The following is a 52676-nucleotide window of genomic DNA, read 5'->3' as shown; positions in this document are numbered from 1 at the left end:
CGGGCGGTCGGCGGCCTTGAGGGCATTGCGACCGAAGTGGTCGGCGTCGTCCGCGGGCGCGGCCGGCGACTCGGCGGACGGGCCGCCGGGCTCGGGGACGCCGCGTCCCGTCTTCTCGGCGTCGCCGGTCCGGGGGTGAGCGGTCGCCGCCGATACGGCGGAGCGCTGCTCGGCGGCCTGCCCCGGCGCGGAGAACAGGCCCACGCCCAGGCATGCCGCCAGGACCACAGTGGATAACCCGGTGAATCTCTGTCGAACCGTTCGGTTCATCACGTGCCGCCTCCCAGCGGTGTGTTGACCGCGCCACGGCGCGGGTGGGGGGTACGAGGGAGCGGGGCCCACTGGGTGACATGAGCACGACGCTTCACCTCGCGCGCTGTACAATGGCACATGTCACATGTCTTTAGGAAGCCCTCTTGCCCACATTGCCTCTTCAGGACAACGGACCTTCCGCGCAAGGGACTTCACCCGACCGTCGGCATGCACGCCGGCCGCTGCCGCCGGACGCGGCCGGCGCGTATGGCGGCGGCCTCCGCAGGAGCGACGCCCGGCGAACGCCGCCTCCTGGAGGAGCGCCGGGACGGACGGCCCTCGGGCGGACGGCGAGGCCGCTTCCGCCAGAGACGGGGGCGGACCGGACGGAGGCGGGGCGGGGTCGCGGAGGCGGCCCGGTCCCGCGCGGGACCGGCGTGCGGATCGAGGGACGATCCATTGCTCACGGTCGACGGCGCCCGGACGGTGTCGTCCGCGCCGCCGCGCGCCGCCGACGGGATCGGGGGGTGGACGGCCGCCCTGCCGGACGGCCGATCCGGAGGAATGGCGTCCGCGGCCGAGAAGCGGTCGCGGACACCGGGGACCGGCGTCCGGTCTCAGCCCTCGGTCGCCGACCGGGACGCCGTCCCGGTCCCCGGCGCGTCCGCGCCCGGGGCGTCACCGTGGTCGACGTGGCCGCCGTGGCCGCCGTCGTCGGCCCAGATCGATCTGACATGGGACATGTGCGTCAGCATGCGCTTCTCGGCACCCTGCGCGTCACCGGCGATCATGAGATCGAGCAGCTGGACGTGCTCCTCGGCGGACGCGGTCAACTGCCCCGATTCCGAAAGCCGGTTGAGACCGAAGAGCCGGGACCGCTTGCGCAGGTTGCCGACCTCCTCCACCAGTCTGCGGTTGCCCGCCAGACCGAGCAGTTCGAGATGGAAGCGCCGGTCGGCCTCCAGGTACCCGATGATGTCGTGCTCGGCGGCGGCCGCCACGATGGCCTCGGCGAGCGGCCGCAGCGCCCTCAGCTCCGCGGTCCTGCCCATCCTGGTGATCCGGCCGACGGTGGGGACCTCGATCATGGCGCGCAGTTCGGTGAAGTCGTCGAGGTCCTGCGCGGTCAGCTCCGTCACACGGAAGCCCTTGTTGCGGACCGCTTCGACCAGCCCCTCCCGGGCGAGATCGAGCATCGCCTCACGGACCGGCGTGGCGGACACCCCGAACTGGGCGGCGAGAGTCGGAGCGGAGTAGACCACCCCCGGCCGCAGATCGCCGGCGATCAGAGCCGCCCTGAGCGCGCTCGCCACCCGGTCGCGCAAGTGCTCGTGCACCGACAGGGCGTTGAGCGTCGTCAGGGGAGCCATCTGCATTCCTCCAGCGCCGTACGGGCCCTCAGAATACAATGTCGCGTTTCTCCACGGCCTCGGTCGTCCAGCCCTGATGGGCCGTCGGTCGACGAGCCCGCGGGGGGCCTCGCACGCGGCCCCCGGCACCGCGCCCAGGGGCTGTCCCGAGCCGTGGTCTCACAGCACGAATCCCTCGGGGAAGGGATCGGTCGGATCGAGGAAGAACTGCGCGGTGCCGGTGATCCAGGCACGGCCCGTGATCGTCGGGACGAGGGCGGGCAGCCCGCCGACCGCGGTCTCCTCGACCAGTCGCCCGGTGAACGACGTCCCGAGGAAGGACTCGTTCACGAAGTCGGTGTGGAGCGGCAGTTCCCCACGCGCGTGCAACTGCGCCATTCGGGCCGACGTCCCCGTCCCGCAGGGCGACCGGTCGAACCAGCCCGGATGGATCGCCATCGCGTGCCGGGAGTGCCGTGCGTCGGATCCGGGTGCGATGAACTGCACGTGTTTGAGGCCGTTGATGTCCGGGTCCTCGGGATGAACGGGACGGTCGGCGCTGTTGACCTCGTCCATCAGGGCGAGCCCCGCCGCCAGGATGCCGTCCTTGTGACGGCGGTCGAACGGCAGCCCCAGGTCGGAGAGTTGGACCATGGCGTAGAAGTTCCCGCCGTAGGCGAGGTCGTAGCGCACCGTCCCGTACCCGGGCACGTCCGCCGTCCGGCCGAGTGCGACGCTGAACGCGGGGACGTTGGTCACGGTGACGGCGGTGGCCGCGCCGTCGCGTACTCGTACGTCGACGCTCACGAGTCCCGCCGGGGTGTCCAGCCGCACGGTGGTGACGGGTTCCGTGACCTCGACCATGCCGGTCTCCACCAGAACGGTCGCGACGCCGATGGTGCCGTGGCCGCACATCGGCAGCAGCCCCGAGACCTCGATGTAGAGCACGCCGAAGTCCGCGTCGGGCCTGGTCGGCGGCTGGAGTATGGCGCCGCTCATGGCGCCGTGGCCGCGCGGTTCGCACATGAGCAGAGTGCGCACGGCGTCCCGGTGCCGCTGGAAGTGGATGCGCCGCTCGGCCATCGTGGCGCCGGGGACGGTCCCGACTCCGCCGGTGACGACCCGGGTGGGCATGCCTTCGGTGTGCGAGTCGACCACATGGAAGACGTGACGTGTCCGCACGGCTCCTCCTTGTTCGTCACGGGTGGAACGGGACCGCCCGCAAGCGGGCGCGCGGAACCGATGTCATGGGCCCCCGGCCGGGCCGCGTGGCCGGGCCGGCCGGGGTGCCGGTGGACCGGGCACGATCGGACGGCGACGGCCGGACCCCGGGGGTACGGCGACGGCCGGGTCCGCGCCCGGGCGGTGCGACGGCGCTCAGCTGTGCCCTGCGGCCAGGGCCTTCTCCGTGGCCGCGCGCACGGCCGCCTCGTCGTCCGCGGGGAGCGGGAGACGCGGCGGCCGGGTGCGGCCGCCGTGGCGCCCGGCCACGTCCATGGAGGCCTTGATGGCCTGGACGAACTCGGGCCTGGAGTCCCACCGCAGCAGCGGGTGCAGTTCCCGGTACAGCGGCAGCGCCGTCGCCAGGTCCCCCGTCACGGCGGCGCGGTACAGCTCGACACAGCTGGACGGCAGCATGTTCGGACACCCGGCGATCCAGCCGGCCGCCCCGGCGAGGGCCAGTTCCAGCAGTACGTCGTCGGCGCCCACGAGCAGGTCGAGTTCCGGCGCGCGCTCGCGGATCTCGTACGCCCTGCGGACGTCACCGGTGAACTCCTTGACCGCGACGATGCTGCCCTCCCGGTGGAGCTCGGCGAGCAGGGCCGGTGTCAGATCCACCTTGGTGTCGTACGGGTTGTTGTACGCGACGACCGGAATCCCGGCATCGGCCACGTCGGCGTAGTGGGCACGGACGGCCGCGTCCTCGCACCGGTACCCATTGGGCGGCAGGAGCAGCACGGAACCGGCTCCCGCCTCGGCCGCCTGCCGCGCCCAGCGTCGCGACTCCGCGCTGCCGTACGCGGAGACGCCCGGCATGACCCGGTCGCCGTCGCCCGCCGCCTCCACCGCGACCCGGACCAGTCGCGCGCGTTCCTCGTCGGTCAGGGTCTGGTACTCGCCCAGCGATCCGTTGGGCACCACTCCGTCGCAGCCCGCCTCGATGAGTTGCCGCACATGCGTGGCGTAGGCGTCGTAGTCGATCGCGCCGTCGGCGCGCAGAGTCAGCGGGGTGGCGACCATGATCCCCTGCCAGGGACGGGTGCGGGCGTGCGGGCGGGTGTTCTGCTGCATCGTGGCTCCTTGAGAGAGGTGATGTGACGGAACTGCGTGCACGGTGGTGCGTACGCCCCGCCGTGCACCGGCGGGCGCCGTGCCGGACGAGGCGCGACGGCTCGCGGGCAGCGGTGCGAGGACGGGACCCGGCGCCGCCGGACGGACGTCGCCGGGAGGGTCGCCGAGGACCGTCCCGCGATCCCTGGCGCGCGCCGACCGGCGCGGCGCCTCGCCGCGTCGGCGGAACGCCCGCGGGCGCCCTGACGCCTCGCGACGCACCGCGTCCGACGTCCCGCGCTGGTCCACCGCGGATGACGGGACGTACCTCAGCCGGGGTCGGCCGGGGCGGCGGCGAGTACGGACAGGGTCACGGGGCAGGCCGTGGGGCGGCGGTCGGGCCCCTCCGGCGGCCCGCCGTCGGCCGGCCCGACGCGGTGCGCCGCCGCCAGCTCGCGGACGGCGAAGCCGCACGTCCGGCCCTGGCACCAGCCCATCCCGGCCCGGGTGAACAGCTTGACGGTCCGGGCGTCCCCGGCGCCGAGCCGCTCGCAGGCGCCGCGGATCCGGCCGGCGACGGCCTCTTCGCAGCGGCAGACCTCCGTGTCGTCGGTCAGCCACGCGCCCCAGTCCGCCCCCGGCCGGTGCACGGCCCCCATCAGCGCGGCGAAGGCACGCAGCCGGCGCCGGGACCGGTTCAGGGCGACCGCCCTGCGCGCCGCTTCCCGCCGCAGCCCGCCGCGCACCTCGTGGACGACCGAGAGCGCCGCCAACTCTCCCTCGGTTAGGGCGAGTTCCACGCCGCCGACGCCTCCGGTCTCCCCCGCCGCCCAGATCCCCGGCACGGTGGTCCGCAGCCGCTCGTCCACGGCGGCCGCGTGGGTGCCGTCGGCGCACACCCGCGTCCCGCAGCCCGCCGCCACGGCGAGGTCCAGTTGGGGCACGAGCCCGTGACCCACGGCGAGGACGTCGCAGGCGAGCGTGCGGCCGGACCCGGGCACGGGCCGCCATCGGCGGTCCAGCCGGCTCACGGTCACCTCCTCCACCCGGCCGTCGCCGCGCACCTCGGTGACCGCGCGGCGGGTCCGGACCCGGACCCCCGCCCGGGCCAGCGCCGCCCCGTACCGGACGCCCTCCGCCGCCTTGCCGGGGTTGGCGGCCACGGCCCGGGGCGCGCGTGCGTACGCGGCGTACCCGGACGCCTCGATCAGTGCCGGAACGCTCGCACCGGCACGGGTCAGCGACAGGGCGACGGCCTGGAGCAGCGGCCCGCTCCCAGCGACCACGATCCGGCGGCCCGGCAGCGCGTGACCGGACTTCAGCATGGCCTGGGCTCCGGCCGCGCCGACCACACCGGGAAGCGTCCATCCGGGGAAGGGGAGTTGGCGCTCGTACGCACCGGTCGCCAGCACCAGCCGACGGGCCCGGACGGCCCGGCCGGTCCCCCTCGGCGCCGGTGACGGCGTGCAGGATCCAGTCGCCGCCGTCCGCCCGCTCGACCGTCCACACCTGGTGGTCGCGGAGGTGATCGACCGCCCCGGAGTCCCGGTGCGCGGCGAGCCGCGCGGACAGGTCGGTGAACGCGTCCCGTCCGCCCGGGAGTTCACCGGCACGAACGACGCCGGGTCCGCCGGCCCGACCGCGGTAGTACTGCCCGCCGGGCGAGGGGGCCGCGTCCAGGAGGACCACGTCGAGCCCGTGGTCGGCCGCCGTGACGGCGGCGGCGAGGCCGGCCGGTCCGGCGCCCACCACGGCGAGTCCGGCGCGACCGCCGTCCGGGCTCCGGAGGTCACGCGTCGAGTGCGGCACGTCCGTCGCCCTCCTGGGTGGTGATCGCGTCGCCGGGCCGGGCGGAAAGCAGGCACGCGCGCTGGTTGGGCCGCCCGTTGACGGTGACCAGGCACTCATAACAGGCTCCGATGCCGCAGAACGCCCCGCGCGGGCGGCCATGGATCCGGGTGGTGCGCCAGGTGAGGACGCCCGCCGCCCAGAGCGCGGCGGCGATGCTCTGGCCGGGCAGCGCCCGGATGGGCCGCCCGTCGAAGGTCAGCCGGAAGGACGGTTCGGGCTGGGCGCCGACGCGTTCGGCCGGCCCGCGTGCACGGGTGCGTCTCACTGTTTCCTCCCCTGGGGCATTGGGTCGCCGGAGCCCGGCCTGACGGATGTCGCGGGCCGTCGCGCCGGGCCGTCACGGGCGCGCGGGCCCTTGCGCGGGACGCGGGCGTCCGCCCCGCGCCCACGGCGCGTCGCTCGCGGGACGCGCCGCCCCGCCCCGCCGTCACGCGGCATGGCACAGGGTGTCGAACCGGCCCGGCGCGAACGGTCCGGGATCGATCGCGGGCCGACGCCCCAGGATCGCGTCGGCGATCAGCGATCCGGTGGCCGGGGCCAGCCCGATCCCGGCCCCCTCGTGGCCACAGGCGTGGAAGAGCCCCGGCACCCGGGGGTCCGGGCCGATCGCCGGCAGATGGTCGGGCAGATAGGGACGGAACCCGTGGTACGCGCGCAGCACCCTGACGTCCGCCAGCACGGGGAACAACTCGACGGCGCGGGCGGCCAGCCGGGCCACCACCGGGACGGACAACGTCCGGTCGAATCCGACGCGTTCCCGGCTGGCTCCGATCAGGACCGGCCCCGAGGGCGTTCCCTCGACCACGGGCGAGGTCTGCGGCGCCGCCGACCCGCTCGCCACGTCCGCCACGTACTCCGCCGCGTAGACCTTGTGCCGGATCAGCCTCGGCAGGGGTTCGGTGACCAGCACGAAGCCTCTGCGCGGCATGACCGGCAGGCGCGTCCCGGCCAGGGCGGCCACCTCGCCGCCCCAGGTCCCGGCCGCGTTGACGACGACGGGTGCGCGCAGTTCGCGCCGCGCGGTCCGCACCCCGCCCACCGCGCCCGACCGGTCGGTGAGGATCGCCACGGCCTCCTCCCCCAGCCACAGACGCGCTCCCTCCCGCGCCGAGGCGCGCAGCAACTCGGCTGCCGCCAAGGCGGGTTGGACCTGAGCGTCCTGCGGGTGGAGGCAGCCTCCGGCGAGCCCCGGTGCGAGGTGGGGCTCGATCTCACAGAGCCGGCCGGGCGGGACGTCGTACGCCTCGACACCGGCACGCCGTTGCCCCGCGGCCGTGGCGGACAGGCCGGCCAGGGAGTCCTCGGCCGTCGCGACGACCAGGCCGCCCTTGCGCTCGTACTCGATCGACGAAGGCAGTTCCCGCGCCAGGCTCCGCCACAACGCGGCTGAGTGCAGCGCGAGTTCGAGTTCGGGGCCGGGAACCTTGTCGGACACCAGCAGGTTTCCCTCCCCGGCTCCGGTGGTGCCTCCGGTGACCGACCCCCGGTCGACGACGGCGACCGACAGTCCGGCCCGGGAGACGTAGTAGGCGCAGGCGGCGCCGACCACCCCGGCACCGACGATGACGACATCCAAAGGCTGCCTCATGAACACGTCAATAATATGTCACATTGCTTCGGGGTCGCCAAGGGTGCGGGCGAAGGCAGTTGAGGCACCATCGACCGCCTTCGCCCCGGACCGCGCGTGCTCAGGGGCGGGGCACGTTCCGCAGGTTGGAACGGGCCATCTGGACCATCCGGCCGACGCCGCCGTCCAGCACGATCTTGCTGGCGGAGAGCGCGAACCCGGTCACCATCTCGGCGCTGATCTTCGGCGGGATGGAGAGCGCGTTGGGGTCGGTGACGATGTCGACGAGCGCCGGGCCCTTGTGCTTGAAGGCGTCCTTCAGCGCGCCCTCCAGCTGCTTGGGCCGCTCCACCCGCACCCCGTAGGCGCCCGAGGCCCGGGCGATGGCCGCGAAGTCCGGGTTCTTGTTGGTGGTGCCGAACGAGGGGAGACCGGCGACCAGCATCTCCAACTCGACCATGCTCAAGGAGGAGTTGTTGAACAGCACGACCTTCACCGGCAGGTCGTACTGCACCAGGGTGAGGAAGTCGCCCATCAGCATGCTGAACCCGCCGTCGCCGGACATCGACACCACCTGCCGGTTCCGGTCGGTGAACTGGGCGCCGATGGCCTGCGGAAGCGCGTTCGCCATCGAGCCGTGGCTGAACGAACCGATGACGCGACGCCTGCCGTTGGGCGAGAGATAGCGCGCGGCCCATACGTTGCACATGCCGGTGTCGACGGTGAACACGGCGTCCTCGTCGGCCAGGTCGTCCAGCACCGAGGCGACGTACTCGGGGTGGATCGGAACGTGCTTCTCCACCTTGCGCGTGTACGCCTTTACCACGCCCTCCAGCGCCTCCGCGTGCTTCTTCAGCATCCGGTCGAGGAACCTGCGGTCGGTCTTGACCTTCACCCGGGGCGTCAGACAGCGCAGCGTCTCGCGCACATCGCCCCAGACCGCGAGATCCAGCTTGGACCGGCGGCCGAGGTGTTCGGGACGCACATCGACCTGGGCGATCTTCACGTCCGAGGGCAGGAACGCGTTGTACGGGAAGTCGGTGCCGAGCAGGATCAGCAGGTCGCACTCGTGGGTCGCCTCGTATGCGGCGCCGTAGCCGAGCAGCCCGCTCATGCCGACGTCGTACGGGTTGTCGTACTGGATCCACTCCTTGCCGCGCAGCGCGTGCCCGACCGGGGCCTTCACCCGCTCGGCGAACTCCATCACCTCGGCGTGGGCGCCCGCCGTGCCGCTGCCGCAGAACAGGGTCACGCGCTTCGCCTCGTCGACCATCCGGCAGAGCTTGTCGATCTCCGCGTCCCCGGGCCGCACGGTCGGCCGCGAGGTGACGAGGGCGTGCTCCACCGACTTCTCCGGCGCGGGCTGGGACGCGATGTCGCCGGGCATGGAGACGACGCTGACCCCTCCCTGTCCGATCGCGTGCTGGATGGCGGTCTGGAGCAGGCGCGGCATCTGCCGGGGATTGGAGATCATCTCGTTGTAGTGGCTGCACTCCTGGAACAGGAGGTCGGGGTGGGTCTCCTGGAAGTAGCCGAGACCGATCTCGCTCGACGGGATGTGCGAGGCGAGGGCGAGGACGGGCGCCATGGAGCGGTGGGCGTCGTAGAGGCCGTTGATGAGGTGCAGGTTGCCGGGGCCGCAGGATCCGGCGCAGGCCGCCAGCGTGCCGGTGATCTGGGCCTCGGCCCCGGCGGCGAACGCGGCGGTCTCCTCGTGCCGGACCTGGATCCAGTCGAGGCCGGGGTTGCGCCGGATGGCGTCGACGACCGGGTTGAGGCTGTCCCCGACGACCCCGTACATGCGCTTCACGCCCGCCCGGACGAGGATGTCGACGAACTGCTCCGACACGTTCTGCTTGGCCATGGGTGCGTACCCTTTCCTCGGTTCGGCTTCCGGACTCCGCATCCATCAACCCATGGCGTGCGTGGTTACGCCTCCCAGACGGCGATGCTCGTACGGTCGTCGGAGTACCCCTTCACCCTGAGCTGGGTGTCCAGCAGGAAGGCCGCGAGCCCCGGGACCTCGCCGCCGGCCCAGCGCCCGGCGAGCTCCCTGGCCAGCGCCGGCTCGCCGCGCAGCGGTGCGGCGAGCCCGGGGCTGCACAGCAGCAGCGTGTCACCCGGTCGGGCCACCGAGGCCCGGAAGCGGAACGGTTCGGCACGGCCGACTCCGTGCCCCTCGGGTCCGTCGTGCCCCTCGGATCCGCCGTGCCCCTCGGATCCGCCGTGCCCGCCTTCACCGCCGTCCCCGGCCCATCCTCCGGACCCGCCGGACCCGCCGTCCCGGCCGGACCCATCGCCTCCGATGTGCTCGCTGTCCCCGCCGATCGCCGGCGGCCGTTCCGGAGACTCCGGTTCGAGGTCCTGCCAGAGGCCGTCCCGCAGCCGGAAGAGCCCGCCGGGGCCGACGCCGAAGAAGATCCGGGTGCGGCAGTCGGGGTCCGCGGACAGCAGGAGACAGCGCAGGCCCGCTGTGTACCGCCCGGGTTCGAGCCCCAGCTCGGCGGCGCGGGCGCGAAGTCTGCCGTAGCCCCGGTCGGTGAGCCGGTGCAGCCCGGACCTGAGGTCGTCGCGGCGGCCGGCCCTTATGTCCTCGGACAGCCGGAGATGGCTGCGGCCGACCGCGCCGGCGATCCAGCGGCAGGCGTCGGCCGCCGCCAGATGCGCCTGTTCGGCGGCGCGGGCCCCGGTGGCGACGGCGACCAGGACGAGCGCGTCCCGGTCGGCGCCGAAACGCGCGGTGAGCAGGGCATCGCGCCGGGGCTGCCCCCGGAACCGCGCGGAGTCGCCCCGCACCGACGCGGCACGCAGGGTGCAGGTGCCGTACCGGGCCCCGTCGAGCACGGTGTCGGCGGCGACGAGCCCGTCCAGTTCCTGGGGAACGGTGGCGGGCAGCGCGGTGGGTTCGGGGTCATAGGTCGGCGGCCGGTCACCCACATGACCGATCTCGGGGCGCGCGGCGGGGGCGGAAGCAGGCGTACGCCCTGCCTCGCGCGCCCGGTCCCTCGCCTCGGCCTGCGCCTGCTCCGTGACCGCGACGATCGTGGCGACGGTCCGGTCGACGACCGGCCGCCTCGGCAACGGCGGCGACGCGTCGGCGGACGGCGGTGCAGCGGGCGGAGCGGGTGGAACGGGCGGAGCAGGCGGAGCCGCTGGGGGCGCGACGGGCGGCGATGAAGCCGGCGGCGCTGGAGCAGCCGGTGCCACAACGGCTGACGGCGGGGCGTCCGGCGGCGGGGCGTCCGGCGGCAAGGCGGGTCCCGTCGGAGCGGGTCTCGCCGGGGCGGGCCTCGCCGGAGCGGCGGGGAAGGACGGCGCCGCGAAGGTACGCGGGCGTGGCGGACCCGCCGAGGCGGACCCCGGGGCCGGTGAGCCGACCTCGGGCGGTTCCCAGGGGGCGCGCCCGGGGGCCGGCCGGTCCGCCGCCCCACCCGGCGCCGTGTCCGCCACCGCCACCGGTGCCGCGTCCGGAGCCGCATCCGGCTCCGCGGCCCCCGGTGCCGCATCCGGCTCCGCGTCCGCCGCCCCACCCGACACCGCGTCCGGAACCACGTCCGACACCGAATCGAAGCGGTCGTCGAGACTGTCGTCCGTCTCGCCGCCCCCCGTGTCCCTCGCGGCCCCGTCGTACAGCCTGCCCCACCAGTCGTCCTCGACGGCGGCCCTCTCCCCCTGCTGGCTCATGCCCTCATTGTCACCGCCCGGGCCGTACGGAAACGGCGCATCCGGAAATCGCGGCCATGGAAAAGGTCCGCCGGACGGACCCACCCCCCACGGGAAAGCCGTCCGGCGGACCGGTCAGGACGTGATCAGCGCACGGCGTATGCGTCGAACACGGTCTGGACGACGGAGTTGCCGTTGGCGTCCGTCAGTTCGGTCTTCAGCGTGACCGGCTTGCCGGCCGCGCCCGCGTGGTCCACGGTCGCGGTCCAGTGGCCGCCGCGCTGCGCGGTGGCGCCCTCGGTCCAGGTCTCGCCGCCGTCGTACGAGTACGAGACCTTGGCCGCGACCAGCTTGCCGGGCGTGTAGCCCGCGTGGCCGCCGACGCTCAGCCCGATGGTCTGGCCGTTCTTCGCCGGCAGGGTCTTGAGCCCGTCCGTGTCCAGGTCGTAGCCCGGGAAGAGCAGCGGGATGCCCTGGGAGTAGGCGTTCTCGTCCCGGTGCGAGCGGAACCTCCAGGTCGTCTGAGTGCGGGTGGACCGCTTCCACACGGCCGCCGGCTGGCCGAACTTCGCGGTTTCCATGGTGAGTTCGTACGCGGCGTCCTCGGACGGGACGGTGAACACCCCGGACGGCCAGCTGGACTCGCCGAGCACCTTGCCGCCGCTGGTGAGCCGCATGTTGCCGGTGTCGCCGAAGGAGCCCTGGATTCCCACGTGTTCGGTGTCGCCCCAGAAGGCCGGGGCGACGCCGATCAGGTTGTCCTGCCGTTCGGCGGCCAGCTGGACCTTGCCGTCGGCGTCGCGCGGTGCGGCGGGGCCGGGGATGCCCCGGTACCAGCTCTCCGCGCGCTTCGAGCCCGCCGTGTAGGTGCGGGGCTGGTCGGCCATGGCCTCGCCCCAGGGGAAGCTGGAGGAGAGGTACCGCACCCAGGCGGTGTCGCCCGCCGAGTAGTACTCGGTGCGCTTGCCCGGGACGGCGACGGTGTCGTCGGCGGCGGCGAAGGCCCCGCCGTACGGCCGCTTGACGATCATCGTGTCGACGTAGTCGGCCGCGACGCCCATCGCCTCGTAGTCGGCCGTGACGGTGCCGAGCTTCTTGTCCCGGACCTGGTAGGTGCGGTCGGAGGTGATCGGCCCGGTCTCGGGGAACGCCAGGTTGTAGACGAACGGGCTGACGGCGGTGGCCTTCCAGCTCAGCCGGACCGGCCCGGCGGCCAGGGCGGTCTTCAGCGCGGCCGCCTCGTCGGCCGGGATGCCGAGCGACGGCACCGGCGCCTGGCCGAATCCGGCCGACGGCTGCCAGGGGCCCGCGGCCCGGCGGTGGGCCAGGACGGCCTTCGCGCCGGCGGCCTTGGCGTCGCGCGCCTGGGTGTACAGGTAGCCGTCGTCGCCGACCTCGACCAGGGCGATCTTTCCGGCGACCCCGGCGGCCCGCAGCTCGTCGGGGGTGCCCGTACCGGCGTCGACGAGGACGGCCTCGCCCGTGCCGTCGAGGTTGACGGAGCCGGTGCTCGCGACCCTCGGGTGCAGTGCGGCGCCGCCGACGACCGAGAGCTTCTCGACCTGCGGGGCGTACGCGCGCCAGAAGCTGCCGAACTCGAAGTCGCCGTCGCCCGCCCTGCCCTGCACGTCCGCGTAGTACGCCGGGACGGCCCCGGTGCCGGTGAGGGAACCGGAGTGCAGCCAGACGCCGTCCCAGGTGCGGCCGAACGCCAGGGTCGTGGAGCGGCTCTCGGTGGCGCGGTCTGCGGTCTTCACCTGGAGCCGGTGGGCCTTGCGGGCGTCCAGCACCAGGGTGGTGTCCTTGGTGACGTCCAACTGCGGCCGGGCGAGGTAGCCGACGGATCCGGCCAGCCGGCCCGTGGCGTCCCCGGCGTCGGGCGTGACGACGAAGGAGGAGACGAAGTACGCGCCGGGGCGCACCCGGTAGACCTGGTCGGCGGCCCCGTCGTTGAAGCGGCGCTCGCCGCTCGAGGTGTCGGTGCCGATGACGTCCAGCGAGGAGGAGCCCGTGGCCGGCTTGCCGGCGCGGTCGATCAGCTTGACGCGCAGGGTGACCGTCTCCGGCTCGACGTACAGGGAGAACGGTGTGGAGACCTTCGCTCCGCCCGGGCCGGTGGCCAGGACGCGGCCGGTGACGTCGCCGTACTGGGCGGCCTTCAGCTTCGCGGCCGGGTCGATGCGCAGCGGGACCTTCACGGTGGCCCCGGCCGGCACGGTGACGTTGTTCGCGCCGAGCCCGGCGACCGCGGAGCGGACCGGGGAGCCGTCGTTGCCGGTGACGCCCTGGACCTTCAGCGACAGCTTCACCGGCTTGGTGCCGGAGTTGGTGTAGGGGAGGTCGACGGTGGTGCGGTCGCTCTTGTCCTGCGGCCAGTTGAAGGCGCCCGCCTGGACGGCGGGGGCGCCAACGACGGTGGTGTCGACGGCGGCCTTCACGTCGAGGCGGCCGCCGCCGGTCTCGCGCACGTCGCCGGGGAGGTCGCTCTTCGCGGACGACACCAGCGCGGCCTTGATCTGCTGCGCGGTCCAGTCGGGGTGACGCTGCTTCACGATGGCCGCGGCGCCCGCGACATGCGGGGTGGCCATCGAGGTGCCGGACATCGACTGGTAGGCGTAGACGCCCCGGCCGCCCGCCGCCGCGGCGGAGATGTCGACGCCGGGGGCGGCGATCTCCGGCTTGAGAGTGTGCGAGCCGATCACGGGGCCGCGGCTGGAGAACTGCGCGGTGGAGTCGTCGCGGTCGACGGCGCCGACGGTCAGCACGCCGGGGGCGCAGCCGGGCGAGGAGACGGTGTTGAGCGTCGGGCCGGAGTTCCCGGCGGCGATCACGAACAGGGTCTTCTCGCTGCCGGCGAGCTTCTCGGCGGCGACGCTCATCGGGTCGGTGCAGTCGGTCGGTTCCGGGCTGCCGAGGCTCATGGAGACGACGTCGGCCCGCTGGTCGACGGCCCACTGCATGCCGGCGATGATCCAGGACTCGGCGCCGGAGCCGCCGTCGTTGAGGACCTTGCCGTTGAGCAGGTCGGCGTCGGGGGCGACGCCCTTCTTCCGGCCGCCGCTGGCCGCGCCGGAGCCGCCGACGGTGGAGATGGTGTGGGTGCCGTGGCCCTGCCGGTCGTCGGTGCTGTCGGAGTCGGTGAAGTTCTCCGAGGCGACGATCCGGCCCTTGAGGTCGGGGTGTTCCGCGTCGGCGCCGGTGTCGAGCACGGCGACCCGGGTGCCCTTGCCGGTGTATCCGGCGGCCCAGGCGAGATCGGCGCCGATCTGTTTGGTGGACCGGTCGAGGGTGGCCTGGACTTTGCGGTCGAGCCAGAGCTTCTCGATGCCGGAGGCCGAGCGGGAACGGGTGTCGGTGACGTCCGACCAGAAGGCGGCGGCCTTCTCCTTGTCCGCCTTGAGGGCGACGCCGTCGATGGCGTCCAGCACGAGTCCGCGCTTCGCGCCGCGCGGGGTGGCGGCCGCGGTGCGGGCGGCGGCCTTGCCGTAGACGGCGATCAGCGGCAGCGAGCCGGTGTGCGCGTCGTCGTAGCCCTGCCGGATGAGTCCGGTGACGTTGAAGAGTTCCTCGTCGACCCTGCCCGCGGCCAGGGCCCCGGCGGCGGTGTCGGGGTAGACATAGAGGTCCTTGCCGGACTGCCTGGTCTGGATGAGCGGCACGGTGCCGTCCTCGCGCGGCAGCGCGGTGGCCGAGGCGGCCCCCGAGCCGTCCGTGCGTACCAGGACCTTGTCGCCGGTGACGAGGGTGACGGTGACCGGGGCCGCCGACTTGGCGGCGTCGGCCGTGCTGCCGGTCAGTGGTCTCTTCGCGGTCGTGTCGTCCTGCGGCGCTGCCGCGGACGGTGCGATCGCGGTGACGGCCAGGACGGCGGCGGTGGCTGCCCCCAGGGCCGTGCGCGATATCGGACGCATCGCTCTCCCCAAATGAAAGCGGATCACCTCTGAACAATCAGGGGCATTCCGGAAGTTGGCGGTACTGCGGTGGCGCCACATTGGCAGAGCGACGGGCGATAAAGGGATGATGTACACGGCGGGTTTACGCCGTGGCCGCTTTCCGCCACGACCGGATGCCCGAGGAACGCCACGGTGTGCGGAATCAATGCGTCCGGGAGGGACCGAGGAATGCTGGGAGCCATAGGTCTCGACGAGATACAGGAGTCGGCGTACCGCGCCCTCGTGGCGGTGGGCGCCGCCGAGGTATCCGATCTCGCGCACCGGCTGACGCTCCCCGAGCCGGACACCGAACGGGCCCTGCGCCGACTGGAACAGCACGGCCTGGCCGCGCAGTCCTCGTCCCGCGCCGGCCGGTGGGTGGCGGCGCCGCCGGGGGTGGCGCTGGGGGCGCTGCTGACCCAGCAGCGTCATGAGCTGGAGCAGGCGGAGCTGGCGGCGGCGATGCTCGCCGAGGAGTACCGGGCCGAGGCCACCGATTCGGCCGTGCACGACCTGGTGGAGGTGGTGACGGGCGCGAGCGCGGTGGCGCACCGCTTCCACCAGTTGCAACTGGGGGCGACGAGCGAGGTCTGCGCCCTGGTCACCGGTAAGCCGATCGCGGTCAGCGGTATGGAGAACGAGGCCGAGGAGCAGGCCGCCACGCGCGGGGTGTCGTACCGGGTGGTGGTGGAGCGCGAGGTGCTCTCGCTGCCGTCCGGGATCATGGAGCTGTCGGCGGCGCTGAGCCGCCATGAGCAGTGCCGGGTCGTCGACCGGGTGCCCACGAAGCTGGTCGTCGCGGACGCGTCGCTGGCGATGGTGCCGTTGACCGGCCGGGGCGCGGAGCCCGCGGCGCTGGTCGTGCACGGCTCCGGGCTGCTGGAGTCGCTGATGGGGCTGTTCGAGGCGGTGTGGCGGGACGCGCTGCCGCTCCGGCTCGGCGGGGGCGGCCGGCTGGAGGAGGAGTCCACCGGGCCCGACGCCACGGACCTGGAGATCCTGTCGCTGCTGCTGGCCGGGCTGACGGACGCGAGCGTGGCGAAGCAGCTGGAGCTGGGGCTGCGGACCGTGCAGCGGCGGGTGAAGGGGCTGATGGAGCTGACCGGGGTGTCGACCCGGCTCCAGCTGGGCTGGCACGCGTACGAACGTGGCTGGGTGGCCCGGGGCACGGGGCCGCGGGCCGCCGCCGAACCCGCTCCGGCGGACCGTCCCTGACGACTCGTGGCGGCACGGCCCGGCGGCTCATGGCGGCATGACACCGGGCGGGCCGGCCGGGGCGCCGGGCCCGCGTCACCGCCGAGGTGCCCGGGGCCGCGCGGAGCCCGCCCGCCCGGGGCGCGGGAGCGGGCGGCAGAGCTGGACGGGCGGGACCGGCCCGGTTCCGGCACGCTGGTCGGATGGGTGTGTGGCAACTCGTCGCGGTCGGTCTGGTCGTGCTCCTGGGCCTGGTCGGCGTGCTGGTGCCAGGGGTGCCCGGGCAGGCGATCGTCTGGGCGGCCCTGCTGTGGTGGGCGCTCGCCGACACGACCCCGGCGGCCTGGGCCGTGCTCATCGGGGCCACCGCGCTGCTCCTGGTGAACCAGGCGCTGAAGCCGTTGCTGCCGCCGCGCCGCCCGCACGAGTCCGGCGCTCCGCGCAGGACGCTGCTGCTGGGCGGGCTCGGCGCGATCGTGGGCTTCTTCGCGGTGCCGGTGCTGGGTGCGGTCGCGGGCTACGTGGGCGCGGTCTACGCGGCGGAGCGGCTGCGGCTGGGCAGCCGCGGCGCGGGCTGGGCGTCGGTCCGCTCGGTCATGCGGGCCACGGGCTGGTCCGTGCTCGTCGAGCTCTTCTCCTGCCTGCTGGTGGCGGGCGCCTGGCTCGGCGTCCTGATCTGGGGCTGACGTCCGAGACCGACCGCGACCGGCCGACCGCACCCGGGCCGACGGCGCCCGGCCGTCGGAGCGCCGGACCTCCCGCGTACGGACCCCACCGCACCCCGGGCCGCCCGCGTCCGAGGCCGACGACGGCACCGGGCCTCCCGTCCGCTCCGCGAGACGGCCCGTCCTGAGGCGCCCGTGCGGGCGCCCGCCTGAGGGGGCGGGCGCCCGCCCCCTCAGCCCTCGCCGGGAAGCGCCAGGTGACGCGCCGCGTACGACCGCCAGGGGCGCCAGGCCTCCGTCCCCGCCCCGCCGTCCGGGTCGACGTCGGGATCGCCCAGGGCCCGCATCCTGATGAGCGCCGCGCGGCCCGGGCCGATGCCCGGCAGGCGCAGCAACGCCCGCTCCGCCTCGTCGCGGTCCGCCCCGGCGTCGAGGCGCAGACCGCCGTCGGCGAGCGCGGCGGCCAGCGCCCGCAGCGCCGGATCGTCCGCCGCCCCGGCCAGCACTCCCGGCTCGGGGAACACATGGGTGAGCCCGCCGGAGGGCGCGTCCAGCGCCTTGCCGCAGGTCTCGACGAGCCGCTCCGCCGCCGCGGCGCCCACCAGCGTCCGTACGGCGAACTCCTCCGGGTCCGCGACCCCCGGAGAACGCAGCCCCGGCCGGGCCGCGACCCGTCGGGCCAGGCGAGGATCGGCGCCGAGCCGTTCGTCGACGGCGTACGGATCGGCGTCCAGGTCGAACAGCCGCCGCAGCCGCTGCACCGCCGTGGTCAGGTCGCGCGGGTCCGTGAGGTGGATCCGGGCCTCCAGCCAGGGTCCCGCGGAGCGCTCGTCGACGGCGACGACGGCCGTGCCGTGGGGCAGTCGCAGGGTCCGCCGGTAGGTGCGGGAGCCGGTCGTTCCGGTGATCTCCTCGATCCGGGCGACCGCCTCCGCGGCCAGCAGGTCGAAGACCTCGCGGGCCGCGTACGGCCCCCGGTGGGCCAGTCGCAGCGGAATGCCGGTGGTGAGGGCCGTCCGGCCCGACCGGCCCGCGCCGGCCTCGGCCCGCAGCGCGCTGGGCGTACGGGCGTAGATCCGGCGGATGGTCTCGTTGAACTGGCGGACGCTGGCGAAGCCGGACGCGAAGGCGATCTCCGTCACGGGCAGCCCGGTGGTCTGGAGCAGCACCCGCGCGGTGTGGGCGCGCTGGGCGCGGGCCAGCGCGACCGGCCCGGCGCCCAGCTCCGCGTTGAGCTGCCGCTGCACCTGGCGCGCGCTGTAGCCGAGCCGGTCCGCCAGACCGGTCACGCCCTCCCGGTCGACCACGCCGTCTCCGATCATCCGCATGGCGCGGCCGACGACGTCGGCCCGTACGTTCCACTCCGCCGAGCCGGGCACCGCGTCGGGCCGGCAGCGGCGGCACGCCCGGAAACCGTGGCCCTGGGCGGCCGCCGCGGTCGGGAAGAACCGGACGTTCTTCCGTTTCGGGGTGACGGCGGGGCAGCTGGGCCGGCAGTAGATGCCGGTCGTCTCGACGGCGAAGAAGAACTCCCCGTCGAACCGGGCGTCGCGGCTGCTCACCGCCTCGTACCTGGTCGATTCGTCCATCACACCGTCCAGTGTGCGGCACCCGGAAGTGCCGCACTGGCGGTTTTCGGACGTCGACCGGGCGTGTGCGGCTACCGCAGCCTGCCGCGCTTCGCGTCCATGGCGGCCCGGCCCTCGGCTCCCCTGCGCTTCCATTCGCGCAGCATCTCGGACCGCACCCGGGCGTCGGTCTTGGCGACGATGCGCTGGTTCTCACGGAGCAGTTTGCGGAAGCTGTCGAGGCGCCGCTCGGACAGCGAGCCGTCGTCGATCGCGGCGAGCACAGCGCACCCGGGCTCGGACCGGTGGGCGCAGTCGTGGAACCGGCACCGCCGGGCCAGTTCCTCGATCTCGGAGAAGACCTGGCCGACGCCGGCCCCGGCGTCCCAGAGCCCGACCCCGCGCAGCCCGGGCGTGTCGATGAGCACGCCTCCGAAGGGCAGCGCCAGCAGATTGCGGGTCGTGGTGGTGTGACGGCCCTTGCCGTCCACCTCCCGGGCGGCCTGCACCTCCATCACGTCGCGGCCCAGCAGGGTGTTGGCGAGGGTCGACTTGCCCGCGCCGGAGGCGCCGAGCAGCACGCTCGTGCCGCCCGCGACGATCGCGGCGAACACGTCGAGCCCCTCCCCCGTGGTGGAGCTGACGGGCAGCACCTGCACCCCGGGCGCCACGGCCTCGATGTCCTGGACGAGGTACGAGAGCGTCGCGGCGTCCGGCACCAGGTCCGCCTTGGTGAGCACCACGAGCGGTTCGGCAGACCCGTCCGTCGCGGGCGCCCCGTCGCGCAGCAGCGCGTCACCGTCGGTGCTGGACATGGCGAGCGCGAGGAAGCGTTCCACCCGCCCCAGGTCGAGTTCCGCGGCGAGCGAGACGCAGATGGCGATGTGGTCGACGTTGGTGGCGAGCACCTGCCCCTCGGAACGCTGCGAGGACGTCGAGCGGACGAAGGCCGTGCGCCGCGGCAGCAGCGCGCGCACGAACCGCGGGTCCCCGTCGGGGTCGACGGCGGCCCAGTCGCCGGTGCAGACGATGCGCATGGGGTCGCGCGGGACGACGAAGGCGGTGTCGGCCCGGAGCGTGCCGCGTGGGGTGACGAGGTCGCACTGCCCGCGGTCGACCCGCACCACGCGACCGGGCAGCAGACCCTGCGCGGCGTACGGGGCGAACGCGGCGGCCCAGTCGTCGTCCCAGCCGTACGGGGCCAGCGGGTGCGGGGCGGACGGGGCCGGGGAGGAGGAGAGAGAAGCGGAAACGGGGAAGGAACCGGAGGAGGACAAGGGGAAACCCTTCGAAGGGCGGCCCCGGCGACGCGCTCACAGGCGCGAAAGACGGTGAGGAAAGAAGGTCAGCCGGCGGCCACGGGAGTGGGAACGATGCTTCTGCGGTGGTGGGCAGCGCCCATCTCGGCGACAGTCATCAATGTCCTCACCTCCTGGCTCACGCACGGGACCGGCACGGGCGGCGGTCCGCCGTCCGGCAACGCGCTCACGATATCCGGTGCCCGCGAGCCGCCGTCAACACGTTTTTCCCGCGCCTCGTCCGGTCGCCCCGCCACCGGCCCGGCGCCCGCGCCGGCACTCGCCATGTCCATCGGAGATATCAGCTATTGTCCCTCGATCAGGTGATACGCCCGCACATCGACCGCTCTCCGGCCGTTAGGGTGCCGGGCATGACCTCACCCCAGACGGCCACCGGCACGTTCACACAAGCCCAGTTGGGCACGATCGCACTGATCGGGTGGAGCGGCGTGCATCCCGGCGGCGGCCCCGACGCCGCCTTCCTCCTCGTCTACTCGCTGGGCGACGGGACGGACGGCCCAGCCACCGGCGAGGCCGCCATGCGCGTCTCCCTGGAGCGCGGCGGACTGATGGTGGGCACCGGCCCGGTGTACGCGGCCGAGACGCCGGGCCTTCCGGTGAAGCTGATCGTCCAAGCCGGCCAGGCGGTCCTGACGCTCCCCCACTTCACCGCGCAGTACCCGGCGCCGGCCGAGTGGCTGACGGCGGCCGAGCAGCGCGGCGAGGTGAACGTCATGTTCGCCACCCGCCCCTGGCCCCAGGGCGCGCCGGGCCGGCCGGTCGGCGAGGAGGCGCTGCGGGCGTTCGCGGGAGACCCGGACGTCCTCATGACCTCGGCCCACTGCGTTCTCCCGGTGCGCGGCCTGGGCTGAACCCGCTCCCCGTACGCGAGATGCCCACCGCCTCCATGGGGCGGTGGGCATCGTCACGCCCGGAGGACACGCCGGACCACACCCCGGAGGACGCCCGGTGTCCGGCGCCCGGGACCGGACGCGGAACGCGGGCGGCCCGGGGAACCCCCCGTGACCGCCCGCACCGGACGAGGCGTCAGTTGTTGGCGACGCCGTTGCCGGAGAGCACCGGGATGTTGCTCAGGATGTGCGACAGCGGCTCGTCGCCCTTGGCCTGGGTCGAGTTATCGGCGCACTGCTGGTTCTGCGGCGAGGACAGCACGTTGACGTCCTGGACCGCGACCGGCACGAGCAGGCCGACGAGCGAGCCGGCGTTGACCTTGACCGGGACGCCGAGGCACAGGTCGTTCAGCGAGCCCTGGATGAGCTGCGCCTGGGGACTGCCGTCGCCGTTGGTCACCGCGTTGCCGTACGCCTCCACGGCGCCGTTGCCGTTGACCGACGTGGTGCCGTCGTCGTTGCCGACCGCCATGGCCGCGGGGGCAACGGCGGCGGACAGGCCGGCCAGGGACACGGCCACTGCTGCGCCGGCCATCATCTTCTTCATCACGCTTCACCTTTCGGAGCGTCCCGTTGTGGAACGCACTGATCAACCCACTACGGGAGCGACAGTTCCGCATAACCACCCAAATGGGTTCGCTCCGGTGTGAGTTCGACACTCACAGTCCGCCCGTCCGCGGTTCCACGGGGGTCCGGGCCGCGGGCACCCGGCCGGTGACGCGAGGGCGTACCGGCCGGCCTGGCGGCACGCCCCCCGAACCGCCGCGGGCGGCCCGCCATTCCGCGAGCAACCGGTCGTAGATGGGGGTGGCGTCCGGCGCGTCCGGCGCGTTCGGCGGTCGGCCGTGGAAGCGTTGGCTGTCGTACTGATCCATGCCGGATCCCTACCCGGTACGACGAGCGGCGTCCGCCGCGGCTACGGCAACCGGCCCAGTCCGCCCGCCCGTTCGAGGGGCGGCGCCGTCCGGGCATGCCACATGGGGCCGGCACGCCCAGGCGGCCGGGGGAACGGCCATGACCTGGACGCGCCGGCCCCACGGGTGTCACGCACACTGCGGGCAGGCGGGCTCGAACTCGGCACGAGACCGAACCGGACGGACGTGCCCGGTATCGGCGACGGCCGGCGGAGCCTGGTCGCGCTAGTTGTTGCCGGCGCCGTTGCCGGACAGGATCGGGATGTTGCTCAGGATGTGCGACAGCGCCTCGTCGCCCTTGGCCTGGGTCGAGTTCTCGGTGCACTGCTGGTTCTGCGGCGACGCGAGGACGTTGATGTCCTGGACCGAGATCGGGACGACGCCGAGCAGCGAACCGACGTTGGCCTTGGCCGGAAGGGCGATGCAGGGCTTGTTGAGCGAGCCCTGGATGAGCGCGAACTGCGGGCTCCAGTCGCCGTGGGTGGCGGAGTTGCCGTACGACTGGACGGCGCCGTTGCCGTTGACCGAGGTCGTGCCGTTGTCGTTCCCGACGGCCATGGCCTGCGGGGCGATCGCGGCGGAGACACCGGCGATGGAGGCAGCGAAGGCCGCCGAGGCCATCATCTTCTTGATCATGGAAAAAAAGCCCTTCTGATTCTTCTGGTGCTCGCCTGTCCGGAGCGTCCTGATCAACTCGCGGTGACGAGGATGGTTGTGCCGGTTCACTCGAACGGTGCTTCCCCTGCGCGGCTGTTCGCCGAGCGCACGGCGCCGGGGAAGCGCCGTGCTCCGCCGGCCGACGGAGATCCGGGCCGACGCGTCGGATCAGCCGCCGACCGGCAGGCCCCCGAGCAGCGGGGCCGCGCCCTTGGCCGCACCGGTGGCCTGGTTGGCCAGCTTGGTGACCGTGCCGTTCTTGTGCATCGATTCCGCAGTGCCCCCGACCGTGTCGATCAGCGGGTCGACGACCTGCGGCGCGCTGCCCACCACCTGGTTGATGCCGCCGGTGAGGCTGAAGTTGGGGGCCGTGGCGCTGGGGGCGGCGAGGGCGGGAGCAGCCGTCCCCAGAGCGACCACGGAACCGGCGACGAACGCAGCGGACTTCGCGTACTTCACTTTCGGATTCCCTTCTGCAGCGGCGTTTTCCTCGGTCGCGCGATCGCGCCCGCACCGGCCTCTTTGGCGGGTGTTCTCCACCGCTTTCATCGTGGGTAACGACGCGACGGAGACCGGGCAACTGGAGGGTGCTCGATTTTCTTGGCGACCTCGCCTTCGACCGCCGGGGTAAGGAAAGGCCCCGGAACGCGCGTCGCACGCGTTCCGGGGCCTTCCCGGTCACGGGCCCACGGCCCTGCCGACCGGAGATCAGGCGTTGATGCAGGCGTTGCCGAAGGCGGGGTTCAGAATGCCGATCACGTCGATGGTGTTGCCACAGAGGTTGATCGGGATCTCGATCGGGACCTGGATGACGTTCCCGGACACCACGCCCGGGGAGAGGGCGGCGCCGCCGGACGCGCCGGAGTCGGCGAAGGCGGGCGCGGCGGCGCCCACCGCCATCAGGGTACCGGCGGCGAGGGCGGCAGCCTTGGTGTACTTCACTTTTGTCCCTTTCTTTGACGGAGTCCGGAGCGGCCACGTCCTTCGTGCCGCACGAGCGCGGTCCTGAACACTCGTGACTCCGCCGCTGCAATTCGTAACGACTCAGGACCGGGGGCGAAACCCTCCCGGAGGGAGGATCTCGGAAATCGCCTGAATGACACGGCGCCGACGGGTCGCCGGTGCGCACGGCGTCATGAGCGGGCGACGGAGCGCCCGCGGAAAGCGCGCCGGAGCGGCGGCGCGCCGTCAGCGGGGCGTTCCGGCGCGTCTGCGCCGGGCCCGGACAGCAGCCGGCCCGGACCGTGCGGAGGAGGAACGCCGACGGCCCGGGCCTGTCACTGCGGCCGGCCGGTTCAGCTGTTGCCGGCGCCGTTGCCGGAGAGCACCGGGATGTTGCTCAGGATGTGCGACAGCGGCTCGTCGCCCTTGGCCTGGGTCGAGTTCTCGGTGCACTGCTGGTTCTGCGGCGAGGACAGCACGTTGACGTCCTGGACCGCGATCGGGATCAGGCCGATGAGCGAGCCGACGTTGGCCTTGAGCGGCAGGCCGACGCACGGCTTGTTCAGGCTGCCCTGGACCAGGTCGAACTGCGGGCTGCCGTCGCCGTGGGTCACGGCGTTGCCGAAGGACTGCGAGGCTCCGTTGCCGTTGACCGTGGTCGTACCGCTGTCGTCGCCGACCGCCATGGCCTGCGCCGCGCCCAGACCGAGGATGGAGGCGGCCACGGCGCCCGTGGCCAGAACCTTCTTGATCACGATTAACCCTTCTCGTACCGGATGCCCCGTACCGGAGCTTCCTGACCAACTCGCGAACGGGCTTTTGGTTCTCTCCATTCACCCGAACGCCGAATGTACGCGGACTTCAGTACGAAAGTACGTCAGAAGCACCGGCGGACCGTTTCGTCGGCGCCGCCATTCCGGAAGAACGCCCGACTCCCCCATTCTGCTCACTCGTACGGGTGAAGGACGGGGAATGCTGCGGCTGGAAGCATGTCAGGGGCGGAGCCCACGTGTAATCCATTCGAGTGGTCACAAAAATTCCACGAAATAAGAGTTTCCTCGACAATTCCTCCTCGTTATGAGTATCACCAGGCGTGTGGCCCGGGTGCGTCCGGCAGGAGGTGGATTCATCGCGTGAAGAACGCTGCGAGGTGTTCTCTCCGCTCCGCCATGACCACCGTCGACCGGCCCGCGCACGCGGACGCCCGGGATTTCCCCGGCGGAAGCCGTACAGCCTGATGAATGAGCCGCGAGCCCCGCGCTCGCGCGACGTGTCCTAAGAAAGGGCAATCAATGCGAAAAGCCTTGAGTAAGAGCGTGCTGGTGATGGCGGCAGCGTCAGGCATCCTGGCCGCGACCGGCGGTTACGCGTTCGCGGACTCCTCCGCCGAGGGCGCCGCCGTGGGTTCGCCGGGCGTCGGCTCGGGCAACACCGTGCAGGTGCCGGTGCACATCCCCGTCAACCTGTGCGGCAACACGGTCGATGTGATCGGTCTGCTGAACCCGGCGTTCGGCAACGAGTGCGAGAACGAGGGCGGCAAGGGAAGCGACGCCGAGGGCGGAGGGGCGACCGCCGAGGGCGTCGCCGTCGGCTCCCCCGGTGTGCTCTCCGGCAACGTCGTCCAGGTTCCGGTGGACGTCCCGGTCAACGTGTGCGGCAACTCCGTCGACGTGGTCGGCGCGCTCAACCCCGCGTTCGGCAACGAGTGCGAGAACGAGTCCGGGCACGTGACGCCCCCGCCGCCCGTGCACCCGCCGCACAAGCCCCCGGTCCACCCGCCGCACAAGCCGCCGGTCCACCCGCCGCACAAGCCGCCGCACCACCACCCGGAGTGCCCCCCGGAGCACCACAACCCGCCCAAGCCCCCCACCCACCACTGGCCGCACAAGCCGGTGCACCACAAGCCGCACGGACATCACCACCACAAGCCGCCGGAGCTGGCGCACACCGGTTCCGACACCAACCTGGGTCTGGCCGGCGGCGCGAGCGCCGCGATGGTGCTCGGCGGCGCCCTGCTGGTCCGCCGTACCCGCGCCTCGAAGGGCTGACACGCGCGGCCACTAGCCACTCACCCGAGCCACAGGGGTCCGTCGGTACAGCCGGGGCTGTGCCGGCGGACCCCTGTGTTCGTCTCCGGTTCCCCGGCGCACCGGCCGCCCCGCGCGGCCCGTACGCCCCTGGGCGGACCGCATACCGCGTCCGTCGCGCTCCCGGGAGGTGGTACGACCCGTGTCCCGGAGGTCGCGCGCCCCGCGTCGAGGAAGCGTGCGCCCCCTGGGACGCGATGCGCCCCGGGAGATGCCGCACGCCCCCGCCCCGGGCCGGACCGGGTGCGACGATGAGGACGGATCAGCACCTGTCGGTTCGTCAGAACGGTGGTGGGCGATGGCGTTGGCGGATTTACGCATCGGGGTGGTCGGCGGCAGCATCGCCGGCTGCGCGGTGGCGATCGCCGGAATCCGGGCCGGGGCGGAGGTCACCGTCCATGAGAGGAGCGACAGCGCGTTGCAGGACCGGGGGTTCGGCGTCGTGATGCCTCCGTCGCTCCACCGGGAGCTGGTGTGGAACGGCTATCTGGGCGCGGACATGCCGACCGCGCCGGTGGCCACCCGGGTCTGGCTCGCCCGGGAGCCGGGCGGCCGGTCGACTCGCGAACTGGCCCGGCAGCGGGCGCCGGTGGCCTCCTGCAACTGGGGCCTGCTGTGGCGGGCGTTGCGCGCGAACACCGGGAGGAGCGTGTATCACCGGGGGCTGCCGGTCGAGTCCGTCGGCCGCTCCCCCGCCGGCCGGGCCGTCGTCCGTACCCGGGACGGGCGACGGGAGTACGACATCGTGGTCGGGGCGGACGGGCACCGGTCCGTCACCCGCGGCCTGGTCGCGCCGGACGTGCGGCCGACGCACGCCGGGTATCTGGTGTGGCGGGGCACGATCCCGCTGGGCGCGCTCCGCGACCACCCGAGGCCGCTGGCGCTGCTGCGGTCCTCCTGGGTCACGCTGGGGTACCCGGGCGGGCACGGCGTCTTCTATCTGATCCCGGGGACCGTTCCGGGTTCGCGGCTGCTCGCCTACGCGATCTACGGGTTCCCTCCGCGGCCGGCCGGCTCGCGGTCCCCGGTCTCCACCGAGGATGTGCGCGGTCTCGCGGAGGAGCACTTCCCGGCGGAGTGGGCCGACATCGTCGCCCGCGGCGAGCACGCCGCCCAGGCGCTCCATCCGGTCGCCGACTTCGTCGTGGCCCGGGCCGCCGAGCCGCCGTTCCTGCTGGCGGGCGACGCCGCGAGCGTCACCCGGCCGCACACCGCCAGCGGCGCGGTCAAGGCGCTGGAGGATGCCCTGTGTCTGGAACGGGCGCTGCGCGCCTCCTCGTCGGTGGCCGAGGCGCTGCGCCGGTACGCGGACGAGCGCACCGCCGAGGGGGCGCGCCTGGTGGAACTGGGGCGCAGGCTGGGCCGTGAACTGGTGGAGCGCCCGCCCGACTGGCCGTCGATGGGCCCCGGCGAGGTGGAGGCGTGGAGCCGCGCCGCGCTCGACGGCGCCGACAGCTACCTGTACGGCGGCATCCGGCGTCCGCCCGGGCGGTGACGACGCCTCGCCCGGCACCGGGGCGAACGCCGGGGTCCCGGGCGACGCGTCGGTCCCGGGCGACGCGTCGGTGGCGGGCCGTCCGCCCGGGGCGTCGCCGTCCCGGGGGCCCCGGCCCTCTCGTGCGCTGTCGGCCGGTGGGCGATGATGCGTCACATGCCTCTGACGACTGCGTTCACCCGGGCCCTGAAGCTGCGGCACCCCATCGCGCTCGCCCCGATGGGCGGCTCGGCGGGCGGCGCGTTGGCGGCGGCGGTGTCGAACAGCGGCGGTCTCGGCCTGGTCGGCGGCGGCCGGGGCGACCGCGACTGGCTGGCGCGCGAGCTCGCGCTCGTCGCCGAGCGGACCTCCCGCCCCTGGGGCGTCGGCCTGCTGGCCTGGGCCGTCGGGCCGGACGTCGTGGACCGGGCGCTGGAGTACGAACCGCACGCGCTGATGCTCTCCTTCGGCGACCCCTCTCCGCACGCCTCGCGGGTCCGGGAGGCGGGTGCCGCGCTGATCGTGCAGGTCACCAGCCTGGAGGAGGCGCGCCGGGCGCGCGACGCCGGGGCCGACGCGATCGTCGCCCAGGGCAGCGAGGCGGGCGGGCACGGCGGCGCGCGCGGCACCCTGCCGTTCGTTCCCGCGGTGGTCGATCTGGTCGCGCCGACGCCGGTGCTGGCCGCGGGCGGAATCGCGGACGGGCGCGGGGTGGCGGCGGCCCTGGTGCTGGGGGCGGCCGGTGTGCTGGTGGGCACGCGTTTCCAGGCCAGTTCCGAGGCCCTCGTCCCGCCGCGGGTCGCCCGGGCTCTCGTCGAGGGCCGCGGGGGCGACACCGTGCGGGGCAGGGTGCTGGACGTCGCCCGCGATTCCGGCTGGCCCGAGCACTGCACCGCCCGCACCCTGCGCGACGCGTTCACCGACCGGTGGCTCGATCGCGAGGAGGAGATCGCCCGAAACCCGGAGGTCCTCCGTGGTGAGTTCCGCGAGGCCGTCGCGCGGGGCGAGATCGACGGCGTTCCGGTCTGGGCGGGTGAGGCGCTGGATCTCGTCACCGCCGTCGAGCCGGCCGCCGACATCGTCACCGGTCTCGTGGCCGGGGCCGAGCGTGCCCTCGCCACCGCGTGCGGCGGCCTCTGCGCCGGGCCCGGGGAGGGCGCCCGCGCATAGCCGGCCCCCGGAGTCCGGCGGACGTGCGTACGTCGACGGCCCGGCCCGGGCACGCGGGCAGCGGCGTCGGGACGCCGACGGGGCGGGGCGAGGGCGGCCCGCCCCGCGCCCCGGGCGGGTCAGGCGCCGACGCGTTCGAAGACCGCGGCGAGGCCCTGTCCGCCGCCGATGCACATGGTCTCCAGGCCGTAGCGGGCCTCGCGGCGGTGCATTTCGCGGGTCAGGGTGGCGAGGATCCGCGCGCCGGTCGCGCCGACCGGGTGACCGAGCGAGATGCCGGAGCCGTTGACGTTGATCCGCTGCTCGTGGTCGGTCTCACCGAGCCCCAGCTCTCGGGTGCACGCGAGGACCTGGGCGGCGAACGCCTCGTTGATCTCGATCAGGTCGAGGTCGGCGAGCGTGAGCCCGGCGCGGGCGAGGGCGGTCCGGGTCGCGGGGACGGGTCCCAGGCCCATGGTCGCGGCGGGCACCCCGGCGCGGGCGAAGGAGACGAGCCGGACCAGCGGGGTGAGGCCGAGCCGTTCGGCGGTGGCGGCGCGGGTCACCAGGCAGGCGGCGGCCGCGTCGTTCTGGCCGCTGGCGTTGCCCGCGGTGACGGTGGCCTCGGGGTCGGTCTTCGCCATGACCGGGCGCAACGCGGCGAGTTGTTCGGCGGTGGTGTCGGGGCGGGGGTGCTCGTCGGCGGTGACGACGGTCTCGCCCTTGCGGGTCCGTACGGTGACGGGGACGGTCTCGGCGTCGTACCGGCCCTCGGCCGCCGCGGTGGCGGCCCGCCGCTGCGAGCGCAGGGCGAGGGCGTCCTGGTCGGCGCGGCCGATGCCGTGGGAGCGGCGCAGGTTCTCGGCGGTCTCGATCATGCCGCCCGGCACGGGGTGGTGGACGCCGCCCGCGGTGACCCTGCCCCGGGCCAGGGCGTCATGGAGCTGGAGGCCGGGGCCCTTGATGCCCCAGCGGCCCTCGTGCGTGTAGTAGGGGGCGGCGCTCATCACGTCCACGCCGCCCGCGACGACGATCTCGCTGAAGCCCGCCCGGATCTGCATCGCGGCGTCGAGGACGGCCTGGAGACCGGAGCCGCAGCGGCGGTCGATCTGAGTGCCGGTGACGGTCTCGGGGAGTCCGGCGTCGAGGGCGGCGACCCGGCCGACGGCCGGCGCCTCGGCGGACGGGTAGGCGTGTCCGAGGATCACCTCGTCGACCGCCTCGGGGTCGACTCCGGTGCGGGCGACGACCTCCGCGACGACGCGTGCGGCGAGGGCCGCCGGGGTCTGCTGGGCGAACACTCCCCCGAAGCGGCCGATGGGGGTGCGCAGCGGTTCACAGATGACGATGTCGTTCTGCTGGTCGGGCACGGAGTGACCTTTCGGTGGTGGGTCGTGGCGCCGTCCGCTCCTGGGGCGGGCCGGCGCCCGGATCCCCGACGGCCGCGTCCCTCGGTCCCGGCGCGCCGGACAGAGGTCCGGGCGCGACTCTAATTTCGCGGTGAACGGTGATCAATAGCCGCCGGCCCCGCCGGGGCTCGGGGGCGGCCCCGGCGTACCGGAAAGGCGGGGCGATGCCCCCAGGAGGGGCGGGCGATGCCGCCGGAGGGCGGCTTGGCCACCGGGCGGGGGCGGCCCGTCGGTGAGGGGATCCGCGCAAGTCACGGAACGGACGGCCAAATCGCGTCTATCTTCGCTGGGGGCTGTCGCGTGATCCGTGCCGGGCGTGCGGGGACGGATGGCGGGGCGGCCCTTGGGACGGATCACTTGCCACCCCCGAGAGGACGTCAACCGCCATGCGTATCAGAATCGTCGGCGCCGGGGCCATGGGCCGCGGCATCGCCCAGTGGGCGGCGACCGCAGGACACACCGTGGAGTTGTGCGACGCGCGCGCGGAGGCGGTGACAGCCGCCGTGGAGTTCGTGCGGTCCATGCTCGAACGGGCCGTGCAGAAGGGCCGTATGTCCGCCGAGGATGCCGCGGCGGCCGTGGAACGACTGATTCCGCTGGACGACCCGTGGGCGGCGGGCCCGGACGTCGGGCTGGTCGTCGAGGCCGTGCGGGAGGACCTGGGGACCAAGGCGGAGGTCTTCGGCCGTCTCGAGGAGGCGCTGCCCGCGACGACCGTCTTCGCGACCAACACCTCGTCCCTGTCCGTGACCCGGATCGCCGCCGCGCTGAAGGACCCGACCCGGCTGGCCGGGCTGCATTTCTTCAACCCGGTGCCGCTGATGCGGATCGTCGAGGTCGTGCCCGGCGCGGCCACCCGCCCGGAGATCCCGCCGGCCCTCACGGCGTTCGTCGAGGGCTGCGGGCACCGCGCCGTCACCGTCGCCGACACCCCGGGGTTCCTCGTCAACCACGCCGGACGCGGCCTGGTGACGGAGGCCCTGGCGCTGCTGGAGGAGTCGGTCGGCGAGCCCGCGGACATCGACCGGATCGCCCGTGACGTGCTCGGCCTGCGGATGGGGCCGTTCGAGCTGATGGATCTGACGGGGCTGGACGTGACGGCCGCGGTGATCGACTCGATCTGGCGGGGATTCCGGTACGAGGACCGGCTCCGCCCGTCCTACCTCACCCCGAACCGGGTGACCGCCGGGCTGCACGGCCGCAAGACCGGGCGCGGCTGGTTCGCGTACGGCCCCGAGGCGCCCGGTCCGGCGTCGGAGCCCCCGGTCACGGGGGACGCCGGCCGTCCCGTGTTCGTGCACGGCGCCGGCGGCCGGGACGGCGACGCGGCGGCGCTGCGCGAGGCCCTGACCGCCGGGGGCGCCGCCGTCGAGGCCGGAGCGGCGCCGTCCGCCTCGGCCGTGGTGCTGGTGCCGGTCTGGGGTACGACGGTGGCCTCGGCCGTCGCCGCTCACGGGCTGCCCCGGGAACGCGCCTTCGGCGTCGACCCGCTGCCCCCGGCCGGGCGGCGCCGGGTGCTGGCCGTGACCCCGGCGGCGGATCCGGCCGCCGCGCGCGACGCCCGCGCGGTGCTGGCCCGGGCGGCGGACGGCGGCGACCCGTACGCGGTGTCGGTGGTGCGGGACACGGCCGGTTCGGTGGCGCAGCGGCTGCTGGCGTCGATCGTGTCGGTGGCGTCGTCGATCGCGGAACGCTCCCTGGCCTCCCCCGCCGACATCGACCTGGCCGTCACGACGGGGCTGGGCTATCCGGTCGGCCCACTGGCCTGGGGCGACCGGGTCGGCGCCGCCCGCATGCTGGAGCTGCACCGGGCCCTGCACCGGTCGACCGGCGACCCGCGCCACCGCCCCACCCGCTGGGTGACCGAGCGCGCCGAACTCGGCCTGGCGCTGACGGATTCGGGGACGTCCCCCGCCGACTGCGGGGACGGCGCCGGGCACGAGGGCGGTGACGCACACGGACGCGGGGTGGGCACGGGGGCCGCTTAAGGGCCGGGGGGCCGGGCGCCGCGGGGCGTGCCGGAGACGGCCGCCGCGCACGGCTGTCACACGACTGAGCGGATGCCCTGATGTGCCTGACACGGCGTCGAGACCGCCCGGAAGACCCTCCGGCCCAGGATCGGGTCAGCCGAAGGGGCGGCCGGACGCCGTCCCGCGCAAGCCCGCCGGGTCCGCGCCCGGCGGCAGACGAAAGCGAGTGCTCCCTTGCGCAAGTCAATGAGCCGACAGGCGGTCACCGCACTGGCGGGCGCCGGTGCGTTCGGAATCGTGTGCGCCGCCGCGCCGTCCGCCTCGGCCGTCGTGGGCGGAGAGCCGGTCGCGGACGACGAGCGGCCCTTCGTCGTACAGCTCGAACAACAGGATGACGACGGGGGTTGGTCGCACTACTGCGGCGCGGCGCTCGTCGACAGCCGGGTCGTCGCCACGGCGGCGCACTGCGCGAAGTGGGCCGTACAGGGCAAGGTCGAGATCCGGCTGGTTCTGGGGCGCGCCGATTCGAGCACGCCCGGCGGAACGGTTATGACCGACGATCACTTCTCCGTCTACAGCCACCCCGGCTTCTCGACGCTGACCAACACGGACCTGGGCCTCATCGTGCTCGACCGTCCCGCCGCCCAGCCGAGCGCGGCCCTTCCCCCGCTGCGGACGAAGGTGCGGCCGGGCCGCCTGCTGCGCGCCGCCGGCTGGGGGCGTACCGACCTCGCCGACCCGGCCAAGCCGTCCCGCCTGCGCGAGGCGAAGCTTCCAATCACCGGGTTCGACACCGAAGGAGGCATCTGGGACAAGCAGTTCATCTGCGCGGGCACTGCGGAGAAGCGGGTCGCGCCCGGCGACAGCGGGGGGCCGTTGTTCGATCCGGCCCCGTCCGGCAGGGCCGTTGTGTACGGACTGGTGACCGGCGAGACGAACACCTGCACGGGGCTCTTCACGAACCTGACCGACCCGGCGATCTGGAAGCCGTTCCGGGCGCCGCTCGCCTCCCACGGACTCACGCACGTCATCCCGGCCGACGCCCCCGCCGAAGCGGCCTGAGACCGACGCGTCCAGCGGGCCGGGGAGCAGGGGCCGGGGAGCGGGGCCGAGGGCCGGGGGGACCGGGGGCTCCCCCCGTCGTGGGGGCGGCCCCCACGCTCCGGTTCGCCGTTCCGGTGGGCGCGGGCCGTGTCCGTTTCGTACAAGACCCGGCGCCGCGCCACGCCTACGGTCGAGGACATGACTCCACGCATGGACGCGATCGGCATCATCACGGCGGATCTGGCCGCATCGCTCGCCTTCTACCGTCGGCTCGGGCTCGACATCCCCGCCGACGCGGACTCCGCACCCCATGTCGAGGTGACGCTCCCCGGCGGGCAGCGTCTGCTGTGGGACACCGAGGACGTCGTCCGCTCGTACGACCCCGGGTGGTCCCCGTCGCGCGGCGGGGAGCGCCTGGGCCTCGCCTTTCGCTGCGAGAGCCCGGCGGAGGTGGACGCGGTGTACGCGGACCTGACCGGCGCCGGGTACCGAGGGCATCTGAAGCCGTGGGACGCGGTGTGGGGGCAGCGGTACGCGTCGGTCCTCGACCCGGACGGCTGCGCGGTTTCGCTCTTCGCCGGCCTCGGCTGAGACCGGGCGGAGGCGGGGCGGGGGACGGCGGACCGGGCCGGTGGCGGAACCGGTGGAACGCCCGGTGGCGCGGGCCGCCGGCCCGGTCAGGCCCGGGCGAGGTGGGCGGTGAGGGTGGTCCCGGTCAGGTCGCGCATCTCCCGCGCCAGGTGGGCCTGGTCGGTGCAGCCCGCCAGCACGGCCGCCTCGGCGTACGACGTTCCGGAACGGACGAGGGCCAGCGCGCGCCGCAGCCGCAGGATCCGCGCGAGCGTCTTGGGCCCGTAGCCGAAGGCCGTGAGCGAGCGGCGGTGCAGCTGCCGGGCGCCGAGGCCGGCGGACCGGGCGGTCTCGGCGACGGACCGGCCCTCGCCGAGGCGTGCCGCGACGGACCGCATCAGGGGGTCCGGGGGCGCGGTCCCCGCGGCCCGGCGCAGGGCGATGGCCTCCAGCGCGACGGCGGGGTCGGGGGCCTCGGCCACACGTTCGGTGAGGGCGCGGACCCGTGCGGCCGGCCACAGGTCCGCGAGGCCCGCCCGGCGGTCGCGCAGCTCGTGCGCCGGTACGCCGAGGAGTGCGGGAGCCGTGCCGGGCGCGAAGCGGATTCCGGCGTACCGCCCTCCCGCCGCGAGGTCCGGGACATGGGCACGGGTGTCGGGGCCCGCGACGAGCAGCCGGCCGTCGATCCAGAGCAGGTCCATGCACCCGTCGGGCAGCACGGGGCGGGCCTCACCGGCTGCCCTGGCTTCCTCGGCCGCCCCGGCCGTCCCAGTCGCCCGGGCCGCCCCGGCCACACCAGCCGCCCCAGTCGCCCCGGCTCCCCCGGCCTCCCCAGTCGCCCGGGCCGCCCCGTTCGGCACGTCCAGGGTCCAGAGGGTCGCGCCGTCGAACCGCGAGGCCCGCTCCCGGTACCCGCCGCGTTCGTCGCGCGCGCCCTGCCCTCTACGCCCGTCCTGCCTACTACGCCCGCCCTGCCCGTCGTTCATGGTCATCCGTCGTCCCATGCGCCCGTCGTCCCGCGGGCGCGTCTCATGGTGCGAACCCCCTCGTGGCACGGGCCCGCCTCGTCGTACGGGGCCCGGGGCGGGGGCCTCAGTCCTCGTCCTGCCCGCCCGGCCTGTCCTGGTCCTTGTCCCGGCCCGGCTGGAACCGCGACTTCACGTCCTCTGGCGGCAGGAACCGCGACCAGCGTTCCGGGAACTCGGACGGCATGTAGGCGCAGTCGTCCTCGTCGTCGTCCTCGCTCTCCGCCCGTGCCCGGGCGACCAGCTCCGCGGCCTGTGCCGCCCGGACCCGGTCGTTGGCCGCGCGCGCCGCGGCCGTCGCCAGCGAGGGCCACACCCGGTCGATGGCCGCGTTCACCGCCGCCCCGACCAGCACCGCGAACGCGGAGACGCCGATCCACAGCAGGACCGCGATCGGGGCCGCCAGCGAGCCGTAGATCGTCGGCCCCTCGACCGTGCTGGTGAGGTAGATCCGGAGCAGGAAGCTGCCGAGCACCCACATCACGAAGGCCACCAGCGCGCCCGGCACGTCCTCCACCCACGGCGAGCGGACCGGCACGGACACGTGGTAGAGCGTCGTCAGGAAGGCGATCGACAGCAGGACCACCAGCGGCCAGTACAGGATGCTTATGAGCTCGGTGCCCCACGGCACCAGCTCCACGACCCGGTCGGGGCCGACCACCAGCAGCGGCAGCACGACGGCGCCCAGCAGCAGCGCGACGACGTAGAGCAGGAAGGCGAGCAGCCGGGTCTTGACGATGCCGCGCTGGCCGTCGAGGCCGTACATCACCGTGATCGTGTCGATGAAGACGTTGACCGCGCGGGAGCCCGACCACAGCGCGATCGCGAAGCCGATCGAGATGACGTCGGGGCGGGCGCCGGTGGTGACGTCCGCGAGCAGCGGTTTGGCGAAGTCGTTCACACCGCGCTCGCTGAGCACCGTGTGCGCGGCGTTGAGGATGTTGCGTTCGATCGAGGCGACCGTGGTGGTGTTGGTCCACTCGTCGACGTAGCCGAGCAGACCGATCAGGCCGAGGAGCAGCGGGGGCAGCGACAGCAGGGTGAAGAACGCGGCCTCGGCGGCGAGCCCGAGAATGCGGTACTCCATGCACGAGTTGACCGTGTCCTTGAGCAGCTGCCAGGCCACCTGCCGCTTCGACACATTGCGGTAGAGGACACGGGCCCGGTGGAGCCGTCCCGATGGCCGCTCGGGTGTTTCGTTCGCTGCCTGCACGTCTTTACCGTATCGGCATGGCACCCACCACCCACACCGTATCCAACCAGGTACCGCCGCTCGTCGGCTACGACGTCTTCGCGGCGGATCTCGCGCTCACCGAGGCGGTGCGGCGGCATCTGCCGCCCGAGCTGCTGGCCGGGGCCGAGGCCGAGCTCGGTGAGCTGGGCCGGGCCGCGGGCTCCGCCCAGGCGCAGGCGTGGGGGGCGCAGGCCAACGGGAACCCCCCGGTGCTGCGCTCCCACGACCGGTACGGGAACCGCGTCGACGAGGTCGAGTTCCACCCGTCCTGGCACCGGCTGCTGGGGCACGCCGTGGGCGCCGGTCTGACCGGCGCGTGGAACCGGCCGGGCGGTCATGTGCGCCGGGCGGCCGGTTTCCTGGTGTGGACGCAGGCCGAGGCGGGGCACGGCTGTCCGCTGTCGATGACGCACGCGGCGGTGCCCGCGCTGCGCGCCGACCCGGCGCTGGCCGCCGAGTGGGAGCCGCTGCTGACCTCGCCGGTGTACGAGGAGGGGCTGCGGCCGCCGGAGCGGAAGGCCGGGGTCCTCTTCGGCATGGGCATGACGGAGAAGCAGGGCGGCACCGACGTCCGGTCCAACACGACCCGGGCCGTGCCGCTGTCCGCGCCGGGCGAGTACCTGCTCACCGGGCACAAGTGGTTCTGCTCGGCCCCGATGTCCGACGCGTTCCTGGTGCTGGCACAGGCGCCCGGCGGGCTGACCTGCTTCCTGCTGCCCCGGGTGCTGCCCGACGGCGCCCGCAACCCGTTCGCGATCCAGCGGCTGAAGGACAAGCTGGGCAACCGGTCGAACGCGTCGGCCGAGGTGGAGTTCGACGGCACGTGGGCGCGCCGGGTCGGCGAGGAGGGGCACGGGGTGCGCACGATCATCGAGATGGTGGCGGCGACCCGGCTGGACTGCGTGACCGGTTCGGCGGCGCTGATGCGGCAGGCGGTGGCGCAGGCGGTCCACCACTGCGCGTACCGCAGCGTGTCCGGCGGGGTGCTGATCGAGAAGCCGCTGATGCGCAACGTGCTGGCCGACCTGGCGCTGGAGTCGGAGGCGGCGACTGCGCTGGCGATGCGGCTGGCCGCCGCGTACGACGCGGACACCGGGAGCGAGCGGGCCTTTCTGCGGATCGCGGTGCCCGCGGCGAAGTACTGGGTGACGAAGCGGTGCACGCCGATGGTGGCCGAGGCCCTGGAGTGCCTGGGCGGCAACGGTTACGTCGAGGAGTCCGGGATGCCCCGGCTGCTGCGGGAGGCGCCGCTCAACTCGATCTGGGAGGGCTCGGGGAACGTCCAGGCGCTGGATGTGCTGCGGGCGCTGCGACACGAGCCGGCCGCGCTGAACGCGTTCCTCCAGGAGGTGGGCCGGGCGCGCGGCGCCGATCATCGGCTGGACGCGGCGATCAGGGACATGTTGACGGAACTGGCCGATCTGGAGGGGATCGAGGCGCGGGCCCGTCGGCTGACCGAGCGGATGGCTGCGGTGCTCCAGGGGTCGCTGCTGGTGCGCTGGGCTCCGCCGGAGGTGGCCGACGCGTACTGCGCGTCACGGCTGGGCGGGGACCGGGGCGCCGGATTCGGGACGCTGCCGCACAGCCTCGACCTGGCATCGGTGGTGGAACGGGCCCGGCCGGTGGACCGCCGGGGGGCCTGAGCGCTCCGGGGCCTGAACACACCGACGCTGAGCGTTCCGGAGCCCTGAACGCGCCGGGCCCGAGCGTTCCGGGGCCTGAACGCGCCGGGGACCGGACGGAAGGGGGCCGTCCGGTCCGCGTCGGGACGCATGTGGTCGCACGTGGTCGCGCCGGTGGCGTCACGGCGTGCCGGTCGCGTCAACTCCGGTACGCGCACATAGCGACGGGGGGTGATGCTGCGCCGACACGGCACCACCCCCCATGCTGTGCACGCCGGCCGGCGGCGCACAGGCGCCGCCGCACGGTGTTCCGTCACTCTCGTACGGACCCGCACCCCCTCGCCAGAGTTGCAAAGGGTTGCAACCATTGTGTGGACTGCACGCTGTCGGCCCTCCCGGCGGTGCAGGATGGGGCTCGCGGGCCGTCGGGCCGGCCCTGGCGTCTGGGGGGATTGAGAGTGGAGACAAGCGCCGCCGAGGCGGCACGATCGGCCGTCCCGGCCGTCCCGCGGTCCGCCCAGGCCCTGCGCGAGATCCATCGGGCCAGGGAGACGAGGCTGGAGGGCCACGCCGTGCCGGCCGCGCTCCGGGCCGAGATCGGCGCCTCGTGGGAACGGATGCTGCGCAGCGGTCTCGACCCGGACCAGTCCACCGAGAGCGTGCTGCTGGAGATGGACGAGGTCGAGCGCAGGCGGCGGACGTCGGCGCTGAGCGAGGTCATGCCGCTGCTGAACGAGAGCCTGGTCTCGCTCGCCGAGACCGCCCAGCAGATCGTGGTGGTCACGGACGTGGAGGGCCGGGTGCTGTGGCGTCAGGGCAACACGGGGGTGCTGCGCCGGGCCGACGGCATCTGTCTGGCGGAGGGCGCGGCCTGGGCCGAGGAGAGCACGGGGACGAACGCGATCGGCACGGCGCTCGTCTCGCGCGCGCCGGTCCTGGTCCACTCCTCGGAGCACTTCGTGCGCCGGCTGCACAACTGGACGTGCGCGGCGGCCCCGGTCCGTGATCCCCGGGACGGCCGTCTGATGGGCATCGTCGACATGAGCGGCCCGGCGTCCGCCTTCCATCCGACCTCGCTGGCCCTGGTCGGCTCGGTGGCCCGGCTGGCCGAGAGCGAGCTGAGGAACCGGCATCTGCGGGCGGTCGACCGGCTGCGCTCGGTGGCGTCGCCGCTGCTGTGCCGGCTGAGCGGCCGGGCCGTGGCGGTGGACGCCCACGGCTGGGTGGCGGCGGTGACCGGGATGCCGCCGGTGGAGCGGCTGCCGCTGCCCAAGTCGATGCGGGCGGGCCGGATCTGGCTGTCGTCGCTCGGCATGTGCGAGGCGGAGCCGCTGCCCGGGGGCTGGCTGGTGAGGGCGGCGGAAGGGGCCGGGGACGGGCCGCGCCGGCGGGTGGTGCTGGACCTGAGCCGGCCGCACGGGCTCTCGGTCAGCGTGGTGGGGGCGGTGGACACCCGCTCGCAGCGACTCTCGCCGCGCCACGCCGAGCTGCTGTACGCCCTGGCGCTGCACCGCGAGGGGCGTACGGCGTCCGAACTCGCCGAGGACGTCTTCGGGGACGCCACCCGGACGGTGACGGTCCGGGCGGAGATCTCGCGGATCCGCCGCCATCTCGCGGAGGTGCTGGACCACCGCCCGTACCGCTTCGGCGAGGAGGTCGAGGTGGAGGTGGTCCATCCGGAACAGCCGGCCGACCTGCTGCCGCGCTCGACGGCCCCGGTGGTGGTCCGGGCCCGCGCCGCCCGCACCCCCTGAGCGGCACGGACGGGTCCAAAAGGACGGCACGGAGGCGTACGGCGGCGGGGACGGCGGACCGGCTTGGGCGCCGGGCGCCCGGCATGGTTCCCTGGCAGCCATGAACAGCCCCGCGCGCACCGCCGCCTCCCCCGCCGCAGCCGCCGGAGGGTCCCCCGCCCCCGGCACCGCCGACGTGACCGTCTGGTCCCTGGAGCAGACCTCGCCCGACGACCTGCGCCCCGCCACGGTCCCCGACGGCGATGTGCGGATCGTGCGGTCCGAGGTGCCGCTGCCCGAGTTCAGCCGCTTCCTGTACACGGCGGTCGGCGGCGACGTCCGCTGGACGGACCGGCTCGCGATGACGTACGCGCAGTGGCGGGAGATCCTGGAGCGTCCCGGGGCCGAGACCTGGGTGGCGTACGAGAACGGCACCCCCGCCGGGTACATCGAGCTGGACCCGCAGGACGACGGGGTGGTCGAGATCATGTACTTCGGCCTGATACCCGCCTTCCGGGGGCGCCGGATCGGCGGTCATCTGCTGTCGTACGGGACCGCGCGCGCCTGGGACCTGGCGGAACGCTGGCCCGGGCGGACGCCGACGGAGCGGGTGTGGCTGCACACGTGCTCCGAGGACGGGCCGCACGCCATGGACAACTATCTGCGCCGGGGCTTCCGGCTGTTCGACACGAAGGTGGAGCGGGAACCGGTGGTCGCCACTCCCGGCCCGTGGCCGGGCGCGGCGCGCTGACGGGCGGGGCGCGGGCGGCGGGCGGGGCGGGCGGACGATTGCGGTCAACACGGCCGTAACGGCTCGCGCGCGGCGCGTGACGGAACACATCGCGTCTTGCATCGCGGGATTTTCAAGTCCGCATCATGGACGGTAGTGGACTGGTCCGAGATGCGCGTGCCACGCTTCCGTCATGTCCGGAACTGGAATCGCCTTGGTGAGTCGACGCCACGTCGACCTCGGCCGCATGTCCAGCGCCATCTGTCCGGCGAGCTGAGAGTCCCAGCACCGCCGCGTTCACGTTTTCCTCTTTCTCCTTTCATGCCCTGCGCACCGCCGCGCCTCAGCGCGAGTGTGCAGTTCAGAGCCGCCCTCCTGCAGTCCCGAAGGACGTACTGTCATGGCCGCCACCCCGGATCAGCCCACGCCCGCCACGCCCCGCCGCAAGGCCGGACGCCACCGTGGCGAGGGCCAGTGGGCCGTGGGGCACCACACGCCGCTCAACGGCAACGAGCAGTTCAAGAAGGATGACGACGGTCTCAATGTGCGGACACGCATTGAGACGATCTACGCCCGGCGCGGATTCGACTCGATCGACCCCAACGACCTTCGCGGGCGCATGCGTTGGTGGGGGCTGTACACCCAGCGCAAGCCCGGGATCGACGGCGGCAAGACCGCGGTCCTGGAGCCGGAGGAGCTGGACGACAGGTACTTCATGCTGCGGGTCAGGATCGACGGCGGCCGGCTCACCACCGCCCAGCTGCGGGTCATCGGCGAGGTCTCGCAGGAGTACGCGCGCGGCACCGCGGACATCACCGACCGGCAGAACATCCAGCTGCACTGGATCCGCATCGAGGACGTCCCGGCGATCTGGGAGAAGCTGGAGGCCGTCGGGCTCTCCACCACCGAGGCGTGCGGCGACTGCCCGCGGGTGATCCTCGGCTCGCCGGTGGCGGGGATCGCCGCCGACGAGATCATCGACGGCACCCCCGCGGTCGACGAGATCCACGACCGTTACATCGGCGACAAGGAATTCTCCAACCTGCCGCGCAAGTTCAAGACCGCGATCTCCGGCTCGCCCGTGCAGGACGTGGTGCACGAGATCAACGACATCGCGTTCGTCGGCGTGGTCCACCCCGAGCACGGCCCGGGTTTCGACGTGTGGGTCGGCGGCGGGCTCTCCACCAACCCGCGGCTCGCGGAGCGGCTGGGCGCCTGGGTGCCGCTGGACGAGGTCCCGGACGTCTGGGCCGGGGTCGTCGGCATCTTCCGCGACTACGGCTACCGCCGGCTGCGCAACCGCGCCCGGCTGAAGTTCCTGATGGCCGACTGGGGCCCCGCGAAGTTCCGCCGGGTGCTGGAGGACGAGTACCTGAAGCGTCCGCTGGTCGACGGGCCCGCGCCCGAGCAGCCCAGCAGCCGCTGGCGGGACCACGTCGGGGTGCATCCGCAGCGGGACGGCCGCTTCTACGTCGGCTTCGCCCCCCGGGTCGGCCGCGTCGACGGCTCGACCCTGGCCAAGATCGCGGACCTGGCCGCCGCGCACGGCTCGGACCGGCTGCGTACCACCGTCGAGCAGAAGATGCTCGTCCTCGACGTGGCCGGGGACCGGGTGGACTCGCTGGTCGCCGGGCTGGAGGCGCTCGGCTTCCAGGTGAAGCCGTCGCCGTTCCGGCGCGGCACGATGGCCTGCACCGGCATCGAGTTCTGCAAGCTGGCGATCGTCGAGACGAAGGCGCGCGGCGCCTCGCTGATCGACGAACTGGAGCGTCGGCTCCCGGACTTCGACGAGCCGCTCACCATCAACGTCAACGGTTGCCCCAACGCCTGCGCCCGCATCCAGACCGCGGACATCGGTCTCAAGGGCCAGCTCGTCCTGGACGACGACGGCAACCAGGTCGAGGGCTACCAGGTGCACCTGGGCGGTGCCCTCGGTCTGGAGGCCGGGTTCGGCCGCAAGGTCCGCGGCCTGAAGGTCACTTCGGCCGAACTGCCGGACTACGTCGAGCGCGTGCTCGTCCGCTTCCAGGAGGAGCGCGAGGACGGCGAGCGGTTCGCGGCCTGGGCGGCGCGGGCGAGCGCGGAGTCGCTGTCATGAGCGGGCGGGCCGCGCCGTTCCACTGCCCGTACTGCGGCGACGAGGACCTGCGCCCGCACGAGGCGGGGCACGGCGCCTGGGAATGCGCCTCCTGCAACCGCGCGTTCCAGCTCAGGTTCCTCGGCCTGCTGTCCCGGGGACTGCGACGCGACGACGGTGAGGGGAACGCGATATGACGAACGGTCAGGAACGTCCGCAGCGGGCCGACGGCCCCGGCGCCGGTGATCCCGACTCCCTCCGGCGGCTGGCCGAGCGGGCGGGCCGGGAGCTGGAGGACGCCTCCGCGCCGGAGATCCTCGCCTGGGCGGCCGACACCTTCGGCAAGGGGCTGTGCGTCACCTCGTCGATGGAGGACGCCGTCGTCGCCCATCTCGCCTCCCGGGCCCTGCCCGGCGTCGACGTGGTGTTCCTCGACACGGGCTACCACTTCCCCGAGACGATCGGCACCCGTGACGCGGTGGAGGCGGTGATGGACGTCCGCGTCATCACGCTCACCCCGCGCCGGACCGTGGCCGAGCAGGACGCCGAGCACGGTCCGCGGCTGCACGACCGCGACCCCGACCTGTGCTGCCGGCTGCGCAAGGTCGAGCCGCTGCGGACGGGCCTGGCCCCCTACACGGCGTGGGCCACGGGGCTGCGCCGCGACGAGTCCCCCACCCGCGCGCACACCCCGGTGGTCGGCTGGGACGCCGGGCGGGGGAAGGTCAAGGTCTCCCCGATCGCCCGCTGGACCCAGGACGACGTCGACGCGTACGTGGCGGAGCACGGCGTCCTCACCAATCCGCTGCTGATGGACGGCTACGCCTCCGTCGGCTGCGCACCCTGCACCCGCAGGGTGTCGGCGGGCGAGGACGCCCGCGCCGGACGCTGGGCGGGCCGCGGCAAGACCGAGTGCGGGCTGCACGGCTGAGGCCGGCGGCCCGGGGGCCGACCGCACCGGACCACGGCGCGCGGCCCGCCGCGGTCGGCGGCGCACGACGGCCGCCGACGACGGCGGATGACGACTGACGACGACTGATCAGGAGACTTCGATGAGCGTGACGGAGACGGGAGCCACGATCTGGCTCACCGGTCTGCCGAGCGCGGGCAAGACCACCATCGCGTACGAGCTCGCCGGGCGGCTGCGCGGCGAGGGGCACCGCGTGGAGGTGCTCGACGGCGACGAGATCCGGGAGTTCCTCTCCGCCGGTCTCGGGTTCTCCCGCGAGGACCGCCACACCAACGTGCAGCGGATCGGTTTCGTCGCGGAGCTGCTGGCGGCCAACGGGGTGAAGGTGCTGGTGCCGGTCATCGCCCCGTACGCGGACAGCCGGGACGCGGTACGCAAGCGGCACCAGGCGGAGGGCACCCCGTATCTGGAGGTGCACGTCGCGACCCCCGTCGAGGTCTGCTCGGAGCGCGATGTGAAGGGGCTCTACGCCAAGCAGGCCGCGGGCCAGATCAGCGGGCTGACCGGAGTCGACGACCCCTACGAGGAACCCGAGTCGCCCGATCTGCGCATCGAGTCGCACCGGCAGACCGTGCAGGAGTCCGCGGCGGAGCTGTACGCGCTGCTGAGCGAGAGGGGCGCGGCATGAGAGCCGTCGCGAGCGTGGCGGAGGGCACCGACAGCCCGTACGCACTCAGCCATCTGGACTCGCTGGAGTCGGAGGCGGTGCACATCTTCCGTGAGGTGGCGGGCGAGTTCGAGCGGCCGGTGATCCTGTTCTCCGGCGGCAAGGACTCCATCGTGATGCTGCACCTGGCGCTGAAGGCGTTCGCGCCCGCGCCGGTGCCGTTCGCGCTGCTGCACGTCGACACCGGGCACAACTTCCCCGAGGTGCTGGACTACCGCGACCGGGCAGTGGCCCGGCACGGGCTGCGGCTGCACGTCGCCTCGGTGCAGGAGTACATCGACGCCGGGAAGCTGCGCGAGCGCCCGGACGGAACCCGCAACCCGCTCCAGACGGTGCCGCTGACCGAGGCCATCCAGCAGAACCGTTTCGACGCGGTGTTCGGCGGCGGGCGCCGCGACGAGGAGAAGGCCCGGGCCAAGGAGCGGGTGTTCAGCCTGCGGGACGAGTTCTCGCAGTGGGACCCGCGCCGCCAGCGCCCCGAGCTGTGGAACCTGTACAACGGCCGGCACGCCCCCGGCGAGCACGTCCGGGTCTTCCCGCTGTCCAACTGGACCGAGCTGGACGTGTGGCAGTACATCGCCCGGGAGGGCATCGAGCTGCCGGAGATCTACTTCGCCCATGAGCGCGAGGTGTTCAGCCGCTCCGGGATGTGGCTGACCGCGGGCGACTGGGGCGGCCCGAAGGAGGGCGAGCGGGTCGAGACCCGGCAGGTCCGCTACCGCACGGTCGGGGACATGTCGTGCACCGGCGCGGTGGACTCCGACGCCGCCACGCTGGACGCGGTGATCGCCGAGATCGCCGCCTCCCGGCTCACCGAACGGGGTGCGACGCGCGCCGACGACAAGCTGTCCGAGGCCGCGATGGAAGACCGCAAGCGCGAGGGGTACTTCTGAGATGACCACATTCACCCGGGACGCCGAGCGGTCGTCGGCCACCACCCTGCTGCGGTTCGCCACCGCGGGATCCGTCGACGACGGCAAGTCCACCCTCGTGGGGCGGCTGCTGCACGACTCCAAGTCGGTGCTGGCCGACCAGCTGGAGGCCGTCGAGCACGCCTCCCGCAACCGCGGCCAGGAGGGCCCCGACCTGGCGCTGCTCACCGACGGGCTGCGGGCCGAACGCGAGCAGGGCATCACCATCGACGTGGCGTACCGCTACTTCGCGACGCCGCGCCGCCGGTTCATCCTGGCCGACACCCCGGGGCACGTGCAGTACACCCGGAACATGGTGACGGGGGCGTCGACGGCCGAGCTGGCCGTGGTCCTGGTCGACGCCCGCAACGGGGTGGTCGAGCAGACCCGCCGGCACGCCGCGGTCGCGGCGCTGCTGCGGGTGCCGCATGTCGTGCTGGCCGTCAACAAGATGGACCTGGTCGGTTACGCGGAGCCCGTGTTCGCCGCGATCGCCGAGGAGTTCACCGCGTACGCGGCGTCGCTCGGCGTCCCGGAGGTCACCGCGATCCCGATCTCCGCGCTGGCCGGCGACAACGTGGTGGATCCGTCCGCGCACATGGACTGGTACGGCGGACCGACCGTGCTGGAGCACCTGGAGACGGTGCCGGTCAGCCATGACCTCGCCGCCTGCCACGCCCGCTTCCCGGTGCAGTACGTCATCCGGCCGCAGACCGCCGAGCACCCCGACTACCGGGGCTACGCGGGCCAGATAGCGGCGGGTGCGTTCCGGGTCGGCGAGGCGGTGACCGTGCTGCCGTCCGGCCGTACGTCGACCATCGGCGCGATCGACGCGCTCGGGAAGAGCGTGGACATCGCCTGGGCGCCGCAGTCGGTGACGCTCCGGCTGGCCGACGACATCGACATCTCGCGCGGCGACCTGATCGCCCCGTCGGCCGACGCCCCGGCGGTCACCCAGGACGTCGAGGCGACCGTCTGCCATGTCGCCGACCAGCCGCTCGCCGTAGGGCAGCGGGTGCTGCTCAAGCACACCACCCGGACCGTGAAGGCGATCGTCAAGGACATCCCCTCGCGCCTGGCTCTGGACGACCTCTCCCAGCACCCGGCGCCCGGTCGGCTCGCCGCCAACGACATCGGCCGGGTCGTGATCCGCACGGCGGAGCCGCTCGCCCTCGACGCGTACGCGGACTCCCGGCGCACCGGCTCGTTCCTGCTGATCGACCCGGCGGACGGCACCACGCTGACGGCCGGCATGGCGGGCGCCTCGTTCGCCGCGCCCGGACGGGACGCCGGCGACGCCCCCGCCGACGACGACGGATGGGACTTCTGATGGGTATCGACGTCTACGCCACGTTCGCCAAGGAGGGCGGCCGCGTCGGCAGCGGCGCCCTCGGCAGCGGCCAGGGCGGGGTCGGGCGATGTGCCCGGCGCGAGCGGTGTGCGCGATGACGTACGCCCACCGCTCGCGCGGCCACGCGTGCCGCCCGCGCCGATCGCACCGCCCGCACCGCCGTTCCGGACGTAGATCCGCCGACCACCCGGCCGCCTCCCCGTAGTTCGTGGGGGACGCGCGCCGGGCCACCGAGAGGAACACCTCCCGTGCCTGCCCCCCGTACCACCGCGCGCCGCCGTCTGGCCGTCGTCGCCGCCCTGCCGCTGCTCGCCGTCGCGCTCACCGCCTGCGGCTACGGCTCCGCGGCGAAGGACGACGACACGAAGCCCGGCGTCGCCGTCGGCGCGAAGAAGCTGTCCGCGGACACCGTGCGGATCGGCTACTTCCCCAACCTCACCCACGCCACCGCCCTCGTCGGGGACCAGGAGGGGCTGTTCCAGAAGGAGCTGGGCGGCACCCGGCTCAGGACCTCGCAGTTCAACGCGGGCCCGTCCGAGATCGAGGCGCTCAACGCCGGCTCGATCGACATCGGCTTCATCGGCCCCTCGCCGTCCATCAACGGCTACACCAAGTCCAGGGGCAAGTCCCTGCGGATCATCGGTGGTTCGGCCTCCGGCGGGGTCAAGCTGGTCGTCGACCCGAAGAAGATCAGGACCCTGGACGATCTCAAGGGCAGGAAGATCGCCACCCCGCAGCTCGGCAACACCCAGGACGTGGCCTTCCTCAACTGGATCGCGGAGAAGGGCTGGAAGGTCGACGCCCAGAGCGGCAAGGGCGACGTCTCCGTCGTGCGCACGGACAACAAGGTGACCCCGGACGCCTTCAAGTCCGGTTCCATCGACGGCGCCTGGGTCCCCGAGCCGACCGCGTCCAAGCTCGTCGCCGAGGGCGGGAAGGAGCTGCTGGACGAGTCGTCGCTGTGGCCGGACCACCGGTTCGTGATCACCAACATCATCGTGTCGCAGAAGTTCCTGAACGAGCACCCGGACGTCGTCCGGGCGGTGCTGCGCGGCTCGGTGAGGACCAACGAGTGGATCAACGCCAACCCGGACAAGGCCAAGGCGGCCGCCAACGCCGCGCTGGAGAAGCTCACCGGGAAGCCGCTGCCCGCCGAGATCATCGACCCGGCCTGGAAGTCCATCGAGATCACCGACGACCCGCTGGCCGCCACGCTCGACGCGCAGGCCGAGCACGCGGTCCAGGCCGGTCTGCTGGAGAAGCCAGACCTGAACGGCATCTACGACCTGAAGCCGCTGAACGAGGTCCTGAAGGCCGCCGGAAGGCCCGCGGTCCCGGACGCCGGCCTCGGCGTCAAGTAGCCCCGCCCGACCCCGAACCGGGGATCCGCTCCCCGGATCCACTCCCCAGGAGGTGACGATCATGGCGACCACGCTCACCAGGGCCGAGGACCGTGCCGCGGTCGGGCACGCCGCCCGTCTCTCGCACGTCTCCAAGTCCTTCGGCGGACCGGAGGGGCCGCAGCTCGTCCTGGACGACATCTCGCTCGATGTCGCGCCGGGCGAGTTCGTCACCCTTCTGGGGGCGTCCGGGTGCGGCAAGTCGACGCTGCTCAATCTGGTGGCCGGGCTGGACCGGCCGACGTCCGGTTCGATCGAGACGCCCGGCGGGCGCCCGGCCCTGATGTTCCAGGAGCACGCCCTCTTCCCGTGGCTGACCGCGGGCAGGAACATCGAGCTCGCGCTGCGGCTGCGCGGTGTGCCGAAGTCGGAGCGGCGCACCGAGGCGGAGCGGCTGCTCGGTCTCGTGCGGCTCGGCGGCGCGTACCGCAAGCGCGTGCACGAGCTCTCGGGCGGCATGCGGCAGCGCGTGGCGATGGCCCGGGCCCTGGCCCAGGAAAGCCGGCTGCTGCTGATGGACGAGCCGTTCGCCGCGCTCGACGCCATCACCCGGGACGTGCTGCACGACGAGCTGACCCGGATCTGGCGGGAGACGAACGTCTCGGTCCTCTTCGTGACGCACAACGTGCGCGAGGCGGTGCGGCTCGCCCAGCGGGTCGTCCTGCTGTCGTCGCGCCCCGGCCGGATCGCCCGCGAGTGGACCGTCGGCATCGAGCAGCCGCGTCGCGTCGAGGACAACGCGGTCGCGGAACTGTCCGTCGAGATCACCGAACAACTGCGTGGGGAGATCCGCCGCCATGGCCGGCACTGACACCAAGCCCGACGACCTGGCGGGCCTGGAGGCCGGCCTCGACGCGCTGGACGCCGTTCGGACGCGCCGCACCCCGGCCCGCGAGGTGCTGCTGCGCAAGGTGCTGCCGCCGGTGTTCGCGGTGGTCCTGGTGCTGGTCGTCTGGCAGCTCCTCGTCCGGGCCCAGGTCACCGACGACTACAAGCTGCCGTCACCGGCCGCGGTGTGGCACAGCGCGGCCGACATGTGGCTCCAGGGAACCCTGCTGGACGTCATCTGGACCAGCGTCTCGCGCGGTCTGCTGGGCTTCCTGCTGGCCGTGGCGATCGGCACGCCGCTGGGGCTGCTGGTCGCCCGGGTGAGACTCGTGCGGGCGGCGATCGGCCCGATCCTGTCCGGGCTCCAGTCGCTGCCGTCGGTGGCCTGGGTGGCGCCCGCCGTGATCTGGCTCGGGCTGAACGACCGGATGATGTACGCGGTGATCCTGCTGGGCGCGGTGCCCTCGGTGGCGAACGGGCTGGTGTCCGGGGTCGACCAGGTGCCGCCGCTGTTCCTGCGGGCGGGCCGCACGCTCGGCGCGACCGGGCTGCGCGGCACCTGGCACATCGTGCTGCCCGCCGCGCTGCCGGGCTATCTGGCCGGTCTGAAGCAGGGCTGGGCGTTCTCCTGGCGCTCGCTGATGGCCGCCGAGATCATCGCCTCCTCCCCCGATCTCGGCCTGGGGCTGGGGCAGTTGCTGGAGAACGGCCGCAACAACGCGGACATGCCCGGCATCTTCCTCGCCATCATCCTGATCCTGTTCGTCGGCATCGCGATCGACCTGCTGGTCTTCAGCCCGCTGGAACGGCGGGTGCTGCGCGGCCGCGGTCTCCTCGCCAAGAACTGAGGCACGCCATGCCCGCCCCGGTCCTCCTCGTCATCGCCCACGGCAGCCGCGACCCGCGGCACGCGGCGACCGTGCACGCGCTCACCGCGCGGGCGCGGTCGCTGCGGCCGGGGCTGCGCGTGGAGACCGCCTTCCTCGACTTCAACGCCCCTTCCGTGCCGAGGGTGCTGGAACGCCTGGCGGCCCAGGGCGCGGGCGGGACCGTCGACGTGGTCGCGCTGCCGCTGCTGCTGACCCGGGCCTTCCACGCCAAGTCCGACATCCCCGCGGTGCTGCGCGAGGCACGGACCCGGCTGCCCCGGCTGCGCGTCCGCCGGGCCGAGGTGCTCGGCCCGTCGCCGCTGCTGAACGCGGCGCTGGAACGCCGGCTGCGCGAGGCCGGGGTCCGCCCCGGCGACCGCGCCTCGACCGGCCTCGTCCTGGCCTCGGCGGGCTCCACGGACCCGGAGGCGATCGCAGTGATCGCTGAAATCGCGCGGGAGCTGCGGCACACCGGTTGGTGCGCCGTGCGGCCTGCGTTCGCCTCCGCCTCACTTCCCCGCACCGAGGACGCGGTGCGGTCGCTGCGCGCCGAAGGGGTGCGACGGGTGGCGGTGGCCCCCTATGTCATCGCCCCCGGCCGGCTCCCCGACCGGATCGCCGCGGGCGCGGCCGGGGCGGACGTGCTGGCCGACGTGCTGGGCCCGGCGGCGGAACTGGCCCGGCTGCTGCTCCACCGCTACGACGAGGCCCGCGCCCCGGCGGTGGGGACGGCGGGCGTACGGGGCGCGGCGGCGGGCGTACGGGCGGCCTCGCTCAGCGCGTGACCCGGGCCGGCCCCGCCCTCCCCGGCCGGCGGCCCCCGGGGACGGGCCATCTCCGGTCGGGCGGTCCGCGAAGGACGCGTCAGCCCGCGTCCAGGCCGCCGGTGCGGGTCCGCTTCAGTTCGAAGAAGTCGGGGTCCCCGGCGAGCGCCCGGAAGCTGTCGAACAGCCGCCCCGCCTCCTCGCCGCGCGGTGTCGCCCGCAGGACCGGACCGGGCCGATCGACCGGTCGACGAGATCCCGGTAGCGGTCGGGGAGTTCGTCGCCGATGTCGTGGAGGTAGAGGCTCATGACGTGGAAGCGGAGTTCGATGTCGCGCCGCTGCTCCACCTCCGGCATCCAGCGGGCGGCCCCGGGCGGCGGGCGGGCCCGGGACCCCCGTCACCGGGGACCGCCCGAGCCGCTTGCATGCCTCCGGCCCGCCGTCCCCGCCGGGGATCAGCTGTCGTCGTCCTCGGCCGGATGCCGGACGGCCCGCTTCAGCGCGCTCTCGACCTCGTATCGCGACTGTCCCGTCTCCTCGGCGTAGGCGGTGATCGCCTCCTGCACGCGGGCGGCCGTCTCCACCGTCAGCGCGTTGGCCCGCTGTTCCGCCCAGGCCGCCCGCTCCAGCTCGATCAACTCGTCACTCAGTTCGATTGCCACGACCCGGATCGTACGACTTCGTCCGGAAAAGAACCGGAAGCCACGCGGCCTGGCGGCGAAGCGCCGCCCGGTCGCGGGGCGCACCCGGGCCCCCCGCGTCGGCGGGGCTCCCGGGACAGCCCTTAACGTTTCGGCATGTCTTCCGCACCGCGCCCTCTCGACGATGTGTTCCTGCTCGGCGGCGAGCTGCCCGTGCGCCGTCTCGGCTACGGGACCGCCCAGCTGACCGGCCCCGGCTACTGGGGTCCGCGCGGGGAGCGGCGGGGCGCGGTGGCCGTGCTGCGGGCGGCCGTCGAACAGGGGGTCACGCTCGTCGACACCGCCGACAACTACGGCCCCGGCCTGGCCGAGGAGCTGGTCGCCGAGGCCCTCCACCCGTACCGGGACGGTCTGGTGATCGCCACCAAGGGCGGGGTGGTGCGGACCAGCGACCGCGCCTGGCACGTCGACGGACGGCCCGAGCGGCTGCGGGCGATGTGCGAGGCGAGCCTGCGACGGCTGCGGACGGACCGGATCGACCTGTACCAGCTGCACCGGCTCGACCCCGGCGTCCCGCCGGCCGACCAGTTGGGCGCGCTGGATGAGCTGAGGCAGGAGGGTAAGATCCGCTGTATCGGTCTGGACACCCTCACCGCCGACCAGCTGGAGCAGGCCCTCTCCCTGACCGGGATCGCCTCGGTGCAGAACCGCTTCAATCTCCTCGACCGTTCGTCGGACGCGGTGCTGAAGGTGTGCGAGGCCCACGGCCTGGCCTTTCTGCCCTGGTTCCCGCTGGCCGACGGTGCGCTGACCGGCGAGGCCGCCGCACCGCTCGACGGAATCGCCGCTCGGCACGGCGCCACCCGCGGGCAGATCGCCCTGGCCTGGCTGCTCCACCGCTCCCCCGTGCTGTGCCCCACCCCCGGCACCGGTTCGCCCGCCCATCTCGCGGAGAACCTGGCGGCCCGGGAGGTCCGGCTGTCCGCCGAGGACATGAGCTGTCTGGAGGCGCTCGCGCCCGCCTGAAGGACCTGCCCGCACGCCCCGCTTTCCTCGCCCGTACGAAGGAGTGCCCGCGCATGACCACGCACGCCGCCGCCCCCGTCCCCGCACCGGCCGGAGCGCCCGATTCCGGTGCCGCGGTTCCGGTGATCCGGGCCGAAGCCGTCTCCCTGGTGCGGGACGGCAACGTCCTCCTCGACTCCGTGTCCATGACCGTGCGCGGTGGGGAGCACTGGGCCCTGCTCGGCGCCAACGGGGCCGGCAAGAGCACGCTGCTGGGGCTGCTCGGCGCGGTCAACCACCCCACCAGGGGCGTGGTCGAGGTGCTCGGGCGCACCCTGGGCCGGGTCGATCTGCGGGAGCTGCGGTCGATGCTCGGGCATGTCAATCCGCGTCATCCGCTGCGTTCCCCGCTGTCGGTCCGCGAGGTGGTGCTGACCGGTCTCACCAACTCGGTCGAGCCGGTGCCGCGCTGGTCGCCGACCGCGGAGCAGCGGGAGCGGGCCGATGCCCTGCTGGCGACCCTCGGCATGGGCGGCAAGGCGGGATCGCGCTGGCCCGCGCTCTCGCAGGGCGAGCGGGGCCGTACGCTGATCGCCCGCGCGCTGATGCCGGAGCCCCGGCTGCTGCTGCTCGACGAGCCCGCCACGGGGCTGGACCTCGCGGCCCGTGAGCAGTTGCTGGACAGCCTGGACACGCTGCGCGAGGAGCACCCGGAACTGGCGACCGTCCTGGTCACACACCATCTGGAGGAGCTGCCCGCGTCCACCACGCACGCGATGCTGCTGCGCGGCGGCCGCTGCCTGGCGTCGGGGCTCGCGGACGAGGTGCTGACCACCGAACGGGTCAGCGACTGCTTCGGCCATCCGGTGCGGATCTCCCGGACGGACGGCCGCTGGACGGCGCGGGCCCGCCGCACCGCGCCGCGCTGAACGGGACGGAACGGGGCGGGAACGAGGCGGGAACGAGGCGAAGGGCTCGCCCGCGAACGGGATCGCCCGGGCGGGGCGGCCCGGTCGTCGGCGCCGGGGCGTCGGCCCGGCCCGCGCGCCCGGGCGACCGCTCAGTCGTCGGCGTCGGGGCAGGCGTCCGCCGCTTCGGAACGGGGGCCCGTCGCTTCGGCGGCGAACGGGGTCGCCTGGTGGAAGTAGAGCGCCCAGCCCGTTCCGGTGAGCACCCACAGCGAGCTGCGGTGGGCGCGGCGGCCCTTCCGCTCGGTGTCGTAGGTGAGGTGGACGAGCCCGCCGTCCAACTGGACCCCGCGCATCCGGGACGCGGTGAGCGGGCCGGGCCGGGGGGCGCCCCGCCCGGTGAGCGAGGCGATCATCGCGTCGCGGTCCCAGATCCGGCCGGTGGAGTCGATCTCGCGGTACTCCGGGTGCAGCACCTGGGCGAGCGTCTCGGCGGAGGAACGCACCGCCGGGTCGAGGAGACGCAGCTCGCCCTCCACCGCCGCGGCCACGCCGGGGGCCGGCTCGGTCATGTCCCGGCTCCCCGGCGTGCGGGCGGGTCCGTCTCCGCCGCCGTCATCTCCACCAGCTTGACCACGGTGTTCCAGTTGCGGGAGGTGGCGGTGAGGCCCCGGATACGGGAGGGGCGGGACAGCGCCTCGCCGAGCCTGGACCGGCCGAGGCCGTCGGGGGCGTAGAGATAGAGGGCGCGGTCCCCGAGCCGGAACTCCTCGGGAAGGAAGGCCGCGGGGTCGATCGCCTCGAAGCGTGCCGGGTCGACCGGCTGCCCGAAGTAGGTGACGTGCAGCTGCCTGCCCTCCAGTTCGTCGGCGGGAAACGGGCAGGCCGCGGCGACCGCCGCGAGGTAGGCGCCGTCGCGGACCAGGCAGGGGACGGCGAAGCCGAAGCGCTCCTCGATGGCCCGCTCCAGTTCGGCGGCGAGCCGCTCCCCGTCGTCCGACGGGCTGCTGAAGACGGCGTTGCCGCTCTGCAGATGGGTACGGACGTCTCCGTGGCCCAGTTCGGTGAGCAGGGCGCGGAGCTCCGCCATCGGAACCCTCTGGTGGCCGCTCACATTGATCCCGCGCAAGAGCGCCGCGTACATCGTCATGGGCACACGATAGGACGATCCGCCCACACGGAGCGGCCGCCGCGCCCCGTGGG

Annotated in this window: 48 protein-coding genes and 2 pseudogenes; 25 read left to right on the top strand and 25 right to left on the bottom strand. The window is 73.8% G+C overall.

Features of this window, described 5'->3' with window-relative positions:
* From WA762_RS30750 to WA762_RS30705, 10 genes and pseudogenes are all read right to left on the bottom strand, one after another.
* On the bottom strand, positions 1-228 hold a 228-nt coding region (locus WA762_RS30750), incomplete at its 3' end, for a hypothetical protein (protein ID WP_335940087.1).
* A 641-nt stretch (positions 229-869) separates the two neighbouring features.
* On the bottom strand, positions 870-1622 hold the full coding sequence (locus WA762_RS30745; protein ID WP_335940085.1) for a GntR family transcriptional regulator: 753 nt from the start codon (positions 1620-1622) through the stop codon (positions 870-872).
* A 159-nt stretch (positions 1623-1781) separates the two neighbouring features.
* Entirely contained in the window at positions 1782-2783 is a 1002-nt protein-coding gene (locus tag WA762_RS30740; RefSeq protein WP_335940083.1) for a proline racemase family protein, read from the bottom strand.
* A gap of 195 nt (positions 2784-2978) precedes the next feature.
* Complete coding sequence (locus WA762_RS30735) at positions 2979-3893, bottom strand: dihydrodipicolinate synthase family protein (protein WP_335940081.1); 915 nt, start codon at positions 3891-3893, stop codon at positions 2979-2981.
* Between the two features lie 308 nt (positions 3894-4201).
* A pseudogene (locus WA762_RS30730) lies at positions 4202-5681 on the bottom strand (FAD/NAD(P)-dependent oxidoreductase).
* Complete coding sequence (locus tag WA762_RS30725; protein ID WP_335940079.1) at positions 5662-5988, bottom strand: (2Fe-2S)-binding protein; 327 nt, start codon at positions 5986-5988, stop codon at positions 5662-5664. Before WA762_RS30725 ends, WA762_RS30730 begins: the two are co-directional and overlap by 20 nt.
* Before the next feature lie 162 nt (positions 5989-6150).
* Complete coding sequence (locus tag WA762_RS30720) at positions 6151-7317, bottom strand: NAD(P)/FAD-dependent oxidoreductase (RefSeq protein ID WP_443080721.1); 1167 nt, start codon at positions 7315-7317, stop codon at positions 6151-6153.
* A gap of 94 nt (positions 7318-7411) precedes the next feature.
* The gene (locus WA762_RS30715) at positions 7412-9154 is read right to left on the bottom strand and encodes a pyruvate dehydrogenase (RefSeq protein ID WP_335940075.1); all 1743 of its coding nucleotides are present in this window, start codon (positions 9152-9154) and stop codon (positions 7412-7414) included.
* A gap of 65 nt (positions 9155-9219) precedes the next feature.
* On the bottom strand, positions 9220-10974 hold the full coding sequence (locus WA762_RS30710) for a protein phosphatase 2C domain-containing protein (RefSeq protein WP_335940073.1): 1755 nt from the start codon (positions 10972-10974) through the stop codon (positions 9220-9222).
* 125 nt (positions 10975-11099) lie between these two features.
* Positions 11100-14864: a S8 family peptidase gene (locus WA762_RS30705; protein ID WP_335940071.1), complete on the bottom strand. Its 3765-nt coding sequence runs from the start codon at positions 14862-14864 to the stop codon at positions 11100-11102.
* 210 nt (positions 14865-15074) lie between these two features.
* Here WA762_RS30705 and WA762_RS30700 point away from each other — a divergent pair, with 210 nt between their 5' ends.
* Positions 15075-16100 carry a helix-turn-helix domain-containing protein gene (locus tag WA762_RS30700; RefSeq protein ID WP_335940070.1) on the top strand — a complete coding sequence of 342 codons (1026 nt, stop codon included), beginning with the start codon at positions 15075-15077 and terminating at the stop codon, positions 16098-16100.
* Between the two features lie 182 nt (positions 16101-16282).
* Positions 16283-16765 (top strand): DUF456 domain-containing protein, encoded by a 483-nt coding sequence (locus WA762_RS30695; RefSeq protein ID WP_335940068.1) that lies wholly within the window; start codon positions 16283-16285, stop codon positions 16763-16765.
* A gap of 212 nt (positions 16766-16977) precedes the next feature.
* On the opposite strand, the gene WA762_RS30690 is transcribed toward WA762_RS30695, so the two are convergent.
* Both WA762_RS30690 and rsgA read right to left on the bottom strand, forming a co-directional pair.
* On the bottom strand, positions 16978-18333 hold the full coding sequence (locus WA762_RS30690) for a DNA-3-methyladenine glycosylase 2 family protein (RefSeq protein ID WP_335940092.1): 1356 nt from the start codon (positions 18331-18333) through the stop codon (positions 16978-16980).
* Between the two features lie 71 nt (positions 18334-18404).
* Entirely contained in the window at positions 18405-19589 is a 1185-nt protein-coding gene (gene rsgA / locus WA762_RS30685) for a ribosome small subunit-dependent GTPase A (RefSeq protein WP_335940065.1), read from the bottom strand.
* A gap of 392 nt (positions 19590-19981) precedes the next feature.
* Here rsgA and WA762_RS30680 point away from each other — a divergent pair, with 392 nt between their 5' ends.
* On the top strand, positions 19982-20482 hold the full coding sequence (locus tag WA762_RS30680; protein WP_335940064.1) for a DUF5949 family protein: 501 nt from the start codon (positions 19982-19984) through the stop codon (positions 20480-20482).
* Between the two features lie 175 nt (positions 20483-20657).
* Here WA762_RS30680 and WA762_RS30675 read toward each other — a convergent pair whose 3' ends face one another.
* From WA762_RS30675 to WA762_RS30650, 6 genes are all read right to left on the bottom strand, one after another.
* Positions 20658-21068, bottom strand: coding sequence for a rodlin (locus WA762_RS30675; RefSeq protein ID WP_335940062.1), 411 nt, complete (start codon positions 21066-21068; stop codon positions 20658-20660).
* Between the two features lie 112 nt (positions 21069-21180).
* Positions 21181-21396, bottom strand: coding sequence for a hypothetical protein (locus tag WA762_RS30670; protein ID WP_335940060.1), 216 nt, complete (start codon positions 21394-21396; stop codon positions 21181-21183).
* A gap of 264 nt (positions 21397-21660) precedes the next feature.
* Positions 21661-22071, bottom strand: coding sequence for a rodlin (locus tag WA762_RS30665; RefSeq protein ID WP_335940058.1), 411 nt, complete (start codon positions 22069-22071; stop codon positions 21661-21663).
* Between the two features lie 189 nt (positions 22072-22260).
* Positions 22261-22551 (bottom strand): hypothetical protein, encoded by a 291-nt coding sequence (locus tag WA762_RS30660; RefSeq protein WP_335940056.1) that lies wholly within the window; start codon positions 22549-22551, stop codon positions 22261-22263.
* 249 nt (positions 22552-22800) lie between these two features.
* A complete protein-coding gene (locus WA762_RS30655; RefSeq protein WP_335940055.1) occupies positions 22801-23034 on the bottom strand; it encodes a chaplin in 234 nt (77 codons plus the stop codon).
* Positions 23035-23387: 353 nt separating this feature from the next.
* Positions 23388-23789 carry a rodlin gene (locus WA762_RS30650; RefSeq protein WP_335940054.1) on the bottom strand — a complete coding sequence of 134 codons (402 nt, stop codon included), beginning with the start codon at positions 23787-23789 and terminating at the stop codon, positions 23388-23390.
* Positions 23790-24326: 537 nt separating this feature from the next.
* Here WA762_RS30650 and WA762_RS30645 point away from each other — a divergent pair.
* The 3 genes from WA762_RS30645 (at position 24327) to WA762_RS30635 (ending at position 27765) form a co-directional block, all read left to right on the top strand.
* A complete protein-coding gene (locus WA762_RS30645; protein ID WP_335940053.1) occupies positions 24327-25082 on the top strand; it encodes a chaplin in 756 nt (251 codons plus the stop codon).
* Positions 25083-25419: 337 nt separating this feature from the next.
* Positions 25420-26616, top strand: a complete 1197-nt coding sequence (locus WA762_RS30640) for an FAD-dependent monooxygenase (RefSeq protein ID WP_335940052.1) — start codon at positions 25420-25422, stop codon at positions 26614-26616.
* Positions 26617-26772: 156 nt separating this feature from the next.
* Positions 26773-27765: an NAD(P)H-dependent flavin oxidoreductase gene (locus tag WA762_RS30635; protein WP_335940050.1), complete on the top strand. Its 993-nt coding sequence runs from the start codon at positions 26773-26775 to the stop codon at positions 27763-27765.
* 119 nt (positions 27766-27884) lie between these two features.
* Here WA762_RS30635 and WA762_RS30630 read toward each other — a convergent pair whose 3' ends face one another.
* Entirely contained in the window at positions 27885-29114 is a 1230-nt protein-coding gene (locus WA762_RS30630) for an acetyl-CoA C-acetyltransferase (RefSeq protein WP_335940049.1), read from the bottom strand.
* 425 nt (positions 29115-29539) lie between these two features.
* Between WA762_RS30630 and WA762_RS30625 the strand changes: the two genes are divergently transcribed.
* The 3 genes from WA762_RS30625 (at position 29540) to WA762_RS30615 (ending at position 32758) form a co-directional block, all read left to right on the top strand.
* Positions 29540-31141: a 3-hydroxyacyl-CoA dehydrogenase gene (locus tag WA762_RS30625; RefSeq protein WP_335940048.1), complete on the top strand. Its 1602-nt coding sequence runs from the start codon at positions 29540-29542 to the stop codon at positions 31139-31141.
* Between the two features lie 228 nt (positions 31142-31369).
* A complete protein-coding gene (locus WA762_RS30620; RefSeq protein ID WP_335940046.1) occupies positions 31370-32185 on the top strand; it encodes a S1 family peptidase in 816 nt (271 codons plus the stop codon).
* Positions 32186-32365: 180 nt separating this feature from the next.
* Positions 32366-32758 (top strand): VOC family protein, encoded by a 393-nt coding sequence (locus tag WA762_RS30615; RefSeq protein WP_335940045.1) that lies wholly within the window; start codon positions 32366-32368, stop codon positions 32756-32758.
* Between the two features lie 86 nt (positions 32759-32844).
* Here the strand turns inward: WA762_RS30615 and WA762_RS30610 are convergent, their stop codons facing one another.
* Positions 32845-33456 (bottom strand): helix-turn-helix domain-containing protein, encoded by a 612-nt coding sequence (locus WA762_RS30610; RefSeq protein WP_335940043.1) that lies wholly within the window; start codon positions 33454-33456, stop codon positions 32845-32847.
* A gap of 373 nt (positions 33457-33829) precedes the next feature.
* Positions 33830-34975 carry a YihY/virulence factor BrkB family protein gene (locus tag WA762_RS30605; protein ID WP_335940042.1) on the bottom strand — a complete coding sequence of 382 codons (1146 nt, stop codon included), beginning with the start codon at positions 34973-34975 and terminating at the stop codon, positions 33830-33832.
* Positions 34976-34992: 17 nt separating this feature from the next.
* On the opposite strand from WA762_RS30605, the gene WA762_RS30600 reads away from it, so the two are divergent.
* The 14 genes from WA762_RS30600 (at position 34993) to WA762_RS30535 (ending at position 48939) form a co-directional block, all read left to right on the top strand.
* The gene (locus WA762_RS30600; protein WP_335940041.1) at positions 34993-36639 is read left to right on the top strand and encodes an acyl-CoA dehydrogenase family protein; all 1647 of its coding nucleotides are present in this window, start codon (positions 34993-34995) and stop codon (positions 36637-36639) included.
* A gap of 437 nt (positions 36640-37076) precedes the next feature.
* Complete coding sequence (locus WA762_RS30595; protein WP_335940040.1) at positions 37077-38372, top strand: helix-turn-helix domain-containing protein; 1296 nt, start codon at positions 37077-37079, stop codon at positions 38370-38372.
* 100 nt (positions 38373-38472) lie between these two features.
* Positions 38473-39102, top strand: a complete 630-nt coding sequence (locus WA762_RS30590; protein ID WP_335940039.1) for a GNAT family N-acetyltransferase — start codon at positions 38473-38475, stop codon at positions 39100-39102.
* A 172-nt stretch (positions 39103-39274) separates the two neighbouring features.
* A complete protein-coding gene (locus WA762_RS30585) occupies positions 39275-39358 on the top strand; it encodes a putative leader peptide (protein WP_309486338.1) in 84 nt (27 codons plus the stop codon).
* Positions 39359-39481: 123 nt separating this feature from the next.
* Entirely contained in the window at positions 39482-41179 is a 1698-nt protein-coding gene (locus WA762_RS30580) for a nitrite/sulfite reductase (RefSeq protein ID WP_335940037.1), read from the top strand.
* Positions 41176-41355, top strand: coding sequence for a hypothetical protein (locus WA762_RS30575; RefSeq protein WP_335940036.1), 180 nt, complete (start codon positions 41176-41178; stop codon positions 41353-41355). Before WA762_RS30580 ends, WA762_RS30575 begins: the two co-directional genes overlap by 4 nt.
* Positions 41352-42089: a phosphoadenylyl-sulfate reductase gene (locus WA762_RS30570; protein ID WP_335940035.1), complete on the top strand. Its 738-nt coding sequence runs from the start codon at positions 41352-41354 to the stop codon at positions 42087-42089. The genes WA762_RS30575 and WA762_RS30570 overlap by 4 nt, the downstream gene beginning before the upstream one ends.
* Positions 42090-42210: 121 nt before the next feature.
* Positions 42211-42756: an adenylyl-sulfate kinase gene (gene cysC / locus WA762_RS30565; RefSeq protein WP_443080720.1), complete on the top strand. Its 546-nt coding sequence runs from the start codon at positions 42211-42213 to the stop codon at positions 42754-42756.
* Positions 42753-43688: a sulfate adenylyltransferase subunit CysD gene (gene cysD / locus WA762_RS30560; RefSeq protein ID WP_335940034.1), complete on the top strand. Its 936-nt coding sequence runs from the start codon at positions 42753-42755 to the stop codon at positions 43686-43688. The genes cysC and cysD overlap by 4 nt, the downstream gene beginning before the upstream one ends.
* Position 43689: 1 nt before the next feature.
* Entirely contained in the window at positions 43690-45036 is a 1347-nt protein-coding gene (locus tag WA762_RS30555) for a sulfate adenylyltransferase subunit 1 (RefSeq protein WP_335940032.1), read from the top strand.
* Positions 45037-45305: 269 nt separating this feature from the next.
* Positions 45306-46418 carry an aliphatic sulfonate ABC transporter substrate-binding protein gene (locus WA762_RS30550; protein ID WP_335940030.1) on the top strand — a complete coding sequence of 371 codons (1113 nt, stop codon included), beginning with the start codon at positions 45306-45308 and terminating at the stop codon, positions 46416-46418.
* A 61-nt stretch (positions 46419-46479) separates the two neighbouring features.
* Positions 46480-47268, top strand: coding sequence for an ABC transporter ATP-binding protein (locus WA762_RS30545; RefSeq protein WP_335940028.1), 789 nt, complete (start codon positions 46480-46482; stop codon positions 47266-47268).
* Entirely contained in the window at positions 47255-48133 is an 879-nt protein-coding gene (locus WA762_RS30540; protein WP_335940027.1) for an ABC transporter permease, read from the top strand. The genes WA762_RS30545 and WA762_RS30540 overlap by 14 nt, the downstream gene beginning before the upstream one ends.
* An 8-nt stretch (positions 48134-48141) precedes the next feature.
* Complete coding sequence (locus WA762_RS30535) at positions 48142-48939, top strand: sirohydrochlorin chelatase (RefSeq protein WP_335940025.1); 798 nt, start codon at positions 48142-48144, stop codon at positions 48937-48939.
* Positions 48940-49018: 79 nt separating this feature from the next.
* Here WA762_RS30535 and WA762_RS30530 read toward each other — a convergent pair.
* Both WA762_RS30530 and WA762_RS30525 read right to left on the bottom strand, forming a co-directional pair.
* Positions 49019-49284 (bottom strand): annotated as a pseudogene (locus WA762_RS30530) (mycothiol-dependent nitroreductase Rv2466c family protein); the annotation flags it as partial.
* Positions 49285-49374: 90 nt separating this feature from the next.
* On the bottom strand, positions 49375-49581 hold the full coding sequence (locus WA762_RS30525; RefSeq protein ID WP_335940023.1) for a hypothetical protein: 207 nt from the start codon (positions 49579-49581) through the stop codon (positions 49375-49377).
* Positions 49582-49716: 135 nt separating this feature from the next.
* On the opposite strand from WA762_RS30525, the gene WA762_RS30520 reads away from it, so the two are divergent.
* Positions 49717-50586, top strand: a complete 870-nt coding sequence (locus tag WA762_RS30520; protein ID WP_335940021.1) for an aldo/keto reductase — start codon at positions 49717-49719, stop codon at positions 50584-50586.
* Between the two features lie 53 nt (positions 50587-50639).
* Positions 50640-51494 carry an ABC transporter ATP-binding protein gene (locus WA762_RS30515; RefSeq protein ID WP_335940019.1) on the top strand — a complete coding sequence of 285 codons (855 nt, stop codon included), beginning with the start codon at positions 50640-50642 and terminating at the stop codon, positions 51492-51494.
* A 131-nt stretch (positions 51495-51625) separates the two neighbouring features.
* Here the strand turns inward: WA762_RS30515 and WA762_RS30510 are convergent, their stop codons facing one another.
* Together WA762_RS30510 and WA762_RS30505 are read right to left on the bottom strand one after the other, a co-directional pair.
* Positions 51626-52045: a nuclear transport factor 2 family protein gene (locus tag WA762_RS30510; RefSeq protein ID WP_335940017.1), complete on the bottom strand. Its 420-nt coding sequence runs from the start codon at positions 52043-52045 to the stop codon at positions 51626-51628.
* Entirely contained in the window at positions 52042-52623 is a 582-nt protein-coding gene (locus WA762_RS30505) for a DUF1697 domain-containing protein (RefSeq protein WP_335940015.1), read from the bottom strand. The genes WA762_RS30510 and WA762_RS30505 overlap by 4 nt, the downstream gene beginning before the upstream one ends.
* Positions 52624-52676 lie beyond the last annotated feature (53 nt).

Origin of the sequence: Streptomyces tyrfis, from assembly GCF_037034285.1 — a bacterium.
Lineage (GTDB): Bacteria > Actinomycetota > Actinomycetes > Streptomycetales > Streptomycetaceae > Streptomyces.
The sequence above is the reverse complement of the archived record's forward strand: the minus strand, read 5'-3'. Positions and strand labels throughout refer to the sequence as shown.

Bases quoted from the DNA above. Each gene is read 5' to 3' on its own strand.
- WA762_RS30520 (WP_335940021.1), top strand. From the start codon at position 49,717: ATGTCTTCCGCACCGCGCCCTCTCGACGATGTGTTCCTGCTCGGCGGC.
- WA762_RS30645 (WP_335940053.1), top strand. From the start codon at position 24,327: ATGCGAAAAGCCTTGAGTAAGAGCGTGCTGGTGATGGCGGCAGCGTCA.
- WA762_RS30580 (WP_335940037.1), top strand. From the start codon at position 39,482: ATGGCCGCCACCCCGGATCAGCCCACGCCCGCCACGCCCCGCCGCAAG.
- WA762_RS30585 (WP_309486338.1), top strand. From the start codon at position 39,275: ATGTCCGGAACTGGAATCGCCTTGGTGAGTCGACGCCACGTCGACCTC.
- WA762_RS30515 (WP_335940019.1), top strand. From the start codon at position 50,640: ATGACCACGCACGCCGCCGCCCCCGTCCCCGCACCGGCCGGAGCGCCC.
- WA762_RS30695 (WP_335940068.1), top strand. From the start codon at position 16,283: ATGGGTGTGTGGCAACTCGTCGCGGTCGGTCTGGTCGTGCTCCTGGGC.
- WA762_RS30590 (WP_335940039.1), top strand. From the start codon at position 38,473: ATGAACAGCCCCGCGCGCACCGCCGCCTCCCCCGCCGCAGCCGCCGGA.
- WA762_RS30575 (WP_335940036.1), top strand. From the start codon at position 41,176: ATGAGCGGGCGGGCCGCGCCGTTCCACTGCCCGTACTGCGGCGACGAG.
- WA762_RS30735 (WP_335940081.1), bottom strand. From the start codon at position 3,893: ATGCAGCAGAACACCCGCCCGCACGCCCGCACCCGTCCCTGGCAGGGG.
- WA762_RS30615 (WP_335940045.1), top strand. From the start codon at position 32,366: ATGACTCCACGCATGGACGCGATCGGCATCATCACGGCGGATCTGGCC.
- WA762_RS30700 (WP_335940070.1), top strand. From the start codon at position 15,075: ATGCTGGGAGCCATAGGTCTCGACGAGATACAGGAGTCGGCGTACCGC.
- WA762_RS30505 (WP_335940015.1), bottom strand. From the start codon at position 52,623: ATGACGATGTACGCGGCGCTCTTGCGCGGGATCAATGTGAGCGGCCAC.
- WA762_RS30625 (WP_335940048.1), top strand. From the start codon at position 29,540: ATGCGTATCAGAATCGTCGGCGCCGGGGCCATGGGCCGCGGCATCGCC.
- WA762_RS30665 (WP_335940058.1), bottom strand. From the start codon at position 22,071: ATGATCAAGAAGATGATGGCCTCGGCGGCCTTCGCTGCCTCCATCGCC.
- WA762_RS30675 (WP_335940062.1), bottom strand. From the start codon at position 21,068: ATGAAGAAGATGATGGCCGGCGCAGCAGTGGCCGTGTCCCTGGCCGGC.
- WA762_RS30715 (WP_335940075.1), bottom strand. From the start codon at position 9,154: ATGGCCAAGCAGAACGTGTCGGAGCAGTTCGTCGACATCCTCGTCCGG.
- WA762_RS30670 (WP_335940060.1), bottom strand. From the start codon at position 21,396: ATGGATCAGTACGACAGCCAACGCTTCCACGGCCGACCGCCGAACGCG.
- WA762_RS30680 (WP_335940064.1), top strand. From the start codon at position 19,982: ATGACCTCACCCCAGACGGCCACCGGCACGTTCACACAAGCCCAGTTG.
- WA762_RS30640 (WP_335940052.1), top strand. From the start codon at position 25,420: ATGGCGTTGGCGGATTTACGCATCGGGGTGGTCGGCGGCAGCATCGCC.
- WA762_RS30555 (WP_335940032.1), top strand. From the start codon at position 43,690: ATGACCACATTCACCCGGGACGCCGAGCGGTCGTCGGCCACCACCCTG.
- WA762_RS30540 (WP_335940027.1), top strand. From the start codon at position 47,255: ATGGCCGGCACTGACACCAAGCCCGACGACCTGGCGGGCCTGGAGGCC.
- WA762_RS30635 (WP_335940050.1), top strand. From the start codon at position 26,773: ATGCCTCTGACGACTGCGTTCACCCGGGCCCTGAAGCTGCGGCACCCC.
- WA762_RS30535 (WP_335940025.1), top strand. From the start codon at position 48,142: ATGCCCGCCCCGGTCCTCCTCGTCATCGCCCACGGCAGCCGCGACCCG.
- WA762_RS30745 (WP_335940085.1), bottom strand. From the start codon at position 1,622: ATGGCTCCCCTGACGACGCTCAACGCCCTGTCGGTGCACGAGCACTTG.
- cysD (WP_335940034.1), top strand. From the start codon at position 42,753: ATGAGAGCCGTCGCGAGCGTGGCGGAGGGCACCGACAGCCCGTACGCA.
- WA762_RS30710 (WP_335940073.1), bottom strand. From the start codon at position 10,974: ATGAGCCAGCAGGGGGAGAGGGCCGCCGTCGAGGACGACTGGTGGGGC.
- WA762_RS30570 (WP_335940035.1), top strand. From the start codon at position 41,352: ATGACGAACGGTCAGGAACGTCCGCAGCGGGCCGACGGCCCCGGCGCC.
- WA762_RS30705 (WP_335940071.1), bottom strand. From the start codon at position 14,864: ATGCGTCCGATATCGCGCACGGCCCTGGGGGCAGCCACCGCCGCCGTC.
- WA762_RS30690 (WP_335940092.1), bottom strand. From the start codon at position 18,333: ATGGACGAATCGACCAGGTACGAGGCGGTGAGCAGCCGCGACGCCCGG.
- WA762_RS30620 (WP_335940046.1), top strand. From the start codon at position 31,370: ATGAGCCGACAGGCGGTCACCGCACTGGCGGGCGCCGGTGCGTTCGGA.
- cysC (WP_443080720.1), top strand. From the start codon at position 42,211: ATGAGCGTGACGGAGACGGGAGCCACGATCTGGCTCACCGGTCTGCCG.
- WA762_RS30510 (WP_335940017.1), bottom strand. From the start codon at position 52,045: ATGACCGAGCCGGCCCCCGGCGTGGCCGCGGCGGTGGAGGGCGAGCTG.
- WA762_RS30600 (WP_335940041.1), top strand. From the start codon at position 34,993: ATGGCACCCACCACCCACACCGTATCCAACCAGGTACCGCCGCTCGTC.
- WA762_RS30545 (WP_335940028.1), top strand. From the start codon at position 46,480: ATGGCGACCACGCTCACCAGGGCCGAGGACCGTGCCGCGGTCGGGCAC.